Annotated in this window: 47 protein-coding genes (1 of these 47 running past the window's edge); 7 read left to right on the top strand and 40 right to left on the bottom strand. The window is 65.9% G+C overall.

All coding sequences use genetic code 11. The features are described 5' to 3' along the window. From V9L21_RS19645 to V9L21_RS19585, 13 genes are all read right to left on the bottom strand, one after another. Positions 1-2,684: the 5' portion of an RHS repeat-associated core domain-containing protein gene (locus V9L21_RS19645; protein WP_337314620.1), read on the bottom strand. The gene continues 1,999 nt to the left of window position 1, outside the view; only the first 2,684 of its 4,683 coding nucleotides appear in the window; its start codon is at positions 2,682-2,684; its stop codon lies beyond the left edge, outside the window. A gap of 15 nt (positions 2,685-2,699) precedes the next feature. Beyond that, the gene (locus V9L21_RS19640; protein WP_337314619.1) at positions 2,700-3,194 is read right to left on the bottom strand and encodes a pentapeptide repeat-containing protein; all 495 of its coding nucleotides are present in this window, start codon (positions 3,192-3,194) and stop codon (positions 2,700-2,702) included. Beyond that, a complete protein-coding gene (locus V9L21_RS19635) occupies positions 3,191-3,577 on the bottom strand; it encodes a hypothetical protein (RefSeq protein ID WP_258507670.1) in 387 nt (128 codons plus the stop codon). The genes V9L21_RS19640 and V9L21_RS19635 overlap by 4 nt, the downstream gene beginning before the upstream one ends. Positions 3,578-3,603: 26 nt before the next feature. Then, a complete protein-coding gene (locus V9L21_RS19630) occupies positions 3,604-3,939 on the bottom strand; it encodes a hypothetical protein (RefSeq protein ID WP_337314618.1) in 336 nt (111 codons plus the stop codon). A 28-nt stretch (positions 3,940-3,967) separates the two neighbouring features. After that, a complete protein-coding gene (locus tag V9L21_RS19625; protein WP_337314617.1) occupies positions 3,968-8,791 on the bottom strand; it encodes an RHS repeat-associated core domain-containing protein in 4,824 nt (1,607 codons plus the stop codon). Between the two features lie 60 nt (positions 8,792-8,851). Continuing rightward, the gene (locus V9L21_RS19620) at positions 8,852-11,878 is read right to left on the bottom strand and encodes a type VI secretion system Vgr family protein (protein WP_337314616.1); all 3,027 of its coding nucleotides are present in this window, start codon (positions 11,876-11,878) and stop codon (positions 8,852-8,854) included. Positions 11,879-12,267: 389 nt separating this feature from the next. Beyond that, on the bottom strand, positions 12,268-14,448 hold the full coding sequence (locus V9L21_RS19615) for a LamG-like jellyroll fold domain-containing protein (RefSeq protein WP_337314615.1): 2,181 nt from the start codon (positions 14,446-14,448) through the stop codon (positions 12,268-12,270). Between the two features lie 117 nt (positions 14,449-14,565). After that, positions 14,566-15,759, bottom strand: a complete 1,194-nt coding sequence (locus tag V9L21_RS19610) for an MFS transporter (protein ID WP_337314614.1) — start codon at positions 15,757-15,759, stop codon at positions 14,566-14,568. Next, positions 15,759-16,883, bottom strand: coding sequence for a chorismate synthase (aroC, locus tag V9L21_RS19605; RefSeq protein WP_337314613.1), 1,125 nt, complete (start codon positions 16,881-16,883; stop codon positions 15,759-15,761). Before aroC ends, V9L21_RS19610 begins: the two co-directional genes overlap by 1 nt. A gap of 32 nt (positions 16,884-16,915) precedes the next feature. Then, the gene (locus tag V9L21_RS19600; protein WP_126749054.1) at positions 16,916-17,101 is read right to left on the bottom strand and encodes a hypothetical protein; all 186 of its coding nucleotides are present in this window, start codon (positions 17,099-17,101) and stop codon (positions 16,916-16,918) included. 50 nt (positions 17,102-17,151) lie between these two features. Beyond that, complete coding sequence (locus tag V9L21_RS19595) at positions 17,152-18,738, bottom strand: MFS transporter (RefSeq protein ID WP_337314612.1); 1,587 nt, start codon at positions 18,736-18,738, stop codon at positions 17,152-17,154. Further along, on the bottom strand, positions 18,735-19,205 hold the full coding sequence (locus V9L21_RS19590; protein ID WP_337314611.1) for an SRPBCC family protein: 471 nt from the start codon (positions 19,203-19,205) through the stop codon (positions 18,735-18,737). The genes V9L21_RS19595 and V9L21_RS19590 overlap by 4 nt, the downstream gene beginning before the upstream one ends. Beyond that, positions 19,088-19,540, bottom strand: a complete 453-nt coding sequence (locus V9L21_RS19585; protein ID WP_337314610.1) for an ArsR/SmtB family transcription factor — start codon at positions 19,538-19,540, stop codon at positions 19,088-19,090. The genes V9L21_RS19590 and V9L21_RS19585 overlap by 118 nt, the downstream gene beginning before the upstream one ends. Positions 19,541-19,681: 141 nt before the next feature. On the opposite strand from V9L21_RS19585, the gene V9L21_RS19580 reads away from it, so the two are divergent. After that, positions 19,682-20,104: a cupin domain-containing protein gene (locus V9L21_RS19580; RefSeq protein WP_309952029.1), complete on the top strand. Its 423-nt coding sequence runs from the start codon at positions 19,682-19,684 to the stop codon at positions 20,102-20,104. A 7-nt stretch (positions 20,105-20,111) separates the two neighbouring features. On the opposite strand, the gene V9L21_RS19575 is transcribed toward V9L21_RS19580, so the two are convergent. The 11 genes from V9L21_RS19575 to V9L21_RS19525 form a co-directional block, all read right to left on the bottom strand. Beyond that, positions 20,112-23,090: a bpX6 domain-containing protein gene (locus V9L21_RS19575; RefSeq protein WP_337314609.1), complete on the bottom strand. Its 2,979-nt coding sequence runs from the start codon at positions 23,088-23,090 to the stop codon at positions 20,112-20,114. Continuing rightward, positions 23,077-24,951: a hypothetical protein gene (locus V9L21_RS19570; protein ID WP_337314608.1), complete on the bottom strand. Its 1,875-nt coding sequence runs from the start codon at positions 24,949-24,951 to the stop codon at positions 23,077-23,079. Before V9L21_RS19570 ends, V9L21_RS19575 begins: the two co-directional genes overlap by 14 nt. Beyond that, positions 24,948-25,394: a bpX5 domain-containing protein gene (locus V9L21_RS19565; protein WP_337314607.1), complete on the bottom strand. Its 447-nt coding sequence runs from the start codon at positions 25,392-25,394 to the stop codon at positions 24,948-24,950. The genes V9L21_RS19570 and V9L21_RS19565 overlap by 4 nt, the downstream gene beginning before the upstream one ends. Next, positions 25,394-26,512, bottom strand: coding sequence for an AAA family ATPase (locus V9L21_RS19560; RefSeq protein WP_337314606.1), 1,119 nt, complete (start codon positions 26,510-26,512; stop codon positions 25,394-25,396). The genes V9L21_RS19565 and V9L21_RS19560 overlap by 1 nt, the downstream gene beginning before the upstream one ends. Before the next feature lie 249 nt (positions 26,513-26,761). Further along, positions 26,762-27,877, bottom strand: a complete 1,116-nt coding sequence (locus V9L21_RS19555) for an acyltransferase family protein (RefSeq protein ID WP_337314605.1) — start codon at positions 27,875-27,877, stop codon at positions 26,762-26,764. Positions 27,878-27,927: 50 nt separating this feature from the next. Next, positions 27,928-28,890 (bottom strand): NAD(P)H-dependent flavin oxidoreductase, encoded by a 963-nt coding sequence (locus V9L21_RS19550; RefSeq protein ID WP_337314604.1) that lies wholly within the window; start codon positions 28,888-28,890, stop codon positions 27,928-27,930. A 79-nt stretch (positions 28,891-28,969) separates the two neighbouring features. Further along, the gene (locus V9L21_RS19545) at positions 28,970-30,760 is read right to left on the bottom strand and encodes an acyl-CoA dehydrogenase (protein WP_337314603.1); all 1,791 of its coding nucleotides are present in this window, start codon (positions 30,758-30,760) and stop codon (positions 28,970-28,972) included. Positions 30,761-30,834: 74 nt separating this feature from the next. After that, positions 30,835-31,767 carry an electron transfer flavoprotein subunit alpha/FixB family protein gene (locus V9L21_RS19540; RefSeq protein WP_337314602.1) on the bottom strand — a complete coding sequence of 311 codons (933 nt, stop codon included), beginning with the start codon at positions 31,765-31,767 and terminating at the stop codon, positions 30,835-30,837. Between the two features lie 2 nt (positions 31,768-31,769). Then, the gene (locus V9L21_RS19535) at positions 31,770-32,519 is read right to left on the bottom strand and encodes an electron transfer flavoprotein subunit beta/FixA family protein (protein ID WP_157614628.1); all 750 of its coding nucleotides are present in this window, start codon (positions 32,517-32,519) and stop codon (positions 31,770-31,772) included. Positions 32,520-32,655: 136 nt separating this feature from the next. After that, positions 32,656-33,936, bottom strand: coding sequence for a mechanosensitive ion channel family protein (locus tag V9L21_RS19530; protein WP_337314601.1), 1,281 nt, complete (start codon positions 33,934-33,936; stop codon positions 32,656-32,658). A gap of 39 nt (positions 33,937-33,975) precedes the next feature. After that, positions 33,976-34,929, bottom strand: coding sequence for a histone deacetylase family protein (locus V9L21_RS19525; protein WP_337314600.1), 954 nt, complete (start codon positions 34,927-34,929; stop codon positions 33,976-33,978). Positions 34,930-35,015: 86 nt separating this feature from the next. Between V9L21_RS19525 and V9L21_RS19520 the strand changes: the two genes are divergently transcribed. Genes V9L21_RS19520 through V9L21_RS19500 form a run of 5 tightly spaced genes read left to right on the top strand, consistent with a single transcriptional unit; the run spans position 35,016 to position 40,745 of the window. Next, the gene (locus V9L21_RS19520; RefSeq protein ID WP_157614631.1) at positions 35,016-35,936 is read left to right on the top strand and encodes an AAA family ATPase; all 921 of its coding nucleotides are present in this window, start codon (positions 35,016-35,018) and stop codon (positions 35,934-35,936) included. A 25-nt stretch (positions 35,937-35,961) separates the two neighbouring features. Beyond that, positions 35,962-36,933: a DUF58 domain-containing protein gene (locus V9L21_RS19515; protein ID WP_337314599.1), complete on the top strand. Its 972-nt coding sequence runs from the start codon at positions 35,962-35,964 to the stop codon at positions 36,931-36,933. 16 nt (positions 36,934-36,949) lie between these two features. Next, on the top strand, positions 36,950-38,968 hold the full coding sequence (locus V9L21_RS19510; RefSeq protein WP_337314598.1) for a transglutaminase family protein: 2,019 nt from the start codon (positions 36,950-36,952) through the stop codon (positions 38,966-38,968). 54 nt (positions 38,969-39,022) lie between these two features. Then, positions 39,023-40,114 (top strand): lytic murein transglycosylase B, encoded by a 1,092-nt coding sequence (mltB, locus tag V9L21_RS19505; RefSeq protein WP_337314597.1) that lies wholly within the window; start codon positions 39,023-39,025, stop codon positions 40,112-40,114. Between the two features lie 4 nt (positions 40,115-40,118). Further along, complete coding sequence (locus V9L21_RS19500) at positions 40,119-40,745, top strand: HD domain-containing protein (RefSeq protein ID WP_337314596.1); 627 nt, start codon at positions 40,119-40,121, stop codon at positions 40,743-40,745. A 31-nt stretch (positions 40,746-40,776) separates the two neighbouring features. Here V9L21_RS19500 and V9L21_RS19495 read toward each other — a convergent pair whose 3' ends face one another. The 16 genes from V9L21_RS19495 to glpD form a co-directional block, all read right to left on the bottom strand. Next, positions 40,777-41,280: a hypothetical protein gene (locus V9L21_RS19495; protein ID WP_337314595.1), complete on the bottom strand. Its 504-nt coding sequence runs from the start codon at positions 41,278-41,280 to the stop codon at positions 40,777-40,779. Then, complete coding sequence (locus V9L21_RS19490; protein ID WP_337314594.1) at positions 41,277-42,356, bottom strand: beta-ketoacyl synthase N-terminal-like domain-containing protein; 1,080 nt, start codon at positions 42,354-42,356, stop codon at positions 41,277-41,279. The genes V9L21_RS19495 and V9L21_RS19490 overlap by 4 nt, the downstream gene beginning before the upstream one ends. 61 nt (positions 42,357-42,417) lie before the next feature. Continuing rightward, positions 42,418-42,648: an acyl carrier protein gene (locus V9L21_RS19485; RefSeq protein ID WP_443303249.1), complete on the bottom strand. Its 231-nt coding sequence runs from the start codon at positions 42,646-42,648 to the stop codon at positions 42,418-42,420. Positions 42,649-42,689: 41 nt separating this feature from the next. After that, positions 42,690-43,847 (bottom strand): ABC transporter permease, encoded by a 1,158-nt coding sequence (locus tag V9L21_RS19480; RefSeq protein ID WP_337314592.1) that lies wholly within the window; start codon positions 43,845-43,847, stop codon positions 42,690-42,692. A gap of 8 nt (positions 43,848-43,855) precedes the next feature. Beyond that, positions 43,856-44,764, bottom strand: a complete 909-nt coding sequence (locus V9L21_RS19475; RefSeq protein ID WP_337314591.1) for an ABC transporter ATP-binding protein — start codon at positions 44,762-44,764, stop codon at positions 43,856-43,858. A 336-nt stretch (positions 44,765-45,100) separates the two neighbouring features. Continuing rightward, entirely contained in the window at positions 45,101-46,081 is a 981-nt protein-coding gene (locus tag V9L21_RS19470) for a BtrH N-terminal domain-containing protein (protein ID WP_337314590.1), read from the bottom strand. Beyond that, entirely contained in the window at positions 46,078-46,473 is a 396-nt protein-coding gene (locus V9L21_RS19465) for a hypothetical protein (protein WP_337296230.1), read from the bottom strand. The genes V9L21_RS19470 and V9L21_RS19465 overlap by 4 nt, the downstream gene beginning before the upstream one ends. A gap of 2 nt (positions 46,474-46,475) precedes the next feature. Beyond that, positions 46,476-47,612 carry a beta-ketoacyl-ACP synthase III gene (locus V9L21_RS19460; protein ID WP_337314589.1) on the bottom strand — a complete coding sequence of 379 codons (1,137 nt, stop codon included), beginning with the start codon at positions 47,610-47,612 and terminating at the stop codon, positions 46,476-46,478. Continuing rightward, entirely contained in the window at positions 47,602-48,534 is a 933-nt protein-coding gene (locus V9L21_RS19455; RefSeq protein WP_337314588.1) for a dialkylrecorsinol condensing enzyme, read from the bottom strand. Before V9L21_RS19455 ends, V9L21_RS19460 begins: the two co-directional genes overlap by 11 nt. A 204-nt stretch (positions 48,535-48,738) precedes the next feature. Continuing rightward, positions 48,739-50,559, bottom strand: a complete 1,821-nt coding sequence (locus tag V9L21_RS19450) for an ABC transporter substrate-binding protein (RefSeq protein WP_337314587.1) — start codon at positions 50,557-50,559, stop codon at positions 48,739-48,741. A 91-nt stretch (positions 50,560-50,650) separates the two neighbouring features. Beyond that, the gene (locus V9L21_RS19445) at positions 50,651-50,959 is read right to left on the bottom strand and encodes a DUF2160 domain-containing protein (protein WP_126749024.1); all 309 of its coding nucleotides are present in this window, start codon (positions 50,957-50,959) and stop codon (positions 50,651-50,653) included. 1 nt (position 50,960) lies between these two features. Then, positions 50,961-51,773 (bottom strand): carbohydrate ABC transporter permease, encoded by an 813-nt coding sequence (locus V9L21_RS19440; protein WP_337314586.1) that lies wholly within the window; start codon positions 51,771-51,773, stop codon positions 50,961-50,963. Continuing rightward, positions 51,770-52,660, bottom strand: a complete 891-nt coding sequence (locus V9L21_RS19435; RefSeq protein WP_281148659.1) for a carbohydrate ABC transporter permease — start codon at positions 52,658-52,660, stop codon at positions 51,770-51,772. Before V9L21_RS19435 ends, V9L21_RS19440 begins: the two co-directional genes overlap by 4 nt. 55 nt (positions 52,661-52,715) lie before the next feature. Further along, positions 52,716-53,786 (bottom strand): ABC transporter ATP-binding protein, encoded by a 1,071-nt coding sequence (locus V9L21_RS19430; protein ID WP_337314585.1) that lies wholly within the window; start codon positions 53,784-53,786, stop codon positions 52,716-52,718. A 1-nt stretch (position 53,787) separates the two neighbouring features. Continuing rightward, positions 53,788-54,861, bottom strand: coding sequence for an ABC transporter ATP-binding protein (locus V9L21_RS19425; protein ID WP_337314584.1), 1,074 nt, complete (start codon positions 54,859-54,861; stop codon positions 53,788-53,790). Further along, on the bottom strand, positions 54,861-56,534 hold the full coding sequence (glpD, locus tag V9L21_RS19420; protein WP_337314583.1) for a glycerol-3-phosphate dehydrogenase: 1,674 nt from the start codon (positions 56,532-56,534) through the stop codon (positions 54,861-54,863). Before glpD ends, V9L21_RS19425 begins: the two co-directional genes overlap by 1 nt. A gap of 121 nt (positions 56,535-56,655) precedes the next feature. Between glpD and V9L21_RS19415 the strand changes: the two genes are divergently transcribed. Beyond that, the gene (locus V9L21_RS19415) at positions 56,656-57,423 is read left to right on the top strand and encodes a DeoR/GlpR family DNA-binding transcription regulator (protein WP_337314582.1); all 768 of its coding nucleotides are present in this window, start codon (positions 56,656-56,658) and stop codon (positions 57,421-57,423) included. Positions 57,424-57,671: the final 248 nt, after the last annotated feature.

Here is a 57,671-nt window from a genome sequence, read left to right as displayed (position 1 = left end):
CCGTTTTCGTTCTGCAGCTCGGTCAGCCGGCCCAGCAAGTCCCAGTGGTATTTGAGCGAGCGGCCTGCAGCGTCGGTGCGGCCTGCGATGAGGCCTGCACGCGTGTAGCTGTAGCGGGTGCGACGGCCGAGCGCGTCGGCGTGCGCGAGCAGGCGCCCTTCGGCATCGTGCGTGAAGTGCTCGCTGGTTTCGTCGGGCAGCACAACTTCTTCGAGCTGGCCCGCGGCGTAGCGGTAGCTGGTGGTGTTGCCAGCTGCATCCACGGCCTTGGTCACGCGGCCGCGCTGGTCGTACTCCCATCGGCTGGTCTTGGCGGAGCAATCGGTGTAGCTGAGCAGTTGCCCTGAAGGGGAATAAACGAGCCCCTTCACGCCGCCCTTCGCATCGGTCACGCGCACGGGCCGCCCGGCCTTGTCGTAGGCGTACTCGGTCTTGTGGCCCAGCGGATCGATCTCTTCCGTCAGATGGCCCTGGGCATCGTAGTCGCGCTTCCACACGCCGCCCTCGGCGTCGCGAATGCCCGTGAGACGGTGCTGGCTGTCGTACTCGAAGTGCACCCGGCTGCCGTCGGCCCGGGTGTGCGTCTGCAGGTTGCCGTCCTCGTCGTAGGTGTAGTCGTCGGTGGTGCCGTCGGTATGCACATGGCGCGTGACGTTCTTTGCGCCGTCCCGAAAGAACCATTCCTCCAGCTTGTCGGGGTGGATGACGCGGTAGGTGTAGCCCTCGATGTCGTAGTAGTGCCAGGTCTCGCCGCCCAGTGCATCGGTGACGTAGGTTAGGCGGATGTTGGCGTCCCACTCCAGCTGCAGCGCAAAGCTGCCGTCGTCGGACCACTCGCGCACGGCCTTGGCGTCGGCGCCGGTGCCGTCGTACTCGAGGTTCATGCCGCGGCCGGTGCGGTCGGTGTAGCGGGTGACCAGGTGGTGGCTGTAGGTGTAGCTCCAGCTGGCGCCGTTCTGGTCCTGCGCGGCAATCAGGTCATGTTCGGCGTCGTGCGTATAGGCGGCCAGCTGGCGCACGACCTGGCCGTCCTTCAGCTCCCACAGCGACCGGACGAGGCCGGTCTTCGCATCGGGCTGCGTGCCCACGTGGGCCATGACCACGTCGCCCTGCTTGCTGATGATGTCGCTGAGCACTTGCTCGCCTGAAGAGGCGATCACGTGGTCGTAGCGCAGGCCGATGGACTGGCCGTCTTTGGCCTGCTGCGTCACCAGCCGAAAGTGCGGCTGCTTGCTGTCGACCAGTTCGTAGAGTTCGCGCCACTCGGGTTGCGCTCCCGCTGGCAGCGGCTTGCCGAAGTCGAGCGCCAGCAAGGTTTCGCTGAGGCGCGAGACGGTTATCTCCTCGATGGCATCGCGATACGCCTGCCCAACCGCCAGCACCGGATACGAGTGGCTGCGGCCGTCGGCTGCGTGATAGACCATGCTCGCGCGCCCTTTGCGAGCGCCGCGCGTGGGCGTCGTGATGTCCACGCGCATGCTGTAGGGCGTGATCCACCGTGCACCCAGGCTGCCTCGATCAAAGGCGTCCAGGTCGCTGGCGTAGGTGCGCGCCCATTCGATGGGCAGCGGTGCGGCAAGCACGAAATCAGTGTGCGTGAAGCTTTCATTGCCGGTCGCGAGGCTGATCGAACCGCCTACACGCGCCGGCGCAGAGCAGTTCTTGCAGCCTGGGGGCGGTCCATGCGCATCCGCCTGCTTGCTGATGTGGCCGAGCGCCGCACCCGGCTTGTCCTTCTCGGCCTTGCTCCCCGCCTGCGGCGACACGAGCGCAGAGCCCTTGCCCTTCTTGCGCAGCAACGCATCCCGCAGCTTGTGCAGCAGCCACATGATGCTGGCCTGCGCCTCGCGGTCGGCCAGCTTCGACAACTGCCCGCGCAGCAGGCGCTTGAAGTCCAGCATCTGACTGATCACACCCTCGACCCGGCTCGCGACGCCGGCGGGCAGCTGGCTTGCCGCCGCCTTGGCCACGTAGTTGGCCGACTCCTTGGTATAGCGCACCGCGCTGCCCCACATGCGGCTCCAGGTGCTCTGCGTCTTCGGGTCGTGCACCTTCGTTTCTGCCGAGCCGGGCTTGGCCACGGTGAACAGGTCCTTCTGCCCGAGCACGCGCCGAAGAATGTCCACGAGGTTGTCGATGATCTTGTCGGCCAGGTCCGCGCAGCTCTTCAGGATGCCATCGAGCTTGCCTATGGCGCCGTCGATGAACTTGTCGAGCTCTCCCACGATGGTGGCGTTGAGGTGCCCCACCAGCGTGGTGACGATCGCCTCGCCGAGGTTGGAGGTGGCGCTCTTGAGTTGCTGCTTCACCAGGTGCAGCGTGGGCCGCAAGCTCATGCGCGCTGCCGCCATGGTCGGCGGCAGCGGGATCAAACCGATGAGGTTGATGCCAAGGCTCACCCACGTCAGGAATGCTTCGACCCCGTCCTTGGCTTTTTTCTCGACGATGTTGATGATGTCCAGGAACACATCCACCAGCGCCATGATGTTGCCGACGATCGGAATGCTGCCCAGCACCATGGTGAGCCGCTCGAGCGTGACATAGCCGCCACTGAAGGAGCGCAACCAGTCGTCCACCGCCTTGCTAGCCGCTGCAACGTCTTCCTTCACGATGGTGTTCAGCGGCGCGACGGCCGTCTGCGGTTCGCGCTGCGCCGGCGCCTTGGTTTCCCCCGTCCCTGACATTTCTTATATTTCCTCTCAGTTGATGTTCGCGCCCTGGAACTCCAGCTGCTCGAACGTGCTGCCCGTGAAGTCCACGCTTCGCCCGTGCAGGCCCTGTGCGTGAACCACGGTGCCGCCGCAGTTCAGCACGCCCACGTCATTCCAGCGGCCGCCCGCAAAGCTGATCTCGTCCCATTGGCACTGCGCGAAGGTGCTGGTGCCGATGCTGCCGCCGTCGAAGTTGGCGCGCGTGAAGCTGCAGTTGACGAAGGTGCAGCCAGTAATCGATATGCCGCTGAAGTCGCATTGCGTGAAGCTGCAGCCGGTGAACTGGCAGGCGCTCCAACCCGCCTGCTTGAAGCTGGTTGCAGTGAAGCTGGTGCCCGCGAAAGTCGAACCGGCGAACTGCGCCAGGCTCAAATCGAGCCCCGCATAGGCGAAGCTGTCGGCTTGCCCCACAAGGCCTGCCGGCGCCCCGCCTGCGCCTTTGCGCCACATGTCGTGGGCCAGGATGATCAGCTGCGAGCTCACGTCAGCGGGCTCCAGCCCGAAACAACCTTTTCGGTTTCGATTTCACTCAACAGCCAGCCGGCTTCGGCGTTGCCGTTCTTCTGCGACTCCGCCGCCCAATAGGCAGCCTTCGCAAGGTCGGTGCCGCTCATATAAAGGTCGTAGGCAAGGTTGTGCTGCGCAATGCTGTGGCCGCCCTTGGCCGCCATCGAAAGCCAGTGCATCGATTGATCGGGATCGGAGAAAGTGAAGGTGTAGTACAGCGAGAGCCGAAAGGCGGAGTCGGCATTGCCGGCTTCCGCCTTTGCCGCTAGTGCAAGGCGTTGCTCGTCAGTGAGCGCATAGCTCTGCGCGCCAGAAATGGGAGAGAGGGAAGAGGCCGAAGCGGAAGCATCGTTTTCCATGAGCTGTTCTCCATTGCGTTAGGCACTTAGCGGCTCCCCGCTTCGCGCAAGATCTCGCCCGATGTTCTAGAGGCGATGTACAGCACCGAACGGCCGAGGCGGTTTGCATTGCCAAGGCCCTTCTTGCCCGGCTCCAGCTTTGCGACAAATGCGATTCCGATGGTGTTTTCACCGTTCTCGTCCTCGCCGTTTTCACGCGTGCGCTCGCTGATCTGGATGTCGAAGTTCTTCAGGTCTTGCCCTGTCTGCGCAAAGCGCTCATAGGCGTGGCCCAGCGCAATGGCGAGCGGCGTGTTGAGTTGCACGCTCGTCGCGGGAGGGTTGATCTCGAAGATCGGCGCCGCAGAAATCTGGCTGTTCATGAATATCCCCAATGCAATGACAAGGCTGCTAGAGCCTGTACGTTTGATCCAGCTTCGGGTTGTAGCCCTTGAGTCCGTCGCTCGGCGTGCCGACGTAGCCGCGGTAGTCCGGATGATCGTTCTGCATACCCACCTTGGCCGCATTTTTGTCCTCCGGCGAGAAGTTGTTGCTGTCGTAGTAGTCGCGCCCGCGCGTGGTGCGGTTGCCGCGGCTGTCCGTGTGATCGCCATGGGTGTGCCAATAACCGACCTCCTGCGCGCATCGAGGAATCCGGCGCGCGGTCGGGCCCCAGGGGTCGACCGAATCGCCTTCGCCCCGCGTGGCCTTGGTGAAGTCGTACTTGCCGTCGGGCGTCTTGTAGACGAGGCCACCATACTCGAGGTTGTCGCGAATCGACTTGTCGTTGTAGCGCAGCATCGCGGCCTTGGCAGCACCGTCTGCGGTGGCAAAGCGCCCGCCCTTGGGCGTCTTGCAGGCGGCGGGCTGGCCTTGCAGGCCTAGCGGGTCGACCCAGCCCGTGGGGTTGGCAACGTAGGCATGCGTGTTGAGACCGCCGGCCAACCCGATCGGATCGCGGCTCACGTAACGGCCCGTGTGCGGGTCGTAATAGCGGTGCCGGTTGTAGTGCAGGCCGGTTTCCTCGTCCCGGTATTGGCCCTGGAAGCGGATAGGGTTCGCAAAACCTGCGCGCCGCCCCGCTTCGCTGATGACCTCCCGCGCCGCGCCCCAGGCGCGGTACTGCGCGGACCAAGCAATGCGGCCTTCGTGGTCTGTCAGCTCCTGCGGCGTGCCGAGATGGTCGCACTGGTAGTAGGCAATCTCCTGCTGGGCAAAGGCAATCGGGCTGGGCGTCTGCTCGCCGTTCCACACCGGGTCTTGCTCGATGTCGTAGACGCCGCCGTTCGCGTCCATGAGCGCCTTCACGTCGGTTGTTCTGGCGAGCGTAATAGCCTGCGCTCGTCGCATCTGCAGCAACGGCACAAAGGAATCGGGCTCGTGCACGTAGTGCACGCTGTAACCGCGGCCTTTCGACTCGCGCTCGCCGGCCGTGCTCTGGGTGCTCTCGAAGGCCAGGTAGTTGCCGTCCCAGCCAAAGACGGTGACGGCATCGCCCGAGCGCTTGGCGATTCGCCGCCCGAGCGGGTCGTAGGCAAAGATGGTCGAGCCTTCGTCGCCATGCGCCGCAATCATCCGGTTGAAAGCGTCCCACTCGAATTTCGTATGCCGGCCATTGCTCGTTCGCTCGACAAGGTTGCCACGGGCATCGTAGCGATAGCGCGTGCCGGCGTATTGACGCAACAGGTTGTCGAGCAGGCGGCTGACCTGGCGGTGGCCTGCCAGCGATGCCGACGGCGTGGAAGCCGGGCCGAGCTCTGGATCGGCGATGTTGCCGGCAGGATCGAACGCGAAGGTTTCACGTCCCAGCCTGCTCTGCGCTTCGATGAGCGTGCCGACCGGATCGTAGCGATAGCCCAGGTTGCCACGTCGCGAGTCACCGATGGCAATCAACTGGCCGGCCTTGTCCCAGCCATAGCTGCGGTGCAGATCGAGCGATGCGGCGGCACCGGGCCGCCCATGCGAAATTCTCTGTTCGAGCAAGCGCCCCACTGCGTCGTAGCGCACCCGCTGGGTCAACCCGTTGGCCTGCTCGCGCAATACCTCGCGGTGCAGGTCGTCGCGCTCGAAGCTCAACACCTCCGAGCCGTCGACCAACAGCCCGTGAACATGGCCCGATCCATATGTGAGCCACTGCGTGACGTGGCCGTCGGGGCGAATGGACGAGATCCGCTGGTTGAGCTCGTCATAGCGATGCTGCCATATGGCAACGCGCCCGGTCGACAGGTACTGTTGGTGCTCCCGAGTGAGATTGCCGACGGGGTCGTAGAACCGCTGCAGGCGCGAATCGCCATTCGAGGCCTCGATCATCCGGCCGTTGCGGTCGTAGCTGAAGCGCTCGGCCTGTGCGTTGGCCGCACTGCGCTCGACCAGTCTTCCCACTTCGTCGAAACGAAGGCTGAGCGCATGACCGCCCGCATCGACTATCTGTTCGAGCACGCCCGTAGCTTCGTCATAGTGGTACCGCCGGCTTTGCCGATCGAAGCTGGTTTCCTCGATCAGGCGACCTACCGGGTCGTAGCGGAAGTCATGCCGCGCGCCGTTCTGGTTCTGGAGCTCGGTAAGGCGCCCCATCAGGTCCCAGTGGTACTTGAGCGAACGGCCGGCGGCGTCGGTGCGCCCGCCGACAAGCCCTGCGCGGGTGTAGCTGTAACGGGTAGTCCGGCCCAATGCATCGGTGTGAGAGAGCAGACGCCCTTCAGCGTCGTGCATGAACTGTTCACGCGTCTGGTCGGCCCGAACGACCTCCTCGAGTTGACCCGCATGGTTGCCGCCTCGCGCCGCCTGCGCGTAGCCGCTGGCGGTGTAGCGATAGCGCGTAGCCTGCCCCGCCGCATCGATGTACTTGACGAGCCGCCCGCGCGAATCGAACTCCCATCGCTGCGTCTTGCCCGAGCAGTCGGTATAGCTGGCCAGTTGGCCACCGGGCGTATAGCTCAGGTACTTTGCGCCGCCTGCTGCGTCGGTAATCGCCACCGGCCGGCCCGCCTTGTCGTAGGCGTAGCCTGTCTTGTGGCCGAGCGGGTCGGTTTCTTCGGTCAGGCGGCCTTCTGCGTCATAGTCGCGCTTCCAGATGCCGCCCTCGGCATCGCGCAGTCCGGTCAGCCGATGCCGGCTGTCGTATTCGAAATGCACGCGCGTACCGTCCTGGCGCGTGTGGGTCTGCAGATTGCCGTCGGCGTCGTAGGTATAGCTGTCGGTGCTGCCATCGGGATGAACATGGCGCGTCAGGTTCTTTGCTTCATCACGAAAGAACCACTCCTGCCGCTTGTCCGGATGGATGATGCGGTAGGTATAGCCGAGGATATCGTAGTAATACCAGGTCTCGCCGCCCAGCGGGTCGGTCACGTAGGTAAGGCGAATGTTCCGGTCCCATTCGAGCTTGAGTGCAAAGCTGCCGTCATCGCTCCACTCGCGCACGGCCTTCGCATTCGCGCCGGCGCCGTCGTATTCGAGGTTCATGCCTCGGTCGGTACGGTCGGTGTACCGCGTCACAAGGTGGTGCGTGTAGGTGTAGGAGCGGCTCGCGCCGTCCTCATCCTTTGCCTCCACCAAGTCGCGATTCGCATCGTGCGAATAGGCGGCAAGCTGGCGAACCACCTGCCCGTCCTTCAGCTCCCAGAGCGATTCGATCAACCCCGTGCGGGCATCGGGGCGCGTGCCCACATGGGCGGCCACCACCTCGCCTTGCCAGCTGATGACATCGCTCAGAACGCGCTCGCCCGTGGCGGCAATGACGTGGTCGTAGCGCAACCCGATCGACTGGCCATCCTTCGCCTGCTGTACCACAAGCCGGAAGTGGCTGTGGTCATCGGCAATTTCGTAGATCTCGCGCCAGTCGCCATGGCGCCCGAAGTCGATCGCGAGCAGGCGTTGGTCCAGGCGCGTCACGCAGACGTCCTCGATAGCGTCGCGATAGGACTGCCCCGCTTCGAGCACCGGATACGCATGGCTGCGTCCGTCCACAGCATGGTAGACAAGACTCGGCAGCCCTGGGCGCTCGCCGCTCGAAGGCGTCGCAAAGTCCACGCGCGTGGTGTAGGGCGTAATCCAGCGCGCACCCAGCGCGGCGCCGTCAAATGCATCAAGCTGACTGCGGTATGTGCGCGCCCATTCGATGGGCAGCGGCGCGGCCAGCACAAAGTCGGTGTGCGTGAAGCTTTCGCAGCCTGTTACCAGGCTGATGGAACCGCCCCGCGCTGCCGGCGCCGGACAATTCTTGCAGCCCGGGTCTTTCTTGCCGTCCGCTTGCTTGCCGATGCGTTCGAGCTGGTCGCCCGAGCGATCCTTGTCGGCCACGGCGCCCCCATGCGGCGGCACAATCGCAGCCCCTTTGCCTTTCTTGCGCCCAATAGCTTCGCGCAGCTTTTGCAGCAGCCACATGATGCTGGCTTGCGCCTCGCGGTCGGCAAGTGCCGCAAGCTTGCTTCGCAGGTTGCCCTTGAAGTCGAGCATGCTGGCAATCACGCCGTTCACCTGGGCAACGACGTTCGCGGGCAGATGGCCCGCGGCCGCCTTGGCCACGTAGTTTGCCGACTGCCTGCTGTAGCGCACTGCGCTGCTCCACATGCGGTTCCAGGTACTTTGCGTCTTGGGGTCGTGCACCTGCGTCTCTGGCGATGGCGCACTGGCAACGGTGAACAAGTCCTTCTGCCCCACCGCACGGCGCAGCACGTCGACGAGATTGTCGACCACCTGGTCGGCGAGGTCGGCGCAGTTCTTCAGCATGTCGCCGAGTTGGGCGATGGCCTTCTCGATGAAAGTCTCGAGTTCGCCCGCGATGGTTGCGTTCAGATGGCCAACCAGCACCACCACAATGGTTTCGCCCAGGTTCGACGCGGCCGTCTTGAGTTCCTGCCGCACGAGATGCAGAGTGGGCCGCAGGCTCATGCGTGCCGCCGCCATGGTCGGCGGAAGCGGTATCAGCCCGATCAGGTTGATGCCCAGGCTCACCCACGTCAAAAAAGCTTCGACCCCGTCCTTGGCCTTCTTCTCGACGATGTTGATGATGTCCAGGAACACATCCACCAGCGCCATGATGTTGCCGACGATCGGAATGCTGCCCAGCACCATCGTCAGCCGCTCGAGCGTGACATAGCCGCCACTGAAGGAGCGCAGCCAGTCGTCCACCGCCTTGCTGGCTGCTGCAACGTCCTCCTTGACGATCGTGTTCAGGGGAGCGACCGCGGTCTGGGGTTCTCGTTGAGATGGTTGTTGTTGCGATCCTTCCGCCATTGCCCTGTTTTCCCTGTTGCCTGAGACGTCTTGTTATTCGAAATACACGCGGTGCCGCACTCAGCCCACGAAGCCGGGAGTGCGACCCGCAAGCGCGGGATTGGTGCTGGCCGTGGCAATGCCCGTCTTGATACCGGCCGGCACGCCGCCGCTCATCGCGCTGCTCGCCACATTTGCAATGCCGGCGACGGGCGCGCCCATCGGTCCGAGCCGTGCGCTGGCGGCCTGCATCGCCATGCCTGTTGCGGCCTGGCTGGCTTGGCCCAGCAGCGCCTTGGCGCCGCCTTGCTGAATGGCTTGCGCAGCGCCCACCGCCTGCTGCGCCATGCCCGCCGCCTGGGTGACCTGCCCGAGCATGCCCGCGGCCTTGCTGTTCATGCCGGCGACACCCGCGAGAGCGCCCGCGGCGCCGCCGGCTGAACCGGCCCAGCCCGCAAGATTGCCCGCGCTGCCCAGAGCGCCAGAGATGCCCGACGCAGCGCCGGCCGCATCGGCACCGCCGCCGGCGGGCTCTTTTGCCTTCCAGTCCTTGGGCGTGCCAAAGTAGCTGCCCTCGTCCCATGGGTCGCGCGGGTCCTTGCCGAAGGTGACCTTTGCAGTGCCGATCGGCAAGCCCGAGACGCTTGCGAAACCGTTGCGGTCGAAGGTGCCGGCGTGCGTGCCGCCTTCTGAATCGACGACGGTGAAGTCGCCCTGCGCAACACCCTGGTGCTTTTCGCCGGTGGGCTTGATGTACTGGTGGTACAGGTCGAGCTGGCCCTTGGGCAACTGCGGCGGGTTAGGCAGCGCGGGCTTGCCCTGGCTGGCCGGCCCCACGAGGCTGTGCACCGCCGCATGCTCGCGCCAGGTGCCCGAGGTGCCGTGCTCGATGCCTCCCGAGCTCCAGCGGCTGTAGCTGGAGCCGCCGTTGATCACCACCTCTTCCTTCGCATGAATGGTGATCTTGTTGGCGGTTTGCGTGATGTTGAGCTTGGCGAGCACATTGACGCTGTCCTTCAGCGCCTTGATGTCGATGTCGGCACTGGCCGCCACCAGCCGCATGCCGGCCTTGGAGGCGAACATGCGGATGGCGCTCTGCACGCTCACCAGAAAGCTCTTGCCTGCGCTCACGCTGGTGTGGCCGCCGCTGGTGAGCGCCGTGTGCTCGTTGCTCACCACGTGCGTGGAGCCCTGCGCCACCGTTTGCAGGCCTTTGGCGCTCGCAAGCGTGAGATGCGGCTCCTGAAACTCGGGGAAATCGCCCTGCTCGCGGTTGCCGCCCTGCCCCTTGATGGCGTCGTTCTGCTCCTTCAGGCCCGTGGCAACTTCGTCCTGGTCGCCGGCATCGTGCGCCTGCGCAGCCTGTGCGGCTTCGCTCAGGCCTTCATGGAGGTCGCGCGCCTGCGTGAGCCGGCCGATCGTTTCACCCATGTCGGTGGTGTGCGCCTGCGCATTGGGCCGCGGCTCGGTGGTCACCAGCAGGCCCTTGGCCGCGCGTGTCACACCATGTCCGTCGGTGCGCAATTCGAAGCCCTGCCCGCGCGGCTCCTTGCGCCCCGCGGTGTCCTCGATGCGCCCGATGTGCCCCACGCTCAACTGGCTGGCCTGATGGTCGCTGCGCAGCTGCGCCTGGATCTTTCCCTGGGTGTCGTCCAGCACCAGGTGATTGCCGCGCCCGCCGCCCAGTTCGCGGCTGCGAATGCCCGACAGGTGCTTTTGCTCCGGCAACTGCCAGGCCGCCATGGTGTCGGCGTTGTAGACGCAGCCCGTCACGATCGGGTAATCAGGGTCGCCGTTGAGAAAATCGACGATCACCTCCATGCCGATGCGCGGCACGGACACCGCGCCGAAGGTGGCGCCGGCCCAAGCGGTGGACACACGCACCCAGCAGCTGGAGTTCTCGTCGTCCTTGCCCAGGCGGTCCCAGTGAAACTGCACCTTGATGCGGCCGTACTGGTCGGTCCAGATTTCTTCGCCGGCCGGCCCGACCACCATGGCCGTTTGCGGACCGCGGGTGCGCGGCTTGGGCGTGGTGCGCCGGGGCCTCCATGCAAGGCTGGTGGGCTGGGCGTCGAATGCGAAGCGCTGCACCGAACCCTCTGTTGCTTCTGCGCCCTCGCTGGCCTGCAGGTTCTCCTGCAGGTGGTAGCTCACGCTCAGCAGCAGGTATTGGCGGTTCTGGTCGGACCTGGGGTGGCCGGTGAGCCGTAGCGTGTGGCCGGTTGCCAGTTCGCGCAGGTTGGAGCGGCCGCTCGCACGGCTGCGCTGGCTCAGCTGCTCTTCGTTGCGGATGCGCGCGTAGGTCTCGCCGTCGGCGTGCTGCACAAAGCCTCCGGGCCATTCGTAGTTTTCGTAGCTGTCGTGGTCGTGCCCGGGCGGCATCTGCCGCAGGTGCGAGAGGTCGGCCTTGGGCTTCTCGAAGTCGTAGTCGTTGTTGTAGTGATGGCCCGCGCGCACCTCTTCAGCGGTTTCCCACGCATAGATGCGCTCGCGCTGCCCCATGCCGGATTTTTCGAGCGGGTGAAAGCGTACCGACTCTCCGCCCGGCAACGGCGCGTGCGAACTCGCAATGTCGTCCGCAAACACCAGCACGTGCTGCGAAGCCTCGTGCCGGAAGTAGTAGTAGATGCCTTCGAGCTCGCACAGCCGCGAGATGAAGTTGAAGTCGCTCTCGTGGTACTGAACGCAGTAGTCCCAGCGGCGGTAGTCGCCCCGGCTGAGCTTCTTCTCGATGGGATAGCCGTAGCTGCCCAGCACTTCGGTCAATATGTCGGGAACGCTCTTGCTCTGGAAAATGCGGAAATCGCTGCGCCGAGTGGCGAGCCACAGCCAGGGCCGCAGTTGAAGGCGATAAAAGGAATGGCGCGCGTCTTCCTGCTGCAGGCCAAAGCGCGTTGCAATGCCGCCGAGGTAGCGCACGCCGCCGCTTTCGGTCTCCACCGCCACGGTCGACGCCTTGCCGAGCAGGGCTTTCGAGTCGATCGCGTTGCTGCTGCCCAGCAGGTCGATGTCGAAGGTGTAGAGCTGGCTCAGCGCCTCGCGGCCCACCAGTTGGTGAAATTGCAACGACTCGCCCAAGGGCGTCTGGATGGTGACGCGGCGGCTCATTGCTGCACCGCATTCCGACGATAAGCCGAATTACCTAATAGCAATTCATCCAATAAGAATATTGTTTTCAGAATGAGCTTCACGCTCACCTCCCATTGCACGTGTTCACAATTATTTTAAATGTTCATTTATCGTAAGAGCCAATGCTAAAAATTGACAAATGCCGTTTGAACAAAAAGTTCACGGCTTGATCGCACATGCGATCAATGTCATGGAAATGGGGGGTGCGTGAATTGCCGGCCTGCAATGCGGCGGTGCTTTGGCAGGAATACTTAGTATTTAAAAGATCACCCGGAAATAGCGCGTTTCCGGGTGATCTCATCGGCCAGGCGGGCGAAAAGCCTTCGGCCGGTAATGGGCGGGAAGAAGTTCTCCCGCCCTTGGCTTCGTCAGGCCGCCTTGCGCGCCGTGAGCCATTGGGCCGGCGCCAGCGCGGCGGCCACCACGCGCACCTCGCCGATGTGGCCGAAGAAGCCGTCGGCGCGGGCGCCGTTCCACGAGCCGCCACCCACCACCCAGGGCGAGCTGGCCGAGAGCGTGGCAAGGCCGGGCGCATTGCTGATGTTGCGCAGCACCGGCGCGCCTTCGACATACATCGTGGTGTCGTGCGACACGGGGTCGTTGACGATGGCGATGTGCACCCAGCGGTCGGCAATCACCTCGCCGGACCAGTTGGTCTTGGGCGAGCGAGTGCCGGCGGTGCTCGGCACCACTTCCCACTGCACTTCGCGGAGGCTCGAGATGGCGAACAGCATCGGCGGCGCTTCAGGGTCGCCGCCCTGGTAGCCGGCCAGGTCGCCACGCCGGCCGTCGCGCGTCATGATGTTCATCCAAGCCTGCTTGCTGCTGGTCCAGCTCTTGTCGATCTTTACGAAGGCCTCGACGGTGTAGCCGTTGTCCAGCGTCTGGCCATTGATCGGCGCCGCGGCCTCGGTGAGGAAGTAGCTCAGGCGCGGCACGTCCTTGTCGGTGTTGAGGAATCGCACCGAGCCGGGCGCGGCCGAGAGATGGTGGCGGTCGTCGCTCCACACGATGTCGCCGTCGGCCGCACCTGCGATACCGCCCTGGTTCAGGGCGTCGCGCCGCAGCGGGTTGCTGCCGGTGACGTCGGCGATGACGGTGCCCGGAAGCACCGGCTGGTTGACCGTGCCGCCGAAGAAGCGCCAATGCGCCAGCGTGTTCGCAACCTGGGGGTAGTCGTCCGAATCCGCGGCGGGCCGCTGCACGGTGACGTCGGGCTCCTTGTAGTTGGCAAGGATCATCGCCCTGGCCCGGTCGACCAGCGAGCCCTCGATGACGGCATCGCCCGTGCCGAATGTCTTGTTGAAGCCCGCGAAGCGCTGCGCAAAATCCATCTCGATGACGAAGGACTCATTGGGCGTGGTGAGCACGGCCTGGTCGAAGCTGTTCAGCGTGTCGGCCGGCTTCTGCGGCACCCATGGCGAGAACGACAGCACCTTGATCTGCTTGTGGGTCAGGTCGAATTCGTAGAGGCGCATCAGGCCGTTGCCGCCCTGGTAGGCCATCTGGTAGTCGACCACCATCTCTTCGACCTTGTGGCCGAAGTCGTTGGTCTTCGTGAGGTGCGCCGCGCCATGGTGGTGGCCGTTGAGCGTCATGAAGATCTGGTCGTTGTCGCGGATCAGCTTCTCCCACAGCATCTTGCCGTAGTCGGTCTCGAGCGGGCTCGTGCCGTCGGCGTCGATGTTCAGCAGCTGATGGTTCACCAGGATCACGGGCAGCGTCGGGTTCTTTGCAATCACCTGGCGCGCCCAGGCAATGCCGGCGTCCGAGATGCGCCACGACAGCGACAGCACCATGAACTGCTGGCCCTGCGCCTCGAACACGTGGTACTCGTGAAAGCCGCTGCTGTCGCGCGCGCCGAAGGTGGCCTGGCGCTTGGCGCGCTCGGTGCCAAACCATTGGAGATAGGGCTCGTTGGCGAGCGTGCGGGTCGCGTCGGTGCCGCCGGTTGGGTCGATGCTGTAGTCCACATCGTTCAACACGTCGTGGTTGCCGGCAAGCACGCTGTAGGGCAGCCTGGCGTCTTCGAGCACCTTCATCGCGGCATCGGCCACCTTCCACTGGTCGGGCTTGCCGACCTGGTCGACCACATCGCCCAGGTGAATGGTGAACGGGATGTTCAGCGCCGCGGCATTGGCGGCGATCCATTTCGTCTGCGCGGCGAAAGGTGCGCTGCCGAAGCGCTTGTCGTACTGGTCGCTCTCGGCGGCGGTGGCGTAGCGCGCGTAGAACTGCGTATCGGGCATTACCGCGAGTGCGAAGCTCGAGATCTTCGCGGCAACCGGCGGCGGGGCTGGTGTGGGTGCCGGAGCCGGCGCTGGGGCGGGCGACGGGGCAGGCGCCGGCAACGGATTGAAGCCGGGCGCTCCGCCTCCCCCACCGCCGCAGGCCGCCAGCAATGCGCTGCTGCCGCCGACAGTCAGCAGGGACGCACCGAGCTTGAGAACCTGCCGGCGCGGCGGCTGGGCAGGATGGGCGGGAGAGGGTTCGACCGGAGAAGGGGTGTGCGGCGCGCGGGCGCCGTGCGAGTCATCAGAAGCAGACATGTCGATGGGGAGCGTTGAAAAGCGCGCAAGCGTAGGCAGGCGCGGTGACGCAGGCATTTAAGGCCCATGACACTTTGGCGCGCGCAATGCCGGCGCGCCCCTCTATTCAGCGCGGGGTCACGCCCTGGCCCCGCGTTCCAGCTGTTCGAGCTTTATCACCCGCCATGCGCACAGGCTGCCCACCGCCGCCAGCAAGGCCGCCAGCGCGAACATGGTGCGGTAGCCGATTTCCTGCGCCACCGCGCCGCCGAGCAGCACGCCCAGCACACCGCCAAAGCCGTAGCCGATCACCGTGAACAGCGCCTGCCCTCGCCCGCGCAGTCGCCCGGGAAAGCGGCGCGACACCACGGCGATGCAGGTGGTGTGGTGTGCCGCAAAACTCAGCGCGTGCAGCCACTGCGCAACGACGAGCGCCGCAATGGAGCCGCCCAGCCCGGCCGTGAGGCCCAGCCGCGCCACGGCGGCAATGCCGCACACCAGCATCCAGCGCGGCATGGGCAAGAGGCCGATGAGCCGCCCCTGCAGAAAGAACCAGACGATCTCGGCCACCACCGACAGCGCCCACAGCAGGCCGATGACGCTCTTGCCGTAGCCGAGCGAATCGAGGTACAGCGAGAAAAATGCGTACACCGAAAAGTGCGACATCACCTGGAAGAACAGCGCCGCAAAAAACCAGCGCACCGCCGGAATGCGCAGCACCGGGCCGATGGGCTCCTTCACCGCGTCATGCGCCGCGACGGGCTCGCGGACATCGGGGAGCTTCATCGTCGCAATCAGCACAATGGCCAGCGTGCCCGCCGCCCAGGCCGGAAAGTGCTTCATGCCGAAGCGCTCGAACCACTCGCCCGCAAAGAACACCGTCACCAGGAAGCCGGCCGAGCCGCACAGGCGAATGCGCCCGTAGCGCCCCCAGTCGCCGGCCACGAGCTGCGCCATGGCGGCCTCGGTGAGCGACATCATCGAGCTGGTGTGGGTGAACATCACCAGCAGCACCAGCGCCAGCCACCAGGCGCCGCCGTGCCACCAGAGCCCGAACGAACTGACCAGCGCCACCGCGGCACTGAAGCGCAGCAGCATCACGCGGTGGCCGGTGTGGTCGCTGAGCGCGCCCCATGCATAGGGTGCAAACACGCGGGTGATCGACTGCACCGAAGCCAGCAGGCTGATCGTGAAGATCGGCAACCCAAGGTCCTGCAGCCACAGCGGCAGGTAGGGGTTGAAGAAACCGATGTGCGCGAAATAGCTGGCCGACAGACCAGCAAACGCCAACAGGTGGCCGCGTCCGGCGGCCACTGGTGGCGTGGCGGACACTAGAGGAAAGACGCCTGCGGCGAGGCAGCTTCGGTCTTGTCGGCTTTGGCCTTTTGCTGCTGCTGCACGTCGCCGCACTGCGCACGGTTGCGCAGCACATGCTCCATGACCACCAGCGCAAGCATGGCTTCGGCGATGGGCGTGGCACGAATGCCGACGCACGGGTCGTGGCGGCCCTTGGTGACCACCTCGACCGGGTTGTTGTTGATGTCGATGGACTGGCGCGGGCTGATGATCGAGCTGGTGGGCTTGATCGCGATGCTCACTTCGAGGTCTTGCCCCGAACTGATGCCGCCCAGAATGCCGCCCGCGTTGTTGGTGACAAAGCCGGTCGGCGTGATCGAATCGCCATGCGTGGTGCCGCGCTGGGTGATGCTGTCGAAGCCGGCACCGATCTCGACTGCCTTCACCGCGTTGATGCCCATCATTGCGTAGGCAATCTCGGCATCGAGCTTGTCGAACAGCGGCTCGCCAAGGCCGACGGGCACGTTGGTGGCCGTCACGCGGATGCGCGCGCCGCACGAATCGCCGGCCTTGCGCAGGCGGTCCATATACGTCTCGAGCTCGCTCACGTCGGCAATGGGCGCGAAGAACGGGTTGTTGGGCACGTGGTCCCAGCTCTCGAACGGAATGGCAATTTCGCCGATCTGCGTCATGCAGCCGCGAAACACCATGCCGTATTTTTCGGCCAGCCACTTCTTGGCAACCGCGCCGGCCGCCACCATGGGCGCCGTGAGCCGCGCAGAAGAGCGCCCGCCGCCGCGCGGATCGCGGATGCCGTATTTCTTCCAGTAGGTGAAGTCGGCGTGGCCCGGGCGGAACTGCTGGGCGATCTGGCCGTAGTCCTTGCTGCGCTGGTCGGTGTTCTGGATCAGCAGCGCAATGGGCGTGCCGGTGGTCTTGCCTTCATACACGCCGGAAAGAATCTGCACCGCGTCAGGCTCGTTGCGCTGGGTGACGTGGCGGCTGGTACCGGGGCGCCGGCGGTCGAGATCGCCCTGGATGTCGGCTTCGCTCAGCTCCATGCCGGGCGGGCAGCCGTCGATCACGCAGCCGATGGCCGGGCCGTGCGACTCGCCGAAATTGGTGACCGCGAAGAGAGTTCCGAATGTGTTGCCGCTCATGGCTGGGATTATCCCTACAAAGCGGCGGCCACTCAGTCAGTCGTGTTTTCCATGCGCTTGGTGAGCGTGCCCAGCTGCAGCTCGATGGAAAAGAGCCGCTCGTTCAGCACGGCGGTCTGCAGCCGTATGGCCTCGATGATGGCCTTGGTCTGCGGGTCCGAGGTGTTTTCGGACAGTTCCGCCAGGTCATGCAGCTTCTTGCGAAGTTCGTTGCTCATGGGAGGCTCCGTTCATCGTCTCGTCGTGGAGCCTGCAGTATGGGTCTTCGTCAGCGCTCCGGCAATGCATCCGACGGTGCATTGGGCTGCGCGGCCTCTCCAGCGCTGCGCAGTCGCACAGCCACCAGCGCGCCCACCAGCAGCAGCAGCAGCACCGCGCAAATGCCGGCCGTGAGCCGCAGGCCATGCAGCAAGGCGGCCCGGCCTGTGTCGAGCAGCTCGGCGCCGGCGGCGCCCCCGAGTTGGCCGGCCAGGGCCACTGCACCGCCAAGCGTGCTGCGTGCCGCCTCCACTTCGGCAGCACCCGCCAGGCCGGCTGGAACTGCATCGGCCATTGCGCCGCGGTAGATGGCCGCGCCGACGCTGCCCAGAATCGCGATGCCGAGCGCACCACCAAACTCCGAACTCGTTTCCGAGATGGCCGAGGCGACTCCGGCGCGCTCGGGCGGCGCACTGCCTACCACCAGATCGGTGGCCAGCGTGAACACAGGTGCCAGGCCGAGAGAGGAAATGACCATGCTGGCCACCATCCACGCCAGTCCGCCCTCCGAGGGGAGCACCACGAGCATCGCGAACCCCAACGCCGCAACGCCCAATCCGCCGCCCATCACAAACGCAGGCCGCATGCGGCGCACCAGCGCGGAAACCACCATGGAGCCGGCAATGAAGGCCGCCGCGCTGGGCACGCTCCAAAGACCCGCATGCAGCGGCGGGAGCCCGAGCACCAGTTGCAGGTACTGCGCGTTGTAGAGAAACATGCCGAACATCACGAAGCAGGCCAGCATGTACGCCGCCAGCGAGATGCTGAAGGCAGGCAACCGGAACAGGCGCAAGTCGATCATCGGATCGGTGAGCCGCCGCTGCCTGCGCGCGAACGCCCACCCAAGCGCCACGCCGGCCACGATGGCCAGGGCCGACACGGCATCAGGCCCATGCTCCGCCACCTGCTTGATGCCGTAGATGGCCGCCAGCACCGCGCCGAGCGAAAGCGCCACGCTGGCCAGGTCGAGCCGCCCCGCTTCCGGGTCGCGGTATTCGGGCAGCAGGATGGGGCCGAGTGCCAGCAGCAACACCATTACCGGCACGCCGATCAGGAACACCGAGCCCCACGGAAAGAACTGCAGCAGCACGCCGCCCAGCACCGGGCCGATGACCGCGCCGGCCGAGTAGCTGGAAATCCAGACGCCGATGGCCACCGTGCGCTGCCCCGGATCGAGAAACATGTTGCGGATGAGCGAGAGCGTCGACGGTGCGAGCGTTGCGCCCGCCACGCCAAGCAGCGCCCGCGTGGCGATGAGCATGTTGGCGCTGGTCGAAAACGCGGCCAGCACCGAGGCAATGCCGAAGGCCGCCGCGCCGATGAGCAGCAGCCGACGCCGGCCGATGCGGTCGCCCAGCGTGCCCATGGTGACCAGCAGCCCGGCGACGAAGAAGCCGTAGATATCGACGATCCACAGCAACTGCGAGGCGGTGGGCTTGAGGTCTTCGCTGATCGAGGGAATCGCAAGGTTCAGCACCGTGAGATCCATCGAATACAGCATGCACGGCAACGCGATGACGGCAAGCCCCGTCCACTCGCGCGCTGTTGCGCGGGCCGGCGGCGGTCTGCCGGCAGACGCGTCGCGCCCGCCGGTCATTCAGCCGCTTTCGCCAACCATTGCTCGAGCTTGACCATGGCGCCCGTCCAGCCGTGCTCGTGTCCGTCGCGCGCCACCTCGTCGAAGAACTGCTCATGCATCAACACCAGCTCGCAGCCGTTGCCGTCGGGCTCGATCCGCACCGTGACGCGCGACTCGCGCTCCGGCGTGCTGCGCCAGGCCCAGCTGAAAACCAGTTTGCGGTTGGGCACCAGCTCCTGGTAGACACCGCTCACGTCGTGCGTTTCTCCGTCGGCGGCAAGCATCGTCACGCGGAAGCGGCCGCCCACGCGCAGGTCGACTTCGGCCAACGGAACGGAAACGATTTCTTCCGGGCCGAACCAGGCTTTCAGCGCTTGCGGGTCGGTCCACGCGCGCCAGACTTTTTCGGCGGCGACGGGGTAGTGCCTGCGGAGGGTGAGCGAGGGTCGCTCTTGTGCTTGTGCGGGTGCGGCAGGTTTTGCCATTCGGTCTCCTCTTGGTGATAGAGATAGCGAGCCAGTGCATCGAGGCGCCCGGTCCAGAATTTCTCGTAACGAGATAACCACACGGCGGCCTCCTGCATGGGCCGCGGCGAGAGTTCGCACTGCACGACCCGGCCCTCTTTCGTGCGCGAGATAAGGCCGGCGTCTTCGAGCACCCGCAGGTGCTTCATGAAGCCGGTGAGCGACATGCCGTGCGGCTCCGCAAGCTCGGTCACGCTGAGGCTGCGCTCGCCCAGGGTCTCGAGCACAGCGCGGCGCGTCGGGTCGGAAAGGGCGGCAAAGACCGCGTCCAGCGAAACGGGATCTGAGTGAACCATATGGTTTAGTATCTCGTCGCGCTTCAGGCCCGTCAAGCCGCCGGCCGAATCAGCCCTTCGCCGCAGATGTCTTTGGGAACGCTTTATGCGTGCTGCACCGCGGCACAACCACCACCTGCATCACCTGCAAAGGAGCGCCCCATGCTGGACCGAACCGCTACCCAGTTCTCCCACGTCAAGCCCGGCGATACGGAGTTTGTCTCGGGCGGCCTGCGCGATTTCTTTCTTTACCGCGACCTCGGCATTGCGGAGGCCACCAACGGCAAAGTCATCGCGCACCTCGTCAAGGCCAACATGGCACCGGAAGCGGGCACCGGCTGGCACCGCCACGAGGCGGACTTCCAGATCGTGATCATGGTCAAGGGCTGGGCCCGCTTCATGTACGAAGACAAGGAAACCCTGGTCGAAGCCGGCGACGTGGTGCACCAGCGGCCCGGCATCCGGCACTTCTTGTTCGACTACTCGCCTGACATGGAATACCTGGAGATCGTCTCGCCGGCGGACTTCAAGAGTGTCGACGTCGAGCCGGTTTGCGAGATTCCGCCGCCTACGCCTTGGGAGTAACTGCTACTCAGCGGATAGAAAAACCGGTCGTCACGCTGCGCTCGGTATTCAGGTGCAGCACCCGCCCCTGGGCATCGAACAGCAACCAGCCGTCGCCAACTGCACGCATGCTTGGCTCGGCACCGGTGGGCCATGCCATCGATGCGGCCATGCGGCCTCCACGCATGTTGAACCATTGCACGGTGGTGTTCCCGGGCAAGGCGCGCACCATCACCAGCCAGTCGCGATCGCACCAGAAGACCAGCGCCGTGCCCTCCATCGCGTCCTGGTAGTCGGTCAGACGAATTTCACCTTCCGTGCCGTGCATCACCCGCCATCTCAAGCAAAGGGCGCCGTCGCCACTGAGCTCGCCTAAGAGGCGGAACGCGCCCAACTGCGGGTGCAGCATGTGCTTGGAAATCGGAACTGCAGAGAAGTCCATCGCCTCGCGGCTCTGCAGACGGCGTGGCTGACGCTGATAGCGCCAGAGGCTAGGGCCCAGTACATGGTCATGCACCACAAACTGCTCCAGGTGGCGCGTGGCCGTGAGTTCGACCACCTCCCCCGGCAGGTCGGCCACCTGCCAGAGTACGTCCTGCACCGAGCGGCCCGTGTCCAGCATCTGAACGCGATTGCCGCGTGCCACGGTCCAGCCGATACCATCGAATTCGCTCGCGAAATGCGCGATGGCGGACAGGCCCAGGTCATGGATCTGGCGCTGCACCAGGTCGAGCCGGCTCACGCGCCAAAGGCCGTCGCGTTGTGCCAGCGCCAGTGCGACCTGTCCGCTATGGGCTGGCACCAGCCGATATGCCGGCACCGCGAAGCGGGCCAGCACACGGCCTGTGCCGTCGGTCATGACCGCACCGGCCTCGCCGAGTGCCAGCAGATAGCGGTCGTCGTCGAGCAACGCTGCGTCGTGCACGACATGCGCGCCGGCTGAAGGCGCGTCCAGCGGCAACACGTTGGAACGCGCGGTGAGCAGCCGGGGCTCGAAGCCCGGCATCTCGCCGCCGGGCATATCGGCGCGCAGCATCTGGTCGCCATGGATGCGCAACAGCGACTGAAAAGAGCGCTTGTCCATGCGCCCGTGGCCGCCTGCGTGATCGGCAATCAGCGCGGGCGCCAGCACGGCCACCAAACCGCGCGAGGTGGCGTTGTGGTCGGCCACGGCCAGCAGTTCGCTGGCGAGCGCGGCGCGTTCGCGGTGCAGGAGCGGGGCGTCGCGAAGGTCCCGCAGGCGCTCTGCGCAGGCATCCAGCGTGTCAGGCAGCAACAGTGCGCGCTGCACCAGCGCGCGCGCCGCAAGCCGGCCATCAGCGGCCTCGGCCGCCAAGAGCCATGTCATCGCCTGTTCACGCGCCGCGGCCACGGGCCAGACGGCATCCACCGCCTGCAGCCACTCGCCGCGCTGAGCGAGCGACTGGCCCCATTCCTCGCGCAGGCGGTTCGCCATCTCGGGCCACTTGGCTTGCAGTTGCATCACCGTGTTGGCAAAGGCGTTGTCGCGGCGCGCGACTGCGACGGCGCGCCGCCAGTCGCCGGACAGACACAGGAGGCGCACGATGACTTCGGGCGGGCGGTCCCAGCCAAGCGCGAGTTCGGCGGCCTGCGCGAAGCGCTGGTGCTTCTCCAGGTAGTCAAGCGCCTCCTGGTGCGACTGAAGCAACTCGGCCAGCACAAACACCGCCTCGTCGATGCGGCCATCCCGGTCCAGCTTCTCGAAGCTCTTGCGGTAGAGCTGTCGCAGATGGTCCTGGAAGTTGTCGTCGAGGTAGATACTCGAACGCGACCCTGTCGATCCGTTGAGCGACAGGCTCTCACGTCGGCCGGGCGTACCGAAGGCCTGGCCGGCATCGTGTGCATCGCCGCCCAGCGGAATCGCGTGGCGCAACGCCTCCATGAGATCACCGTCGTCGAACATCTTGAGCATGCGCCGCATGTAAGCAGCCTGCTGGCGGCCCAGTAGCTTCGAGACCTGTGACGCGATGGCCATGCGCGCGAGCCAATCGCGCCAGCGCGAACGCAGCGGCCTTGCATTGCCGCGCGGCTTCAGCGAAGACGCCGGCGGCGATGGCGTTGGACCGGTACGCGCCGGCGCAGGCTTGGCCGGACGCACAGGGCGGCGGCTCGTTCCTTGACGCGCTCGGTGCGCTTGCACGCGGGTCGTTGCCCAGATCACCAAGGCCACGATCAGCAGCGTGATGATCGCGATGCGGATCGACGATGCGTCGAACTGCGTGGGGGGTTCGTGACGCGGGGCACTCGGCTTCGCCAGGTCCAGCGGGGACGGCGCCCGGTTTTCGCCGGAAAGAACGAGCCACAGCAGGACCAGCGCGCCCAGCGCCCAGCCCCACCACTTGTAGCCACTGCCCGCACTCCCGTCTCGACGCTCCCCCGGCGCCTTGGATGCCATGATGCTGCGGCGGGCCTCCACGGTGCGTGCGCGCTCGGCCACGGCCTTGAGGAATTCCAGTTGTTCGTCGCTGGCCGGCGCAATTGCGTCGCCGAGAACGTCGCGCACCGAGCGCCCATCCGTGTCGAGCACCACTGGTTCGGGCAGGGTCTCGCGGCAATCGAAGGTGTCGAGCAGGGCGGGACCGGTGTCGAGCCACATCGAAACGTCAAAGGGTTCGGCCTGCGAGAGCTGCAGCGAGAGAACCTCGCCGCCCTGCACCAGCCACACGTCGGCCATCGGCAGCGCGCCGCGTTCGGACGGCGCAAGCTCGGCCGAGCACAGCGCGGCCCCTTCGCGCCGAAGCGGCCAGCCAGCAAGCCGGTCGCAATCGAGCGAAACCGGCGCAGCAAACCGCAGCAGGTCACCCTGGGCGAATCGGAACAGCCGCGCGCCCGAGCGCCAGGCTTCGACGATGCGCCGCGCGCGATGGGGCTCGGCCAGCCATTCGGAAGAAAACCACAGCGCCGCCACGAGCTGCCGCCCCTTCAGCACCGGGTGGCGAACCTCGGCCGCGGGCATGCGCATGGGTTTGTGTTCAGGCAATTGCATCGCCCGCTCCTTCGCCATGCAGCACGGCGCGCAGCGCACGCTCGGGCACCACATAGAAGATGACCTTCTTGTGGACGGTAAGCATCACGGCCAACCCGCTGTTTGGGCAGACGCTGACCTTTTCGATGCGCTCGGGCGCGGTATAGACCACTTCGGGTCGCTCGTCCTTCGCGTGCAGCACCAGCGCGGTCCGGTCGGGCGACAGGCTCAGCATCGCAAAGCGTGTGTTCTTGGTGTCATGAACCAGGGCGATGCCCCGGTGGATGCTGAGTTCGAAAGTCGTCCACACCTTCGAGGGCTCGATGTGCCGCATGCCGGCACTGGCAGCCTGCGGCATGGGCTCGTAGATGCGCCAGGTTTCGTTCCCGCTGGTAGCGGTGGCGATGCGAACCGCGCAGCCGCCGATGCCGCGCTTCCACTGCGTACCTCCGCCAAAGAGCACGACGGTATCCTCCGCCCGCGCGCATACCGTGAGCACGGTCGAAGGCGAGACTTCCAGGCCCAACCGGCACAGCACGAGGAGGTTCGAGCGGATCACTGCATAGACCAGCGCGGTGTCAGACCACTGGAGCATGCCCATCACCTGCCTGTCGATCAGCTTCGGCGGCTTGGGCTCCAGGGACGGCGCGTCGATTCTCGACGCCTCCCAGGCCACGAGCCGGTTGTCCCTGTCGAGCACGCATACGCACTGCTTCTGCGCGTTGTGCAGCCAGGCCGAGGCCAGCCACACGCCAAGCCCGGGCGGTGCGCGGAACACATCCACCTCGGGCGCGACGAAGCTGCCCAGCCCCTGGACCTGCCAGAAATACATTGAGCGCTCGAAGCCCAGCAAAGCACCCAAACGCTTGCCTGCGAACATGGCCGTCAGGGGCTCCAGCCGGTCGCCCCACCGCTGGTACCTGGGCTTGCCGGGTTTGCGCTGCGCGAGGCTGGCGACGGGAAATACCACTACGCCCGGCTCGTCGAGCAACTGCACCGCGACGTGCGAACCGTGCGGCGATATCAAAGGTGGCCGCTGCAACGAAATGCGGCCACGGTGATGTTGATGCACGGCGGCCGGCGCCACCGAGGTGAACTCGCCCTTGAGCAACGGCACCGCCGTCTTCACCGACGGCAGCGGCAGCGCGGCATGACGCAGTCCGGCGCGCCCGCTCAGAGACACTTCGAGCACATCGCCCTGCACGGCCCGGCACAGGCGGATGCGATGGCTGGTCCAGCGTTCGGCTTGGGGCTGCTGCGCCGGCGCGGCACCGATCAGCCAGCTTTCGCCGGGCGGGTGCGGCAATTCGGCAAGCGCCGCTTGCCATGCACCGGCGTGCTCTGGGTCACCGACCACATAGCTGCGGCTCTTCATCAGGAGCTTGAGCTGGCGAACCTCGTGCGCATCGTGCAGCTTGCCGGGTATCTGCAGCACGCCCCACTGGAGCGCACCGCCGGTCTGCACCGCGCGGCGCGCCAGCAGGATCCAGAGTGCGAGTTGCCCGAGGCGCGGCGCACCAAGCTGCAGCGGACCGGCGTCGAAGATCGCAACGATGCCTTTTTCAGCCTCGCGGGCGCGCGGGCGCGGCGCCAGAAAAAGATGCTCGCTCGAAGCCGCGCGTCGCAGGAACTCGTCGGGAAGCTCGTCGGCCAGCAGCCATTCGGTGGACAGCAGGCGCTCGTAGCGTCCGCGCCGGCGCAGGTCGTCAAGACCGTCGGGCTCGGGCTGCCCGCCGCGCACCTCGCCCTGGAAGGTGCCCAGAAGCGGCTGCATGCGTTGGATCAACGCGCCGAGTTCGGCCGCCAACTCGGCGCCGAACCATTCGAGCCATGGGTGCCAGGGTTTAAGCGCCTCGGGCAGTTCAGTGGTCGCGACGCTCACGCTCCACCGCCTTGCCAATGCGCGGAGATGCGCGCAAGCAGCGGCTGCGACAGCGGCAGCAGCCGGTCCAACGGCAGCACGGCCTCAGGCCGAGGCCACAACAACAGCGGCTGGCGCCCCCGGTGCTGGCGCTCCAGGCTGCGTGCGATCAAATCCGCGGGCAGGTCGGGCTCTTCAAGCGTCGGCAGCCAGAGACCGGGCGTTTCGGTGCAGGGACCGGCATAGGCGATGCCATCGACCCACGGGAGGGCAGCCCCCTCGCCCACCACGATCAGCAGGTCGCGGCTGGCTGTGACGGAAAGCCCCACTTGCTGCTCGGGCTCGAACTGCCGCAGCCGTGCGTGCAGCACGCGTGCCGCAGCCCCCCAGGCAACAGCCGCCTGCGCGGGCAGCGCCTCGGCGCGCGCACGCCAGCGCCAGGCGAACGAGTTCGCCTGGCTCATCATGCTGAAGCGGGAGCAGAAACAGGCGCAGAAACAAAGGACGCGAGGCGTTCGACGAGTTGCCCACGCAGACCGGCCAATGCCTCTGGCAATTGCTCGCTGTTGAAGTTGGCGTCGATCTCGCGCAACACGCTCTCCGTCTGCGCGCGCGCAGCGGCGGGCTCGCCCTCCAGGCAAGCGCGCGCCGACTCGGCCAGCCGCGCGGCGCGCGACAGCGGCTGTAGCGTGGCCTCTTCCACCGCGCTCAGCAGGTGCGGGTGATTGGCGTTGGCGAAAGCGTCGCGCAGCACGTCTCGCGCGCTTTGCTGCGCCTCCTGCGTGGGGAGCACATACAGCAGCGGCCAGAGATCAGCCTCGGTGGTATGGAGGCGGCCGGCCAGCACGGCTGCGGCGGCCAGCAGGCGCTGCGACTTCACGATACGGCGGTCCGACAACTGCACGCCGGATTGGCGCAGCTTGCGGATCGCGTTGGCCAGTGCCGGCTGCACGCCGCTCAAGTCGACCTGCTTGAGCTGCTGACACAGGGTGTCCAGGTCCACCATCGCGTTGCCCATGCCGGAGGGCGAGTGGTCGGAGCGCCAGCCGCCGCTGAGCATGGCTTCGAGCTGATGGTCGGGCAAGGCCTCGACGAAAACATGCAGCAGAAAACGGTCGCCGAAAGCCGCGAGCCCTTCGTCGTCGGGCAGTGCATTCGCCGCGCCCACGCACACACGCAACGGGCAGTGCAACTGTGTGTGGCCGCGCCGGAATCGCCGTTCGTTGAGCACGCCGAGCAGCGTGTTCAGGATCGCGGTGGAGCCCAGGAAGACTTCGTCCAGAAACGCCACGTCGGCCTCGGGCAGCATGCCAGTCACATCGGTCTCGACGGTGCCCGCGCGCAGCTTGTTGAGATCGACTGGACCGAACAGCTCCGAAGGCTCGGTGAAACGCCCCAGCAGGTACTCGAAATAGCGTCCGCCAAGACTCTGCGCGACTCGCCGCACCACCGCGCTCTTGGCCGTTCCGGGCGGACCAACCACCAGCAGGTGCTCCTGCGCCACGGCGGCGAGCACAATCAGTTCAGCCAATTGCTCGCGGCCGATGAGCCCCGCGGTGGACGCACGAATCGCTTGGCGCACACGATCTGCGGAAGTCTGAAGGGAATGACTGGTCATCGAAGAAAGAGTTCTCTGCACGTAAAGATGCAGAGAGTGTGCCGCAGCATCAAGGCAGCGCCGTGCCACAACACGCGGATTTTTTCTCAGGTATGGCGGGAGAGAGTGCCGATAAACACCGCGCGCCCAGAAACCGCCAGCCCACGCGCAGAAAGAAGGAAGCTCAGACGTCGCCGTTCCCGGCAGGGACGCCCTCATCCACCCGCGCTCAGATCAAGACGAGACCAACATCCCGCTGACCAGCAGCGCGGCAAACAGTCCAGCTACCGAGCGCCATGACGCCGGACGCACCTCCACCCAGCGGTATAGCAACAGCGCGGCCGCCACTGAAAGGCCGAAGGTGACGGCCATGCCGAGCGCATCGATCCACGCGGCATGCGGCCCCAGTTGCGCAACCGCTGCGTTCGTGGCCAACAGCACCGGAAAGTGGATGAGGAACAGCGAATACGAGATGCGGCCCAGGCGCTGCAGCGGCATGGCGGCATTCGGCCGGCCTACCAGCGAGAGCCAGTCTTGCCGCTGGGCAACGGCGATCAGCAATGCGGTCACCAGCGCAATGGCGATGCGGCTGCGCCAGTCGATGGCGAGCGCGCCCGCACCAGTCAGGGTCAGCAGCACGACGGCACTCTGCCAGGTGCTGTCGCGCGTCGCGCGGCCGATCCAGAACACCAGCATGCCGAGGCCGTAGGCACCGAAGAAATAGAACGCCGTGTCGTCGAGATCGGCATTGCGGTTGAAAACCACCAGCGAGGCGATGGCGACCGCAAGCACGAGCGCGACGGGAGTCCAGTGTTCGCGCGAGGCTGCCGCCAACGACGCCGCCCTGCCCCGCCGCAACATGGCCGGCATTCCCATGAGCGTCAGCGCCAGCACGAAAAGCTGAAAGTCGATGGCCACGTACCAGACGCCGGTGGAGAGCGCGTCGTAGTCCAGCAGGTCCTGCATCAGCAAGCCGTGGGCGAAGAGCTGGCCGATGCTGGGCGAAGCAGGCACATCGTCGCCGCTCATCCAGGGGCGCACGAGCGCGGCCACCAGCACGCACACGGTGAGTGCCGCCAGGTACGGCATCACCAGCCGGCCATAGCGCTGCAGGATGCGCGCCATGGGCCGGTCGACGCGCAGCACGCCGTCGGGCGCCAGGCTGGCAGCCGCCAGAAAGCCCGCAATCACCAGGAACACCTGCACGGCAAGCCGGCCGTCGTCGGCCAGCCAACCAAGGAAGGTGGGCGCCAGGGGAAGCGCGCCCGCCGGCATCGCGCCGTAGCGCGACAGGTGGTGCCCGACGATCACCGCGCAAGCGATGCCCTTGGCAATGTCGAGCAGCGGCATCCGCCCGCGCTGCGGGGGCTCCGCGGCAGGTGCCGGTTTGTCCGCGCCGTTCAAAGCGCGAGCCGCTGCCTTGCCTGCTGGTATTCGCGCTTGAGCTTTTCGATGAACGCGGCGGCGCTGGCCACTTCGGTGACGGCGCCGATGCCTTGGCCCGAGCCCCAGATGTCTTTCCAGGCCTTGGCCTTGCTGCCTTCTCCGGCGGCGAAGTTCATGGTCTTCACGTCGCCTTCCGGCAGGTTGGCCGGATCCATGCCGGCCTTGACGATGCTGGGTGCCAGGTAGTTGCCGTGCACGCCGGTAAAGAGGTTCGAGTACACGATGTCGTCGGAATTGCCGTCGACAATGGCCTGCTTGTAGTCATCGCTGGCACGCGCTTCTTCGGTGGCGATAAACGCGGTGCCGATGTATGCGAAGTCGGCGCCCATGGCCTGCGCCGCGAGCACCGCACCGCCGGTGGCAATGGAGCCCGACAGCGCAATGGGGCCATCAAACCACTGGCGGATTTCCTGGACCAGTGCAAACGGGCTCTTCACGCCCGCATGGCCACCGGCACCGGCGGCCACGGCGATGATGCCGTCGGCGCCCTTCTCGATGGCCTTCTGCGCGAACTTGTTGTTGATGATGTCGTGCAGCGTGACGCCGCCGTAGCTGTGCACCGCATCGTTCACGTCGGTGCGCGCGCCCAGCGAGGTAATGACGATCGGCACCTTGTACTTCACGACCATTTTCATGTCGTGGTCGAGGCGGTCGTTGCTCTTGTGCACGATCTGGTTGATGGCGAACGGCGCCGCGGGCTTGTCCGGGTTGGCCTTGTTGTAGGCCGCGAGTTCCTCGGTGATCTCGGCGAGCCAGTCTTCGAGCTGCGCGGCGGGGCGGGCGTTGAGCGCCGGCATCGAGCCGACCACGCCGGCCTTGCACTGCGCAATCACGAGCTTGGGGTTGCTGATGATGAACAGCGGCGAGCCGATGATCGGCAACGGCAGGTTCGCGAGCACGGGGGGCAGCTTGGACATGTCTTCTCCGGGATGAGTTTCGGTTTTATATAAGAGGAAGGCCGCGCCGCCCGTCAGGTGGGCGACACATGGCCTCGGGTCAGAAGGCGTCGAGTGCCAGTGCGGTGACGCTTTCTGCGCCGTCGACGATGCTGTCGCGAATGCCCGGCACCTTGTTGAGGATGTGCTCGGCGTAGAAGCGCGCGGTGGCAACCTTGGCTTGCATGAAATCGGTGTCGACGCTGCGCGAAGCAAGGTCTTGCGCAATGATCAGCGAGCGTGCCAGCTGCCAGCCGGCCACCAGGTTGCCCGCGAGCATCAGGTAGGGCACGCTGCCCGCAAACACCGCATTGGGCGATGCCTTGGTCTGGCCCGCGACGAAGTCGACCACCTCGACAAAAGCTTCGCGCGCGGCCTTCAGGCGCTTGAGGACTGCAGCCGCGGCGGGGCTGCTGCTCTTGGTCAACTCGGCTTCGGTCTTCTCGATCTGTGCGGCAATGGCCTTGGCCGTCTGGCCGCCGTCGCGCGCCGTCTTGCGGCCCACGAGGTCGTTGGCCTGGATGGCCGTGGTGCCTTCGTAGATCGTGAGGATCTTGGCGTCGCGGTAGTACTGCGCCGCCCCCGTCTCCTCGATGAAGCCCATGCCGCCGTGCACCTGCACGCCGAGCGAGGTCACTTCCAGGCTCATCTCGGTGCTGTAGCCCTTGACCAGCGGCACCATGAATTCATAGAACGCCTGGTTCTGCTTGCGGGCTTCCGCATCGGGATGGTGGTGCGCCGCGTCGTAGGCGGCTGCGGCCACGCTCGCCATGGCGCGGCAGCCTTCGGTGTAGGCACGCATCGTCATCAGCATGCGCTTGACGTCGGGGTGGTGAATGATCGGCGCACTCGCGCTCATCGATCCATCGACCGGGCGGCTCTGCACGCGGTCCTTTGCATAGGCCACGGCGTGCTGGTAGGCGCGCTCGGCGATGGCAATGCCCTGCATACCCACGGCATAGCGGGCCGAGTTCATCATGATGAACATGTACTCGAGGCCGCGGTTCTCCTGGCCGACGATGTAGCCCACGGCACCTCCGTTGTCGCCGTACTGCAGCACGGCGGTGGGCGAGGCCTTGATCCCCATCTTGTGCTCGATGCTCACGCAGTGCACGTCGTTGCGCTCGCCCAGCGAACCATCCTTGCCGACGATGAACTTCGGCACCACGAACAGGCTGATGCCCTTCACGCCTTCGGGCGCGCCGGTGACCCGGGCCAACACCAGGTGCACGATGTTCTCGGCCATGTCGTGCTCACCGTAGGTAATGAAGATCTTGGTGCCGAACACCTTGTAGGTACCATCCGGCTGCGGCTCGGCACGGCTGCGCACCATGGCCAAGTCGCTGCCGGCCTGCGGTTCGGTGAGGTTCATGGTGCCGGTCCACTGGCCGCTCACGAGCTTTTCCAGGTACACCGCCTTGAGCTCGTCGGAGCCGGCCGTGAGCAGCGCCTCGATGGCGCCGTCGCTCAGCAGCGGGCATAGCGCAAAGCTCATGTTGGCCGAGTTGAGCATCTCGCCGCAGGCTGCGCCAATGGTCTTGGGCAGGCCCTGGCCGCCGAAGTCCGCCGGATGCTGCAGGCCCTGCCAGCCGCCCGACACATACTGCGCGAAGGCTTCCTTGAAGCCCGGCGTGGTCGCCACCTCTCCGCCCTTGAAAGACGAAGGATTGCGGTCGCCCTCCACATTCAGGGGCGCGACCACGTCCTGGTTGAAGCGCGCGCATTCCTCAAGCACGGCTTGCGCCGTTTCGAGGCCTGCGTCTTCAAAGCCGGGCAGCTTGGCGATCTCGCCGATGTTGGCCAGGTGCTCGATGTCGAACAGCATGTCCTTGAGGGGGGCGGTGTAGCTCATCTCTTGTCTCCAGATACAGCGGATACGAAAAGGGCATCGCGAACGATGCCCTCCGGCTCAGTGCGGCAATCGCGTCAGAGCGCCTTGACCAATTCCGGCACGGCCGTGAACAGGTCGGCCACAAGGCCATAGTCGGCCACCGAGAAGATCGGTGCTTCTTCGTCCTTGTTGATCGCGACGATCACCTTGGAGTCCTTCATGCCGGCCAAGTGCTGAATGGCGCCCGAGATGCCGGCCGCGATGTACAGCTGCGGCGCGACGATCTTGCCGGTCTGGCCCACTTGCCAGTCGTTGGGGGCGTAGCCTGCGTCCACTGCGGCGCGGCTGGCGCCCAGGCCGGCGTTGAGCTTGTCCGCCAGGGGCGTCATCACTTCGGTGAACTTCTCGGCGCTGCCGAGGGCCCGGCCGCCCGAGACGATGATCTTGGCGGCGGTGAGTTCGGGGCGGTCGCTCTTGGTGACTTCCCGGCCCACAAAGCTCGACTTGCCGCTGTCGGCCACGCCTTCGGCGGTTTCGACCGCTGCGCTGCCACCGGTGGCGGCTGCAGCATCGAAGCCGGTTGTGCGAACCGTGATCACCTTGGTGGCGTCGCTGCTCTGCACGGTGGCAATGGCGTTGCCGGCGTAGATCGGGCGCTCGAAGGTGTCGGGGCTCTCGACCTTGGTGATGTCGGAGATCTGCGCCACGTCGAGCTTGGCGGCCACGCGCGGAGCGACGTTCTTGCCGTTGGCGGTCGAGGGGAACAGGATGTGGCTGTAGTTGGAGGCAATGGCCAGCACCTGGGCAGCCACGTTCTCTGCAAGGTTCTCGGCCAGCGAGGGGCTGTCGGCCACGATGACCTTGGCCACGCCCACGATCTGGGCAGCTGCCTTGCCGGCTTCGGCGGCATTGGCACCGGCGACGAGCACGTGCACGTCGCCGCCGCAGGCCAGGGCTGCGGTCACGGTGTTGAGGGTCGCGGGCTTGATGGTCGCGTGGTCGTGTTCGGCAATAACAAGTGCGGTCATGTTCAGATCACCTTCGCTTCGTTCTTCAGTTTGTCCACCAGCGTTGCAACATCGGGCACCTTGATGCCGGCACCGCGCTTGGGCGGCTCGCTGACCTTGAGGGTCTTCAGGCGGGGCTTCACGTCCACGCCCAGGTCTTCGGGCTTGAAGGTGTCGAGCTGCTTCTTCTTGGCCTTCATGATGTTGGGCAGGGTGACGTAGCGCGGCTCGTTCAGGCGCAGGTCGGTCGTGATGACGGCCGGCAGACTGAGCTGGATAGTTTCCAGGCCGCCGTCGACTTCGCGCGTGACGGTGGCCTTGCCGTCGGCCACTTCGACCTTGGAGGCGAAGGTGGCTTGCGGCAGGTCGGTCAGGGCGGCGAGCATCTGGCCGGTTTGATTGGCGTCGTCGTCGATGGCCTGCTTGCCCAGGATGACGAGCTGGGGCTGTTCCTTCTCGACCAGCGCCTTGAGCAGCTTGGCGACGGCCAGGGGCTGGAGCTCTTCGGTGGTCTCGACCAGGATGCCGCGGTCGGCGCCGATGGCCATGGCGGTGCGCAGGGTTTCCTGGCACTTGGCATCGCCGCACGAAACGGCGATGACTTCGGTCACAACGCCCTTCTCTTTCAGGCGAACGGCTTCTTCAACGGCGATTTCGTCGAAGGGGTTCATGCTCATCTTGACGTTGGCAATGTCTACCCCGGTGCCGTCGCTCTTCACGCGCACCTTGACGTTGTAATCGACGACCCGTTTGACAGGCACTAGAACCTTCATTGACTTGACTCCATTGGATTGCAAAAAGGGGGCTTCGAGGGCAACCGGTCATTCTAGAGTCCGACCTTTGCCGCCTCTGCTTTCATGGCGATTGGCACTGCGGGCAACAAAAAAGAACGATCGTGCTTTTTCGTGATTATACGGCAGCGTCAGGCGTGCCCGAAACGCCGGCCGGTAGCGACTCCACGCGCAGCACGCGCTGGGGGTACGGAATGTCGATGCCCGCGCTGCGCAGGCCTTCCAGAATCGCGATGTTGATGGCCGAGCGAACGTTGTCCTTGCCCTTGTCCGGATCCGCCACCCAGAAGTTCAGGACGAACTCCAGCCCGTCGGGCGCAAAGCTGGCCAGATAGGTCACCGGCTCGGGATCGGTCATCACCCGCTCTTGCGACTTGGCGGCCCCGCACAAGATGGACTGGACCTGCGCCACGTCGCTGTCATAGCCCACCACCACGCTGGTGGTGATGTTGAACTTGCGGTCCGCCATCGAGAGGTTCTCGACCCGGCTGGTGATGAGCGACTCGTTCGGCACGATGGCTTCGCGCCCGTTGCCGGCACGGATGAGCGTGTAGCGGGTCTTGATGTCGGTGATGCGGCCTTCGAAGGTGTCGACCTTGACGTTGTCCCCGATGCGGATGGAGCGTTCCAGCAGGATGACAAAGCCGCTCACGTAGTTGGCCGCCAGCTTCTGCAGGCCGAAACCCAGGCCAACGCCCAGCGCACCGCCCAGCACCGAAAGCGCCGTGAGGTCGACCCCCACAGCCGACAGCGCAAACAGGAGGCCGACCAGCAGCAGGATGGCCCGAATTGCGTTCGACGCCACCTTGCGCATGGAAAGGTCGGTCACAGCCTCGAGCAGGATGCGCTTCTCGATGGTGGCGGCAATCCAGAGCGCAATCACCAGCACCAGCCCGGCCGACAGTGCGCCCTGGATGATGGTTTGCAGGCTGACCCGCGTCTTGCCGAACGACAGGGTGATGTTGTCGAGCTCGGCCAGCACTGGCGGCAGCAGCCCAACGATCCAGAGAATGGCCGCAATCCAGGCCAGCCAGGAAATCGTGCGCTCCAGCAGCCGCACCAGGTTGGAGGCGGGAAAAACCGCCCTCATCACCCGTGCGAACAGGCGAATGACCAGCAGCGACAGAAAAACCGATACCGCGATGCGCAGCACCAGCACCGGCTGGAGGCCGGTCACCCCGCGGCGGGCAAGTTCGGTGAAAACCAGCGCCAGCAGAGGGAACAGCACGCCGTCGAAGGTGCGCTCGCCGAACCAGATCGAATCCTTGGGCTGGTCGCGTCCGAACCAGCGGCTGGCCATCCAGGCCAGGGCCACGCAAGCCACCAGTGCTGCCAGTTCAATGCCCAGGCCGCGCGCGTCGACCTGCGCCAATCGTTGTGTGAAATCGTTGAAATTCATCTCTTGGGAAAACATGGCGCCGTGTTCGCGCCCGCGGCGTTACAGATCGGCCAGGACGCGGATGTGCGCTTCCACGCTGCGCGCCAGCGCATCGAGGTTGTAGCCGCCCTCCAGCATCGAGACGATGCGGCCGCGCGAATGGCGCTTGGCCACGTCCTGGATGCGGCTGGTGATCCAGGCAAAGTCGTTTTCGGTGAGCCCGAGCTGGCCCAGGTCGTCCTCGCGGTGGGCGTCGAAGCCCGCGCTCACGAAGATCATCTCGGGGCCGAACTCTTCGAGCCGGGGCATCCAGGCCGCCTCGATGAGTTCGCGCACGTCCATGCCCTTGGTATAGGCCGGAATCGGCAGGTTCAGCATGTTCGAAGCTGGATGGTCGGTGCCGCTGTACGGGTAGAACGGATGCTGGAAGAAGCCGACCATCAGCACGCGCGGATCGTTCGAGAGGATGTTCTCAGTGCCGTTGCCGTGGTGCACGTCGAAATCGATCACCGCCACGCGCTCCAGGCCATGCACTTCGAGCGCATGTCGGGCGGCAATGGCCACGTTGTTCAGAAAGCAGAAACCCATGGCCTGCTCGCGGCAGGCGTGATGCCCAGGCGGACGCACCGAGCAGAAGGCGTTGTCGACCTCGCCGGCAATCACCGCGTCGGTGGCGGCAATGGCGGCTCCGGCGGCCCGGCGCGCGGCCAGCAGCGTGTAGCGGTTGAGGATGGTGTCGGGGTCGAGCATCGCGTGCGCCGGCCCACCGGCCGGCTCATCGGCCACTAGGCGCTGATGAAGCTCTTCAAGGTATTCGAGGTGCGCTTCGCTGTGGGCCCGGGTGATCTGGGCAAGGGTGGCCAGCGGCACGTCACGGTGTTCGAGGGCGTCGCCCACGCCGGTCAGCAGCAGCCTGTCTTCGATGGCGTCCAGCCGCTCGGGACATTCGGGGTGGCCCCGTCCCATGTCGTGCTTCCAGCAATCGCGATGTGTGAAGTAGCCGGTCTTGCCCATCTCTTTGCCGTGTCTCTGTCGTATCTAGACCTCACACAGCATGGGGCTGCGCGGTCTTACGGTATCGTTTGCATATGGATACAAATATGGACGTTGCTGCGAAGCTTGCCACTTTGCTGAATCAGCTTAACACGGTGATCGTCGGCAAAGAGGCGCAAGTGCGCGACTGCGTGGCCTGCCTGCTGGCGGGCGGGCACCTGCTCATCGAGGACGTGCCGGGGGTCGGCAAGACCACCCTCGCCCATGCGCTCTCGCACACCTTCGGCCTGCAGTTCTCGCGCGTGCAGTTCACGGCCGACCTGATGCCGGGCGACCTGTCGGGCGTGGCCATCTACGACCGGGGCCAACAGGCTTTCGTGTTCCACCCCGGCCCGATCTTCGCGCAGGTGCTGCTGGCGGACGAAATCAACCGCGCCAGCCCCAAGACCCAGAGCGCGCTGCTCGAAGCCATGGAAGAGAAGCAGGTCACCATCGAAGGCGAGACCCGGCCGCTGCCCACGCCCTTCTTCGTGATTGCCACGCAGAATCCGCAGGACCAGCTCGGCACCTTCGCGTTGCCCGAATCGCAGCTCGACCGGTTCCTCATGCGCATTTCGCTGGGCTACCCCGACCGCGCGGCCGAGCGCGAGCTGCTCGCGGGGGCCGACCGCCGCGAAATGCTGGCCACCCTGCCCGCGCTGCTGACCGCCGGCGAACTCACGGCACTGCAGCAGCGCGTTCAGCAGGTGCATGCGGCCGAGCCGCTTTTGAACTACGTGCAAGACCTGATTGCCGCCACGCGCTCCGGCCGGTGGTTTTTGCAGGGGCTTTCGCCGCGCGCCGGCATTGCCGTGCTGCGCGCCGCCAAGGCGCAGGCGCTGCTGGCCAACCGCAGCTACGTTGCGCCGGACGATGTGCAATCGATCCTGCCGCAGACGATTGCGCACCGCCTCACGCCAGTGGGCGACGCCGGCCGCGGCGCCGTGGAGCAGGTGCGCGCGATGATCGCGGACGTGCCGCTGCCGTAACAATGAACCGCCTCGTTTGCCACCGATGATCGCGTCGCTACGCTCGCGCATCGACGGCTGGTTCCTGTCGCGCCGGCCGCCTTCGGACACGCTGGAGCTCACGCAGCGCAACGTCTACATCGTGCCCACGCGTGCGGGCTGGACACTGGCCGCCACGTTGCTGGTGCTGCTGGTCGCGTCGATCAACTACCAGCTCAACCTGGGCTATCTGCTGACCTTCCTGCTCGCGGGCAGCGTGGCTGTGGGCATGCACGTCTGCCATGCGACGCTGCGCGGGCTGGCCATGCACCTGACACCGCCCGATGCGCACTATGCGGGCGCCGCCGCGGTTTTTCGGGTGGTGCTGCACAACACGCGGCGCAGCGTGCGCTACGGCATCGGCATGGCCGTGCGCGGCAGCGGCCAGTGGGCCTGGACGGACGTGCCGGCCGAAGGAACCTCCACCGTCGAGATCGCATTCAAGCCCGAAAGGCGCGGCCTTCATCCCGTGCCGCCGCTCACCGCCGAAACGCGGTTTCCGCTGGGAACATTCCGCGTCTGGACAGTGTGGCGGCCGGCCGCGCAGATGCTGGTCTACCCGACGCCGGAAGCGCATCCGCCGCCGTTGCCGCCCGGCGAGCCTCTTTCGGGCCCGGCCGCCACGTCGGCCGCCCTGCGCTCACAGGCGGCTGGCGAGTACGACGGCCTGCGAGCCTACCGCCGCGGCGATCCGCTCAAGCTGGTGGTCTGGAAGAAAGCGGCCCGGGCGCAAGCTACGGGCTCCGAAGAACTCGTGAGCCGTGACATGCAGCAGACCCAACGCGAGGAGCTCTGGCTCGACGCGCAGGCCACCAACCTCGCCGACACCGAGGCCCGCGCATCGCGGCTTTGCGCATGGGTGTTGATGGCGGACCGGCTGGGCGTGGACTACGGCATTCGCATCGCCGGGCGGGTGGTGCAACCCTCGCAGGGCGAAGCGCACCGCAGGGCCTGCCTGGAGGCCTTGGCACTATGTTGAACCGGGAGCACTGCGCATGAACAAGTTCAGGCGCGAAATCGCGGCGCTGCCGAGGGACGCCCGGGACACGCTGTTCCTGCTCTCGGTCATTGCGCTGATCGTGTTGCCGCAGGCCGAGAACCTGCCGTGGTGGTGCACCGCCATCACAGCGATGGTGCTGGTGTGGCGCGGCACGCTGGCCGTCGACGCCCGCCCGCTTCCAAGCAAATGGTGGCGCGCCGGCCTGCTGGTGCTGGCGGTAGCCGCCACCTTCGCCACCCACCGCACCCTGCTCGGCCGCGACCCGGGCGTCACGCTGGTCGTGGTCTTGCTGGCGCTCAAGACGCTGGAACTGCGCGCGCGCAGAGACGCCTTCGTGCTGTTCTTCCTCGGCTTCTTTGCGATGCTGACGAACTTCTTCTATTCGCAGTCGCTGATCACGGCATTCACCATGCTGCTCGCGCTGCTGGGCCTGTTGACCGCGCTGGTCAATGCGCACATGCCGGTTGGCAAACCGCCGCTGATGCAGGCCGCCCGCACCGCCAGCTGGATGGCCCTGTTGGGCGCGCCGATCATGCTCGCGCTGTTCCTGCTGTTCCCGCGCTTTGCGCCGCTGTGGGGCACACCCAGCGACGCCATGGCGGGCCGCACGGGGCTCTCGAACACCATGCGCGTGGGCACCATCGCCGAGCTGGCCCTCGACGACAGCATTGCGGCGCGCATCAAGTTCGACAACGGCCGGGCGCCGCCCCAAAGCCAGCTGTACTTCCGCGGCCCGGTGCTGACCCAGTTCGACGGGCGCGAATGGACTGCGCTGCCGCCCTGGGCCCGGGGCGGGCAATCGACGGCCAACCTGCGCACCAGCGGCGCGCCGGTGCGCTACGAGATCACGCTCGAGCCCAACCACCGGCCCTGGCTGCTCACGCTCGATGCCGCGCAAAGCGCCCCCGAGGCCCCGGGCTTCGAACTCATGGGCACGCCCGACCTGCAATGGCTCGCGAACCGCCCAGTCTCCGACCTCGTGCGCTATCGCGCCGAGAGCTACACCCAGTTCCTGAGCGGCCCCACGCGGCAGACCGGGGCGCTGCGGCCTTACCTTGCCCTGCCGCCGGGTTTGAATCCGCGCACCGCCGCGCTCGCGGCGGAAATGCGCGCCCAGCCCGAGCTAGCCAATGCCGATACCGCCGCCTTCGTGCGCGCCGCGATGCAACGGCTGCGCACCGGCGGCTACACCTACACGCTGGAGCCCGGCGTGTATGGCGCCAACACGGCCGACGAGTTCTGGTTCGACCGGAAGCAAGGTTTCTGCGAGCACATTGCCTCGGCCTTCGTGGTGCTGATGCGCGGGCTGGGCATTCCGGCGCGCATCGTGACCGGCTACCAGGGCGGTGAACTCAACAGCGTCGACGACTACTGGGTATTGCGCCAGAGCGATGCGCACGCATGGACCGAGGTATGGCAGGAAGGCATGGGCTGGGTGCGCGTGGACCCCACCGCGGCCGTATCGCCGGGCCGGGTTGGCCAGTTCCAGCGGCTTGCGCCGCAGCCGGGCCTCTTTGCCGGCGCCATCGGCGCAATGAGCCCCACGCTCGCGCAGAACGTGCGCGCCGCCTGGGAGGCCGTGAACAACAGCTGGAACCAGTGGGTGCTCAACTACACCCAGAGCCGCCAGCTCAACCTGCTAAAAAGCATCGGCTTCGAAGCCCCCAGCCTCGAAGACCTGGCCTATGTGCTGCTTTACCTGCTGGTGGGCGCGAGCCTTGCCGGCGCGGCCTGGACGCTGTGGGAGCGCAGCCAGCACGACCCTTGGCTGCGCCTGCTGGGCCAGGCACGCACGCGGCTTGCGAAAGCCGGGCTCAAGGTGCCCGAAACAGCACCACCGCGCCAGATGGCCGCCCAGGCCGAGGCGCGTTTCGGTCCCGCTGCGGAGGCGGTGCGCGACTGGCTGCTGAAGCTGGAAGCCCAGCGCTATGCCAAGGCCTCCCCTGCTTCGCTGGCGGCTCTTCGCAGCGAGTTCCGCCGGCTGAACTGGCCTGCGTTGAAACCCCGGCGCTGAACACCGGCGCGGGAGTCCACTGAGTCCACCTTGGGCGGGCGGCACAATCGCCCCATGCGATCTTTTTTCCCCGCGCCATTCCGCGCCGCCTCCATTGCCCTGCTGGCCGCCTGCTGCGCCTGGTCCACGGGGGCACAAGCCCAGAAAACGTCCGGCGCCCGCAGCGTGAAGACGGTGACCGGCAGCACGCCCTATGCCACGCGCGAAGACGCGATGCGCTTTGCTGATGAGGTGGCCGAGCGCCGCGGCCTGGACCGCGAATGGGTGCGCGCCACCATCGGCAGTGCCCGCTTCCTGCCGAACGTGCCGCGCCTGATGCTGCCCGGCCCCGTGGGCTCGGTAAAGAACTGGCAGGCCTATCGCAGCCGTTTCATCGATGCCACCCGCATCGCGGCGGGGGTGCGCTTCTGGCGCAACAACGCCGACACGCTCGCGCGGGCCGAGCAGGTGTACGGCGTGCCGCCAGAAATCATCGTGGGCATCGTGGGCGTGGAGACCATCTACGGCCGCAACATGGGCAACTTCCGCGTGATCGATGCGCTGGCCACGCTGTCGTTCGACTTTCCGCAGGCGCACCCGCGCGCGGAGGAACGCGAAGCCTTCTTCCGCGGCGAACTCGAAAGCTTTCTGAGCACCGAAAGCCGCACCTCCGAAAACCCGCTGGTGCCCGTGGGCAGCTACGCGGGTGCCATGGGCATGCCGCAGTTCATGCCGAGCAGCATCGCCAAGTACGCGGTCGACTTCGACGGCGACAACCGCATCGATCTGGTGGATAACACCGCCGACGTGATCGGCTCCGTTGCCAGCTACTTCAAGGCCTTCGGCTGGACGCCTGGCATGCCGGCCATCTACCCGGTGCATTTTGAAGAAGAGCGCCTCAAGAAGCCGCTGCTCCTGGCGCCGGACATCCTGCCCACCTTCAGCATCGACAGCTTCGTGGCGGCCGGCGCGGTGCCCGAAGGCGATGGCCTGCGCCACAAGGGGCTGCTGGCATTGGTGGAGCTGCAAAACGGTGCCGACGCACCACCCACCTACGTGGCCGGCACGCGCAACTTCTACGTGATCACGCGCTACAACTGGAGCAGCTACTACGCAATGTCGGTGCTCGACCTCGGCCAGGAGGTCAAGGCTGCCATGGAGCAATGACCCCGTGACGCCCGAGGCGCTGCTGGCCAACTGGAACGCCGCCTGGCATGCGCTGGGCGTGGCCGGCGCCGACGAAGCGTTGTGCGTCGAATTGCAGCGCCGCTATAGCGAGCCGCAGCGCCACTATCACACCCTGCAGCACCTGGGCGAATGCCTGGCTTGGTTCGAGCGCGAGAAAGAACTGGCAGAACGCCCCGGCGAGGTGGCGCTCGCGCTCTGGTTTCACGACGCCGTCTACGACGTGCATGCGCACGATAACGAGGCTCGCAGTGCCGACTGGGCGCAAAGCGCAATGCTCGAGCATGGAGCGCCGCAGGAAGCGGCTGAGCGCGTGCATGCGCTGGTCATGGCCACCCGGCATAACGCGGTGCCCGAGGGGCGCGACGCCGAACTGTTGATCGACATCGACCTGTCGATACTCGGCGCCGAGCGCGCGCGGTTCGACGAATACGAACGGCAGGTGCATGCCGAATACGCCTTTGTGCCCGACGAAATCCGCCGGCCGCGCCGCCGCGAAATTCTGCAGCGCTTCCTGGCACGAGAGGCGATCTACACCACGCCGCGGATGCATACGCTGCTCGAGGCGCGGGCGCGTGCCAACCTCGTCCGGTCGATTGCGGCAGCGAATTGAACTGTCCGGCTGCTGGCCGGACTGCGGTGCTTCAGGCCGGCACCAGCCGCCACCATTCGGAACGCGGCCTTTCACCGTTGCGCTCTTCTTCCACCACGCCGACCAACACGCCGGCACTTCCGGCGCCCACTCGTGAAAGCCGCAGCAGTTGCTGCGGATCGCGGCACAGTGCAAAGCTCGCATCGCCTTGCCAGTCGAGGCAACGGCCGACCTCCGCCAGCATCAGCGCAGGCTGGCTCTGCATGAAGGTGAACGGCATCAGCATGCCCGCATCGAGCTGGGCCAGCGCCGCATGCGTCGCTCCCCATGCGCCGCGCGTGCTCGAAACGCGCAGCCGTGCACCGGCCGGCAAAGCCGCCTCGCCCGCCTCGTCGAGGCAGCGGCGTGCACCATACATTGCAAGCTCGGTCCACAGGCCGACACGCCGCGGCCGGCGGCCGAGCCGGTGCGCCAGCTGGTCACGCCAATCCGCCGGCAGCGGATCGGCGGTGAAGTGCGAGACGACGCGCCATGCCTGTTCGGGATGGGTGCTCATGCCGTGCAATCCTGCAGCACCAGCGACGTATGCCCGCCGCCGAATCCCACCACGTTGAGGAGCATGTTGCGCAGCCTGACCGGGGCCTGAGTGCTCAATGCGATGCCGAGCTCATCGTCGACGGCATAGCCGACAGCAGGCCATACGCCGGCTTCGATGCAGCCAAGCAGCAAGGCGAGTTCGGCCGCGCCCGAGGCGCCCAGCGTATGCCCGATCAGCGATTTGAGCGACACCAGCGGCGGCAGCGCATCGAAGAAGACCTGCTTGAGCGCCCCTGCCTCGATCGCGTCGTTGACCGGGCTGCCCGCGGCCTGCACCTTGACCAGGTCGATGTCACGCGCGCCAAGGCCGCTCTGCGCCAATGCTTCATGGCACATGGCGATCACCGCGCTGGCTTCGGTGCCCGAGGGATTGCGCCCGTCGCCCACGTTGGAACCACCCGCAATCCGCCATCGCCCAGGGCGCGAGCTGAGGCGCAATACGGCCACCGCCTCACCGAGCACCAGCCCGTTCCGCCCGGCGCCAAAAGGCTGCGCACTTGCGGGCGACAGCAGCTGCATGGCGCCGAAGCCCGCCACCGTGAAGCGGTTGCCGAGTTCGGCACCGACTACCAGCGCCTCTTCGGCTTCGCCGCTTCGAATCAGATCGCAGCCTGCGAGCACGGCATTGACCGCCGAGGTGCAGGCTGTCGAGATGGTGAACACCGGCCCCTGCCAGTCGAGCGCACCGGCCACGAGCCCGGCAAAGTCCTGGAGATCGCCACCCAAGCGCAGGTTTTGCGCTTCGTGCTCCATATGGCCGATGTCCAGGGAAGACGACGCAACGAAGAGCGGGCATGAACGCCCCGCGCCTTCACCCGCCTGCGCCGACACGCTCCGCACGATGCGCTCCAGCCGCTCGATCCAGCTGCCATCCTGCGGCGGCAGCGTGTAGACGGGCCACTGCACGCTTTCCGACACGGCCACCATCGTGGGCGGTACACCGCCGCGCGCAAGTGCGGCCACGGAAGATGAAAGATCGTTGCCGAGCGCGCAGGCCAAGCCCATGCCGGCAAGGTACACGCCCCCAGTCGTCATCAGACAGCCTTCGTGCTACGCACTGCGGCGCGAGCTTGCTTGGGGCGGCCCTGCGCGGCGCTCATGCCTTGCCCGCTTGCACCAGGTGGTTCGCCAGATGCGCGATGGAAGTGAGTGCGCGGCGCGTTTCCTTGCTGTCGGGCATGCGCACGCCAAAACGCTGCTGGATCGTCATCGACACCTGCAGCGCGTCGAGCGAGTCGAGGTCGAGCCGGGCTTCGGGGCCGAACAGCGGCTCGTCGTCGCCAAGGCCGCCCGGAGGCGCCTCTTTTTCAACAGCTTCGAGCACCATGGCCTTCAGGCTGGCGATGAATTCGGCGGAAACGGAGTCGGTCACGATGCGGGCCTGCGAAACAAGAAAACGGCAAGCAAGAACATGGCAGCCGCAAACAGCACGAGCCGGCCGACCTGCGGCAGGGTGTCGGCCACGCCGCCACCGCGCAGCAGCACGGTAAGCAGCGCCTCCAGCCCCCAGTTCATCGGAGAAATTTCGACCAGACGCTGCATGAAGCCCGGCATGACGAACTTCGGCACCATGATGCCGCCCGCCGCAGCCATGAGCACGTTGACCATCGGCCCGATGGTCGCCGCCTGCGCATGGCTGCGCACGGCACAGGCCAGCGCGAGCGACAGGCTCACCGCGGCCAGGCTCACGGCCGCCAGCGCAACCACCAGCGCGCCCCAATCGATACCGGCAAGTGAAAGCGCATCGCCGCCGATCAGGGGCATCAGCCAGATGCCGGCAGCAAGCATCAACACGGCCTGCAGCGCATTGACGCCGAGGTACGGCAAGGCTTTCGACATCAGCAGCATGAAGCGCGACACACCCAGGCTGCGCAGGCGGCCCAGGGCGCCCGAACTGCGCTCCTGCACGAACAGGCTGGAGAGCGACGCCACCACGAAGAACATGCCGAACACCAGCCATGCCGGCACGTTCTGCTGCACCGAGGTGGGCCGCGGCCCGGCGGTGGAATAGCGCTCGGCATTCACCAGCGCCTGGATCGAAGCGCCGGGCGGCGGGCCGGAGGTGCCGGGCACCGCAAGCGCCAGCCGGGCCTTCAGTTCGCCAGAGGCGCCGACGAGTTCGGCACGCAGGGCGTTGAACAGGTTGGCGTCGATGCCCGGCTCCGTCAGCAAACGGACGTGCGCCTTGGTCGAGAGCGCGGCCGATTCGAGCTCGGCCGAGAGACCCGGCTCCAGCACAATGACGTACTTGAGCACGCCGCTGCGCAACCGCGCCTCCCAGTCGGCACCAAGCGCTTCAGGCGCACCGTGGCTGCGCTGCCAGATCTGCTGCAGCCATTGCGCCGGCGTTTCGGTGTCGCGCATGTCCACGGCATAGCTGAGCTCGGCGAGCGGTGGCCGGTAGATGTCCTTGAGCGTGAGCGACATCAGCACGATGAAGACCATCGGCATGAGAAACAGCGCGGCAAGCCCGTGCATGTCGCGCACGAGCGCCAGCAGTTCCTTCTTGATGAGCGCGAAGAGCATGTGTGTGTTCAGTCGCGCAAGGAGCGGTGAGTGAGCGCCATGAAGAGCTGCTCCAGGTCGTGGCGGCCGAATTCCGCGTGGCGCACTTCGATGCCTTCGGCTTCCAGCGCCGCCAGCACGGGGCCGGGGCCGGAGCCTTCGTGCAGGTGCACGCGCCAATGCACACCGCCCGGCTCCACGGTTCCAAAGCGCGAGAGCATGGCCTCGTCGAGTCCATCGGCTGCGAGCGTCAGCAGCATCGCGCTCTTCGACAGCAGCTCATCGAGCGAGCCTTCGCGCAGTACGCGGCCGTGGTCAAGAATGGCGACACGGTCGGCGATGGCCTCGATTTCTTCCATGTAGTGCGAGGCATAGATCACCGCGGCGCCCTGCTGCGCCAGGCTCTTGATGGCGTCGAGAATGAAGGCGCGCGATTGCGGATCGACACCCACCGTAGGCTCGTCGAACAGCATCAGCTCGGGTTCGGGCAGCAGCGCAATCGCAAGGTTCAATCGGCGTTTCAGGCCACCCGAGAGCCGCTCGGCCCGCACACCCGCAAACTGCTCAAGCTGCGAAAAACGCGTGCAGGCTTCGATGCGCGTCTTCTTGCGCTCGCCAGAAAGTCCACCGGCCGCGGCAAAGCACGCGAGGTTCTCGGCCACGGTGAGCATCGGATAAAAGGCTTGGTCCTGCGGCGCGACCGCAATGCGCGTGGGCGCCTTGGCGCGCACCTGCTGCAGCGGCTGGCCGTCGATGCGAATCTCGCCCGACTGCACCGCAAGCGCCCCGGACAGGTGCGAGATCAGCGTGGTCTTGCCCGCACCGTTGGGGCCGAGCAGTCCCATCACGCAACCTCTGGGCACCGCGAGCGAAACGTCGGCCAACGCCGGCGCGTCTGCATGCGGGTAGCGGTAGCTGAGGTTCTTCAATTCGAGCATGTAGTGGTTGCTCGTTGGGGACGCTGCTGTTCCAGGGCTTGTGCACAGGCCACCGGGTACTCCCCTCCGCGAATGTCCCCCGGGCTTCGCCCTCCTCCTTTATTTCGCTGCGCGGAGCACCCGATGCCCTGTGCACTGGGGAACGCTGCTGGAGTACCGCTGATCAACGACCGCTCTATGCAACGCGCCCGCTGGCGGGGTGCCTTGCGCAGCGAAATAAAGGAGGAGGCCGCAGGCCGGGGGACTTTCGCGGAGAAAGGTACCCCGTCGGCGGGTGCGCGCCCTGAACAACGCATTTCAAACACAACGCGGCGAACAGAAAGGCAACACGTCATCTCAAGCAACAGCAGCCTTCAGATCGCGAAAGAAAGACTCTTCCTGCTGCGCCTGCTCCCGCAGCTTGCCAGCCAGCGCGGCAGGATCGACCGGTTCGCGACCCTTCACCATGCGCGCCGCCTTGAGCGCGAACGCGCGCCAGCCGTCGCCGATGGCGATGAGCCGTTCGGACATCTGCTGCAGTTGCGGCTTGTCGAGCAGTACTGCCGCCTCCTGCAGAAAGCCGGCGTAGATAAAGCGGAAGCCAGCCCCACCCGTGCCGATTTCTTCCTGCATGCGCACCACGTGGCCGATGAAGTCGACACTGCGCGGATCGCCGGACGGGAGCTTCTGCATGCGGTTGGCCAGCGTGCGCATGCCGCGCACGCCGACGATCGGAATGGGCGCGAGCATGTTGCGCACCGTCTTGCGGATGGCCTTTGTGACCGAGGCTGCATCGACCGCCTTGCGCTCGATGGCTTGCGGGTAGTACATGAGGCCCTTGGGCGCGAGCACACCCTTGGCGAAGCGAGCCCGCGAGAGGTCTGCACTGGCGCAGCGCACCGGCTCTTCGAACACGGGGTCGCTGATCAGGTAGTCGTCGCCCTCCTTGCCGTACACCAGCAGGTTGTGCGCGTTGAAGTGAAAGCGCATGTTGGGCGGAAAGTACGGCAGCCAGTAGACCGAGGTCTGCAAGCCTACGAGCTGCCCGTCGGCCAGCAAGGCGTCCAGTCGCTGTGCGCCGGCCTCGGGGCTGCGAAAGGTCTCGAAGCGGAAGCGCGCGGCCATCGGCGCCAGCAGGCCCTTGATGATGGCCTTGGGCGGCATGCGGTACGAGATGAGCGGCAGGCCCGACAGCTTGATGAACGGCAGGTAGGCGAACGACAGGGCCGACGAGAGGCCGAGCGCCATGCTCTCGGTCATTGGCACGCCGTGGTGGCGCATCAGGTTCGAGATGACGCCGCTTTCGCAGTGTGCCGCTTGTTGGTGTTCGAATTTCACGGCAGGCCTTGCAAGGTGGAAACGGGAAGGCCCAGCGCCTCCGAGTAGCGCGCCAGGTGCTTCGCGGGCAGCGCCGCAAAATGCTTCGGCTTCAGGTGGCGCCGCACGCGCCATTGCCAGAACCCGCTTGTTTGCGAGAGCAGCGCCACGTCCATGCGGCGCTCGTACATCCAGTATTCGAGCGGCGATGCGAGCCCCTGGGTCACGCGCTCTTTTGCGGCCTGCGCCTGCTCAACGAGCACGTCGACGGCGTGGCTGGTGACGATTTCTTCTGCCTCCCAGCCGCGTGAGCGCGTGGTCACGACGCGGCCCTGCGCGTCGCGCGCGTACATGAGCTTGGCGTGGCCGTCGAGGGTGGCGTTGCCTTCTTGCGGAACGGCGTCGAGGTCCATGGCTAGATGGCTTCCAGGTAGATGAAGCCGCTGGAGAAGCGGCCGCTTTCGGGCACGAACATCAGCAGCTTGTGGCCGGGCTTGATGCGGCCCGAACGGAACAGCTCGTCGAGCATGATGTAGGGCGATGCCGAGCCGGTGTTGCCCTTGGTCGCAAGGTTGCTGAACCAGCGCTCGCGTGGAATCGCAAAACCCATGGACTCCAGGCACTGGCTCACGGGTTCGATGAAATAGCCCGACGAGAGATGCGGCAGGAACCAGTCGACATCTGAAGCCTTCAGGCCGCGCTTCTCGATGACGGCCGCCAGCGGCTCGCCCAGCGTGGCGCGAACGATGTTTTCGTTGAGCAGGCGCACGTCCTGCTTCACGGCAAAGGTCGACTCGCGCTGCCAGTCTTCCGGCGCGGTGCGCGCCCATCCGTCCAGGCCGCCTTCGGTGTTCTTGTCGGCGCCCGCATACATGCACACCGGCAGTTCGTGCGCGGCGGAAGACAGGTCGATCCACTCCACGCGCAGCGACAACGGGCCGCGCGGCTCGCGCTCGAGCAGCACGGCGCCGGCGCCATCGGAAAGCATCCAGCGCAGAAAGTCTTTTTCGAAAGCGATTTCGGGCCGCTCTTCGAGCGCCTGCAGCTTGTGCTCCAGCTCGGCCTCGAAGCGGGAGCCGCGCATCACGGCCGAAGCCAGCTCAGAGCCCGTGGCGACCGCACGTCGGGCGTCGCCTGAACGCACCGAGAGCCATGCGTGCTTGAGCGCCGTGGTGCCCGCCAGGCAGATGCCCGCGCAAGCCACCACTTCGAGCCGCGGCCAGCCAAGCTCGCCGTGCACCATCACCGCGTGGTTGGGCATCAGCTGGTCGGGAAGCGAAGTGCCGGTCACCAGGCAATCGACCGGGCCGATATCGCTGCCCAGCGCCCGGATGGCCGAGGCAGTGAGCTGCGCGTTGCTCATGGCGAGTTGGCCGGTGGCCCGGTCGATGGCGTAGTGGCGCGACTGGATGCCGTTGCTGCGAAGGATCAGCCGCCGCGCGCGCGAGGCCTTGCCGCCGATGCGACCGAGAACGTCTTCGATGTCTTCATTGCTGACCGGGGAAAAGGGCAGGAAGGCGGCAGTGCGGGTCAGGAAGACATCAGTCGTCATAGCGGGGAGAACGGTCCGTGGCCGAGCCCGACGGGCGCTCGAAATGAGCTGTCATTTTAGTCAGCCACCCCTTGAACAGCGGCCGCAGCAGTGCCTGGAGCGTCAAGCTCACCGGCACGACCGTGACAATGAGCACGAGGAGGAAGGCCACGTACAGCAGCAGCAACGGCTTGCGCTGCCACGCGCCCGGCCGCCCCGCGGCCATGATCAGCTTGCCCCAGAGAAAAAAGCTGCGGGTGCCGGCCTTTTCGCTGATCAGGAGCTTGGCATCGGCCCGCACGGCCCCCAGCCCCGAGAGCAGCGGCTGCGTTCCGCGTTCGAGATCGCCGTGAAGCGCCTCCTGCAGCGCACGGCCAAAACGGCCGGCGCCGCGAATCTGCCCTTCGCTGAGGCCGGCGTCCGGCATGCCCCAGAAGCCGCGCTTGCGGCCCCAGATCAGCCAGGCCGGCGTGGTGAAGAAGGTGGCCAGCGTCGGCCCGGGGTCGGTCAGCACCACGTTGTCGATCAGCCGCGCGCCCACGGCGTCGAGCAGGCCCTTGAACTTTTCATGCGCCAGCAGCCACATGTTGCGGCAGGCGATCACGGTGACGACGGGCTTGCCCTGCAGCAGTTGCGCTGCCAGCGGATGCTTCAGGAAGGCGACGATCGGCTGCGACGGCGCCAGGAACCAGACCTGGTACGGCAGGATGACCAGGTCGAAGTGCTCGTCGCCCGTGAGCGAGAGCGGCGCCAGCGGCGGCGGCTTCAGGTGCGCCGACTCGGGAAAGGCGTCGAAGAAGGTCAGGAACGGCCAGGGAAACGGGAAATCCGCCAGCGGGCGCAGCGTTTCGACATGCACGGAGACCCCCGGATCGGCCTTGAGCGGCGCGACGATCTGCTCGGCGACGCTGCCGAGCTGGCCGGTCTGCGAATAGTGAATCACCAGGACACGTTTGGGACGCGCGGCGGGGCTGGAAATGCTTGAAGTCACTTGCTGGGGCGAAACGAGGGCCGTCGAATGTAAGCCAACCGTACGCCCGGCGCATCTGCCATTGGTCATGCCGTCGCGCCGATCCCACGAATGGACGAAAAAAAGCCGCGCCTTTGGGGCGCGGCTCTTGAGAGGGCCAGAGAGAACGCTGAAGGGTCAGCGCACCTTGCCTTCCTTCCAGGCCGTGAGCAGCTTGTTGTACTCGATGGTTTCACCCTTCGGCTTCTCGTTGGCCAGCTTCTTCCAGGGGGCGTGCTGGTCGCTCAGCCACTTGGCGGGGTCGCCCTTCGGGTTGAGCTTGGGCGCGCACTTGTCCATGCCGGCGCGCTCCAGGCGGGCCATCACGTCGTCCATCTCGTCGGCCAGCGTGTCCATTGCCTTCTGCGGCGTCTTCTCGCCGGTGACGGCCTCGGCCACGTTCTTCCACCAGAGCTGCGCGAGCTTCGGATAGTCGGGCACGTTGGTGCCGGTCGGCGACCACGCCACGCGCGCCGGGCTGCGGTAGAACTCGACCAGGCCACCCAGCTTGGGCGCCATGTCGGTCATTGCCTGCGACTTGATGTCCGATTCGCGGATGGGCGTCAGGCCCACCACGGTCTTCTTGAGCGACACCGTCTTGGAGGTGACGAACTGCGCGTACAGCCAGGCCGCCGCGGTCTTGTTCTCGTCATGGCCCTTGAAGAACGACCACGAACCCACGTCCTGGTAGCCGTTCTGCATGCCCTGCTTCCAGTAGGGGCCGTTCGGTCCCGGGGCCATGCGCCACTTGGGCGTGCCGTCGGCATTGACCACCGGCAGGCCCGGCTTGACCATGTCCGCCGTGAAGGCCGTGTACCAGAAGATCTGCTGCGCGATCTGGCCTTGGGCGGGCACGGGGCCGGCTTCACCGAAGGTCATGCCGGTGGCTTCGCGCGGCGCGTACTTCTTCATCCAGTCCACGTACTTGGTCAGCGCATACACGGCGGCCGGCGAGTTGGTGGCGCCGCCGCGCGACACGGCCGCGCCCACGGGCGTGCACTTGTCGTCGGCCACGCGAATGCCCCACTCGTCGATTGGCAGGCCGTTCGGAATGCCGACGTCCGCGGTGCCGGCCATCGAGAGCCATGCATCGGTAAAACGCCAGCCCAGCGAGGGGTCCTTCTTGCCGTAGTCCATGTGGCCGTAGATCGGCTTGCCGTCGATGGTCTTCACATCGACGCTGAAGAACTCGGCGATGTCCTCGTATGCGCTCCAGTTGAGCGGCACGCCCAGGTCGTAGCCGTACTTGGCCTTGAACTTTTCCTTCAGGTCGGGGCGGTCGAACAGGTCGGCGCGGAACCAGTAGAGGTTGGCAAACTGCTGGTCGGGCAGCTGGTAGAGCTTGCCGTCGGGGGCGGTGGTGAACTTGGTGCCGATGAAGTCGGCCACATCGAGGCCGGGGTTGGTGAACTCCTTGCCGGGGCCTGCCATGTAGTCGGTCAGGTTCATCATCTTGCCGTAGCGGTAGTGGGTACCGATCAGGTCCGAGTCCGAAATCCAGCCGTCGTAGATCGACTTGCCCGACTGCATCGAGGTCTGCAGCTTCTCGACCACGTCGCCTTCCTGGATCAGGTCGTGCTTCACCTTGATGCCGGTGATTTCCTCGAAGGCGCGGGCCAGCGTCTTCGACTCGTATTCATGCGTGGTGATGGTTTCGGAGACCACGGAGATCTCGTTCACCCCCTTGGCCTTGAGCTTTGCCGCGGCATCGACGAACCATTTGAGTTCTTCGGCCTGCTGCGTCTTGCTGAGCGTCGACGGCTGGAATTCGCTGTCGATCCACTTGGCGGCCGCATCGGGCGCAGCCGGTGCCGCTGCCGGAGTGGCCGCGGCGGGCGCCGCTGCCGGAGCCGGTGCCGGGGTACTTGCCGGAGCCTGGGCCGCAGGCTCGTCCTTCTTTCCGCAGGCCGACAGTGCCAGCACCATAGCGGCCGCGAGCGCGGTGTAGCGCAACTTCATGGTTTATCTCCTCGTTCCTTCGCTTCCCCGTGTGCGGCTGTATCACCTCGGCCCCGGGGAAGCACCGGGCCGAATTGCCGGAGTACGCGAGCTAGCCCTTGCGCATGATCAGCGCAAGCACCAGCATCGAAAACACAAAGCCGATCCAGATCGAAGGCTCGGCCTGCAGCGTCATTGCAGACTTGGCCCATTCCGCAAGGCCGATGTAGATCAGGTTGATATAGGCCGCCGAGAGCAGCCCGATGAACAACCGGTCGCCGCGCGTGGTCTCGATCGGCAGCCAGCCGCGCCGCAGCGTGGTGGGCGACTTGATCTCCCACACCGTCATGCCGACCAGCATGAGCGCGATGCAGATGAAGAACACGGCCACCGGAGTGGTCCAGGACATCCAGGCAAACATTTCAGACTCTCCCCATCGCAAAGCCCTTGGCGATGTAGTGCCGCACGAACCAGATCACGATGGCACCCGGCACGATGGTGAGCACGCCGGCGGCTGCAAGCGTAGCCCAGTCCATGCCTGATGCGCTCACGGTGCGCGTCATGGTTGCAACAATCGGCTTGGCGTTGACGCTGGTCAGCGTGCGCGCCAGCAACAGCTCGACCCAGCTGAACATGAAGCAGAAGAACGCCGCCACACCCACGCCGGCCTTGATCAGCGGCAGAAAAATGCGGATGAAGAACTTCGGAAAGCTGTAGCCGTCGATGTAGGCGGTTTCATCGATCTCTCGCGGAATGCCGCTCATGAAGCCTTCGAGAATCCACACGGCCAGCGGCACGTTGAACAGCAGGTGCGCGAGCGCCACGCCCAGGTGCGTGTCCATGAGCCCGACGGTGCTGTACAGCTGGAAGAACGGCAGCAAGAACACCGCGGGCGGCGTCATGCGGTTGGTCAAGAGCCAGAAGAAAACGTGCTTGTCGCCCAGGAACGAGTAGCGCGAGAACGCGTACGCCGCCGGCAACGCCACGGTGAGCGAAATCACCGTGTTGATGCCCACGTAGATCAGGCTGTTGATGTAGCCCGAGTACCACGAGGCGTCCGTGAAGATGCGCGTGTAGTTGGCCCAGGTGAACTGCTGCGGAAAGAACGAGAAGCTCGAAAGGATTTCGGCATTCGTCTTGAAGCTCATGTTGACCATCCAGTAGATGGGCAACAGCGCAAAAAGAATATAGAGCAGCAAAAAGATGCTGCGCTTGCGGAATCTGCGCTCGTTCATTGCTCCACCTCCGCCTTCTGGGTACCGACGCGCTGCATCCAGTTGTAGAGGATGAAGCACAGCAGCAGGATGATCAGGAAATAGATCAGCGAGAAAGCCGCCGCCGGGCCAAGGTCGAACTGGCCGACCGCCTTCTGGGTGAGGTACTGGCTCAGGAAGGTCGTCGCATTGCCCGGCCCGCCGCCCGTCAGCACGAAAGGCTCGGTGTAGATCATGAAGCTGTCCATGAAGCGCAGCAGCACCGCGATCATCAGCACGCCGCGCATCTTGGGCAGCTGGATGTAGCGGAACACTGCGAACTTGCTGGCGCCGTCGATGCGCGCGGCCTGATAGTAGGCATCGGGAATCGAGCGCAGGCCCGCAAAGCACAGCAGCGCCACCAGCGGCGTCCAGTGCCACACGTCCATCATCAGCACGGTGAGCCATGCATCGGTCGCGTCGCCGGTGTAGCTGTAGTTGACGCCCATCTTTTGCAGCGCATGGCCCAGGAGGCCGATGTCGGCGCGGCCGTAGATCTGCCAGATGGTTCCGACCACGTTCCATGGAATGAGCAGCGAGAGCGCCACCACCACCAGCACCGCCGACGACTTCCATCCGGTGGCCGGCATCGAGAGCGCGAGCGCAATGCCCAGCGGAATCTCGACCGCGAGCACCGACAGCGAGAAGCCGAGCTGGCGCCAGAGCGCAGCGTGGAGCTCGCCATCGCGCATGACGGCGGCGAACCATTCGGTGCCGACGAAAACGCGGCGCTCGGGCGAGATGATGTCTTGCACCGAGTAGTTGACGACCGTCATCAGCGGCACGATGGCCGAGAAGGCCACGCAGATCAGCACCGGCAGCACCAGCCACCAGGCCTTCTGGTTGATGGGTTTGTTCACGGCGTCCATGGGGCTTCCATCTTCTGTACGGGGTTGGCGCGGTCTTGTTGCGATGCGTTGTTCTTCATGCAACCAGCTCCTCGTCGCGGTAATAGCAGGTGTGCGTATCGAGCACGCGCAGCCACACGGTCTCGCCTACGGCGGGCAGCGGCGCGTCGGCATGCAGGCGCGCCTTGAGCGCAGTGCCGCCGGCGTCGGCGCTCAGCATGGCGTGGGTGCCCACGTCCTGCACCTGCGTGACGATGGCGGGCACGGCGCCCTGAGCACGCGCTTCGACCACCCGCAGGTATTCGGGCCGGATGCCCAGCTTGATCGAGCCTTCGGGCAGCTGGCGCGTCGGCACGAGCGGCGTGCCTGCGACTTCGAGCGCGCCGTTGGTATTTTTTGCCGCGAGGAAATTCATGCCGGGCGAGCCGATGAAGTGGCCGACGAAGGTGTGGGCCGGCCGCTCGAACAATGCCTCGGCGCTACCCACCTGCACGGCTTTGCCGCGCGTCATGACCACCACCTCTTCGGCAAAGGTGAGCGCCTCGACCTGGTCGTGCGTCACGTAGATGAGCGTGAGTTTGAGCTCGCGGTGAATCTGCTTGAGCTTGCGGCGCAGCTGCCACTTCAGGTGCGGGTCGATCACCGTCAGGGGTTCGTCGAACAGAACGGCCGACACGTCGCTGCGCACCAGCCCGCGGCCGAGCGAGATCTTCTGCTTGGCATCGGCCGCGAGCCCCGCCGCACGCTGGTTGAGCTGGCCGCTCATGTCGAGCATTTCGGCGATCTCGCCCACGCGCTTCTTGATCTGGTCTTCAGGCACCTTGCGGTTGCGCAGCGGGAACGCGAGGTTCTCGGCCACCGTCATGGTGTCGTAGATCACCGGAAACTGAAACACCTGCGCGATGTTGCGTTCCTGCGGCGTGGCGCGCGTCATGTCGCGGCCGTCGAACTTCACCGTGCCCTGCGAAGGGACCAGCAGGCCCGAGATGATGTTCAGCATGGTCGTCTTGCCGCAGCCCGAGGGGCCGAGCAAGGCATAGGCGCCGCCGTCGCGAAAGCTCATCTGCAGCGGCAGCAGCGCATAGTCGCTGTCCTGCGTGGGGTTGGGGCGGTAGGCGTGGGCCAGGTCCAGGTCGATGCGGGCCATGTCAGTTTCCTTTGCGCCATGCCGGCGCGAGCGCCAGCTTTTCGCCGGCATCGAACACATAGGCTTGCGAGGGGCTGAAGTACAGCGTGATCGAGGCGCCCAATTCGAAGCGGTGCACGCCGGTGAGCTGCGCCACCAGTTCGCCGACCGCGGTATCGACGTGAACGAAGGTGTCGGAGCCCGAAATCTCGGCCAGCTCCACCTTGCCGGGCAGGCCGATGTCGCCCTCCCCCGCCCCTACGTTGAGCGCACTTGCGCGCAGGCCGACAGTGACCGCGCCCGACACGTTTTCAGGCACGGCCAGCGCCAGCGCCGGGCCACCCGCGAGCTGCACGCGGCCGGCCGTTGCGGTGCCGGGCAGCAGGTTCATCGGCGGATCGCTGAAGGCGCGCGCCACGCGCAGCGACTGCGGCGCGTGGAACACCTCGGCCGTCGGCCCGTATTGCAGCAGTTCGCCCGCGTCCATCACCGCCGTGTAGCCGCCGAGCAAGAGCGCCTCGCCGGGCTCGGTGGTTGCATAGATCACGGTGGAGTCGCCGCTTGCGAACAGCTGCGTCAGCTCCTCACGCAGGCCTTCGCGCAGCTTGTAGTCGAGGTTGACCAGCGGCTCGTCGAGCAGCATGAGCGGCGCGTTCTTGGCGAGCGCGCGCGCCAGCGCCACGCGCTGCTGCTGCCCGCCCGAAAGCTCGGCCGGATAGCGGTCGAGGAACATGCCGATGTGCAGCTTGTCGGCCAACTCGCGCACCCGGGCATCGACGTTCTTCTCGCCGCGCAGCTTGAGCGGCGAGGCGATGTTGTCGGCCACCTTGAGCGACGGGTAGTTGATGAACTGCTGGTACACCATGGCCACATTGCGCTCGCGCACCGGCATGCCGGTCACGTCCTTGCCGTCGACCAGCACCTTGCCGGTGGTCGGCGTGTCGAGCCCCGCCATGAGCCGCATCAGGCTGGTCTTGCCGGCCTGCGTGGCGCCCAGCAGCACGGTGACCGCGCCGCTGCGCGGGGCGATGCTCTGCTCGTAGAGCCATGTTTGCGCGCCGACCTTCTTGGTGACGCGCTCCAGAGTCAATTGCATCAGCGCTCCCGGTTGATCGTGTTGCTGTTGTTCTTTGCATGCGCCTGCAGCCAGGCGGCCACCTGCGCGCGTTCTTCGGCCGTGTAGCGCAGGCCGAGCTTCGACCTGCGCCAGAGCACATCGTCCGCGCTCATGGCCCATTCGCTCTCCTGCAGAAACCGCAGTTCGCGCTCATGGAGCCCCGGCGCCACGGCGTCGCCCATCTCGGCCATGGACTGCGCATCGCCAAGCACTTCGGCCACGCGCGCACCATAGGCGCGTGCGAGGCGCCGCGCAAGCCTGGCGTCGAGCCAAGGGTAGCGGGCCTGCACCGCGGCCACGAAGCGTTCGAAGTCGTCGTCGGGCCGCTTCGGCGTGCCGATCCACCCGGACAGGTCGCCGCCCGCAAGAAAAGCGCCGTCGGTCCAGGCCGGGCGCTGCGCATTCGGCTGGCCGAGCATCTTGCCGACCTCGTCGGCCGCGTCTTCGGCCAGCTTGCGAAAGGTGGTGATCTTGCCACCCCACACCGACAGCAGCGGCGCCGCGGTGGTGTTGGATTCGAGCATGTAGTCGCGCGTCACGGCCGACGGGTCGCCCGAGGCATCGTCCAGCAGCGGGCGCACTCCAGAGTAAGTCCAGACCACGTCGGCCGGCACGATGGGCTTTTCGAAATAGCGGCTCGCCTGGGTGCAGAGATAGGAGATTTCTTCGTCGGCAATGCGCGCTGCGCCGGGATCGTCGGCGTTCAGTTCGATGTCGGTGGTGCCGATCAGCGTGAACTCGTCCTGGTACGGAATCGCGAAGATGATCCGCTTGTCGGGGTTCTGGAAGATGTAGGCATGGTCATGCTCGAAGAGGCGCCGCACCACGATGTGGCTGCCCTTGACCAGCCGCAGGTGCCGGGTTGCCAGCGCCTCGCCCTTGGCCGATTGCGCCACGCCGCGCAGGAAAGATTCCGCCCACGGCCCCGCAGCGTTGACCACGGCACGGGCACGCACCACACGAATGCCGCCGTCCGCGGCCTCGAGGGTGGCCGTCCAGCCTTCTGCGTCGCGCTGCGCGTGGACACAGCGGGTGCGCGTGAGCACCTCGGCGCCGCGCGCCCGGGCGTCGACCGCATTGAGCACCACCAGCCGCGCGTCGTCGACCCAGCCATCCGAATAGACGAAGCCGCGCTTGAACTGCGGCTTGAGCGGCGCGCCGGCCGCATGGCTGCGCAGGTCGATGCTGCGCGAGCCCGGCAGCACTTCGCGCTTGGCGAGGTGGTCGTACATGAAAAGGCCGATGCGGATCATCCAGCCCGGCCGCATCGACGGGTCATGCGGCATGACAAAGCGCAGCGGCCACATGATGTGCGGCGCGCTCTTGAGCAGCACTTCGCGCTCCTGCAGTGCCTTGCGCACGAGCGAGAACTCGTAATACTCCAGGTAGCGCAGCCCGCCGTGGATGAGCTTGGTCGACGAGGACGACGTGTGCGAGGCGAGATCGTCCTTCTCGCACAGCACCACGCGCCAGCCCCGGCCCGCCAGGTCGCGCGCAATGCCGCACCCGTTGATGCCGCCGCCGACGATCAGCACATCGCAATCGGTTGCCGGCAGAGGCGAATTGGAGGAGAAATCGCTCACAGAAGATGGGCCCGTTGGTTCGTGACTTAGGTCACTGGAGGGCGCCATTGTATTTTCGCGTCTTTTCATTTGGATTCCTTTTGACGCGATTTTCCTCCGAGTTTTCCCTTAGTACGGTTCGTTTTCTTTCGTTTTAAAGTGGCGCGGCCTGTACCCTCCTGAGAGTCTTCCCGTTCTCCACGACGCTTTTGTGAATTCCAATCCGCGCCAGATCAACCTTCTCGATACCGTGCGCACGCGCGGCTCCGTCACTGTGGAACAGCTGGCCGAGATGCTCGGCGTTACGCTGCAGACGGTGCGGCGCGACGTACAGCGGCTGGCCGACCAGGGGCTGCTCACGCGTTTTCATGGCGGCGTGCGCGTGCCGAGTTCCACCACCGAGAACATCGGCTACCAGCAGCGCGAAACGCTGCATGCGGAAGGCAAGGCACGCATTGCGCGGCGCGTGGCCGAGCTGGTGCCCAACGACTGTTCGCTGATCCTCAACATCGGCACCACCACGGAAGCCATTGCCAAGGCGCTGCTGCGGCACACGGGCCTGCGTGTGATCACCAACAACCTGAACGTTGCGACCATATTGAGCGGCAATACTTCGTGCGAGGTGATCGTTGCCGGCGGTTCGGTGCGGCCGCGCGACCGCGCCATCGTGGGTGAAGCCACCATCGATTTCATTCGCCAGTTCAAGGTCGACATTGCGCTGATCGGGGTCTCGAGCATCGAGGCCGACGGTTCACTGCGCGACTTCGACTTGCGTGAAGTGAAGGTGGCGCAGACCATCATCGCGCAGGCCCGCGAGGTGTGGCTCGCGGCGGATGCGAGCAAGTTCAACCGACCGGCGATGATCCAGCTGGGCACGCTCTCGCAGATCGACCGGCTGTTTACCGACGCGGAGCCGCCGCCGCCGTTTGCCGACTTGCTGCATGCGGCGCAGGTTCGGCTTGAGATTGCGCGCGACTGAAGATGGGGCTGATTTCTGTTCGCTCTGCCGAGGGGAGTTCAGGGCGCGCACCCGCCGAAGGGGTACCTTTCTCCGCGAATGTCCCCCGGCCTGTGGCCTCCTCCTTTATTTCGCTGCGCAAGGCACCCCATCGACGGGTGTGTCATAAGCGGCGGTCGTTGATCGGCGTTGCACCAGCAGCGTGCCCCAGTGCACAGGGCATCGGGTGCTCCGCGCAGCGAAATAAAGGAGGAGGGGCGCAGCCCCGG

This window comes from Variovorax sp. CCNWLW235 (assembly GCF_037204085.1).
In the GTDB taxonomy this organism is placed as follows: Bacteria; Pseudomonadota; Gammaproteobacteria; order Burkholderiales; family Burkholderiaceae_C; genus Variovorax.
This window is presented reverse-complemented; position numbering and strand designations above follow the sequence as displayed.

Coding starts and splice junctions, on each gene's coding strand:
- V9L21_RS19445 (WP_126749024.1), bottom strand. CDS start 50,959: ATGTTTGCCTGGATGTCCTGGACCACTCCGGTGGCCGTGTTCTTCATC.
- V9L21_RS19480 (WP_337314592.1), bottom strand. CDS start 43,847: ATGCTCTTCGCGCTCATCAAGAAGGAACTGCTGGCGCTCGTGCGCGAC.
- V9L21_RS19635 (WP_258507670.1), bottom strand. CDS start 3,577: ATGGAAAACGATGCTTCCGCTTCGGCCTCTTCCCTCTCTCCCATTTCT.
- V9L21_RS19435 (WP_281148659.1), bottom strand. CDS start 52,660: ATGGACGCCGTGAACAAACCCATCAACCAGAAGGCCTGGTGGCTGGTG.
- V9L21_RS19550 (WP_337314604.1), bottom strand. CDS start 28,890: ATGTCCAAGCTGCCCCCCGTGCTCGCGAACCTGCCGTTGCCGATCATC.
- V9L21_RS19510 (WP_337314598.1), top strand. CDS start 36,950: ATGAACAAGTTCAGGCGCGAAATCGCGGCGCTGCCGAGGGACGCCCGG.
- V9L21_RS19440 (WP_337314586.1), bottom strand. CDS start 51,773: ATGAACGAGCGCAGATTCCGCAAGCGCAGCATCTTTTTGCTGCTCTAT.
- V9L21_RS19465 (WP_337296230.1), bottom strand. CDS start 46,473: ATGGACCTCGACGCCGTTCCGCAAGAAGGCAACGCCACCCTCGACGGC.
- V9L21_RS19580 (WP_309952029.1), top strand. CDS start 19,682: ATGCTGGACCGAACCGCTACCCAGTTCTCCCACGTCAAGCCCGGCGAT.
- V9L21_RS19555 (WP_337314605.1), bottom strand. CDS start 27,877: ATGCCGCTGCTCGACATTGCCAAGGGCATCGCTTGCGCGGTGATCGTC.
- V9L21_RS19575 (WP_337314609.1), bottom strand. CDS start 23,090: ATGCAATTGCCTGAACACAAACCCATGCGCATGCCCGCGGCCGAGGTT.
- V9L21_RS19425 (WP_337314584.1), bottom strand. CDS start 54,861: ATGCAATTGACTCTGGAGCGCGTCACCAAGAAGGTCGGCGCGCAAACA.
- V9L21_RS19630 (WP_337314618.1), bottom strand. CDS start 3,939: ATGAACAGCCAGATTTCTGCGGCGCCGATCTTCGAGATCAACCCTCCC.
- V9L21_RS19600 (WP_126749054.1), bottom strand. CDS start 17,101: ATGAGCAACGAACTTCGCAAGAAGCTGCATGACCTGGCGGAACTGTCC.
- V9L21_RS19585 (WP_337314610.1), bottom strand. CDS start 19,540: ATGGTTCACTCAGATCCCGTTTCGCTGGACGCGGTCTTTGCCGCCCTT.
- glpD (WP_337314583.1), bottom strand. CDS start 56,534: ATGAAAAGACGCGAAAATACAATGGCGCCCTCCAGTGACCTAAGTCAC.
- V9L21_RS19535 (WP_157614628.1), bottom strand. CDS start 32,519: ATGAAGGTTCTAGTGCCTGTCAAACGGGTCGTCGATTACAACGTCAAG.
- V9L21_RS19615 (WP_337314615.1), bottom strand. CDS start 14,448: ATGTCTGCTTCTGATGACTCGCACGGCGCCCGCGCGCCGCACACCCCT.
- V9L21_RS19450 (WP_337314587.1), bottom strand. CDS start 50,559: ATGAAGTTGCGCTACACCGCGCTCGCGGCCGCTATGGTGCTGGCACTG.
- V9L21_RS19530 (WP_337314601.1), bottom strand. CDS start 33,936: ATGAATTTCAACGATTTCACACAACGATTGGCGCAGGTCGACGCGCGC.
- V9L21_RS19460 (WP_337314589.1), bottom strand. CDS start 47,612: ATGACGACTGATGTCTTCCTGACCCGCACTGCCGCCTTCCTGCCCTTT.
- V9L21_RS19515 (WP_337314599.1), top strand. CDS start 35,962: ATGATCGCGTCGCTACGCTCGCGCATCGACGGCTGGTTCCTGTCGCGC.
- V9L21_RS19525 (WP_337314600.1), bottom strand. CDS start 34,929: ATGGGCAAGACCGGCTACTTCACACATCGCGATTGCTGGAAGCACGAC.
- V9L21_RS19475 (WP_337314591.1), bottom strand. CDS start 44,764: ATGCTCGAATTGAAGAACCTCAGCTACCGCTACCCGCATGCAGACGCG.
- aroC (WP_337314613.1), bottom strand. CDS start 16,883: ATGAGCGGCAACACATTCGGAACTCTCTTCGCGGTCACCAATTTCGGC.
- V9L21_RS19540 (WP_337314602.1), bottom strand. CDS start 31,767: ATGACCGCACTTGTTATTGCCGAACACGACCACGCGACCATCAAGCCC.
- V9L21_RS19595 (WP_337314612.1), bottom strand. CDS start 18,738: ATGACCGGCGGGCGCGACGCGTCTGCCGGCAGACCGCCGCCGGCCCGC.
- mltB (WP_337314597.1), top strand. CDS start 39,023: ATGCGATCTTTTTTCCCCGCGCCATTCCGCGCCGCCTCCATTGCCCTG.
- V9L21_RS19485 (WP_443303249.1), bottom strand. CDS start 42,648: ATGGTGCTCGAAGCTGTTGAAAAAGAGGCGCCTCCGGGCGGCCTTGGC.
- V9L21_RS19520 (WP_157614631.1), top strand. CDS start 35,016: ATGGACGTTGCTGCGAAGCTTGCCACTTTGCTGAATCAGCTTAACACG.
- V9L21_RS19430 (WP_337314585.1), bottom strand. CDS start 53,786: ATGGCCCGCATCGACCTGGACCTGGCCCACGCCTACCGCCCCAACCCC.
- V9L21_RS19495 (WP_337314595.1), bottom strand. CDS start 41,280: ATGAGCACCCATCCCGAACAGGCATGGCGCGTCGTCTCGCACTTCACC.
- V9L21_RS19490 (WP_337314594.1), bottom strand. CDS start 42,356: ATGACGACTGGGGGCGTGTACCTTGCCGGCATGGGCTTGGCCTGCGCG.
- V9L21_RS19565 (WP_337314607.1), bottom strand. CDS start 25,394: ATGAGCCAGGCGAACTCGTTCGCCTGGCGCTGGCGTGCGCGCGCCGAG.
- V9L21_RS19620 (WP_337314616.1), bottom strand. CDS start 11,878: ATGAGCCGCCGCGTCACCATCCAGACGCCCTTGGGCGAGTCGTTGCAA.
- V9L21_RS19545 (WP_337314603.1), bottom strand. CDS start 30,760: ATGAGCTACACCGCCCCCCTCAAGGACATGCTGTTCGACATCGAGCAC.
- V9L21_RS19590 (WP_337314611.1), bottom strand. CDS start 19,205: ATGGCAAAACCTGCCGCACCCGCACAAGCACAAGAGCGACCCTCGCTC.
- V9L21_RS19625 (WP_337314617.1), bottom strand. CDS start 8,791: ATGGCGGAAGGATCGCAACAACAACCATCTCAACGAGAACCCCAGACC.